The sequence below is a fragment of the Streptomyces blastmyceticus genome (assembly GCF_039521185.1).
Classification (GTDB): Bacteria; Actinomycetota; Actinomycetes; order Streptomycetales; family Streptomycetaceae; genus Streptomyces; species Streptomyces blastmyceticus.
Map to the genome: position 1 here is coordinate 403,435 of NZ_BAAABW010000013.1, position 57,110 is coordinate 460,544.

Sequence of the window (57,110 nt, forward strand, 5' to 3'; positions counted from 1 at the left end):
GCGACCGTGTACTACGCGGCCGTCGAAGTCCTTGCGGGGCTGCCGGTGACGGACGCCCTGAACGCGTACGCGGTCACGGCCACGATCAAGCGGGCCGTCCTCGAGGCTGTCATCGACCAACAGGCCCCCGGCACCCACTTCACCGGTGCGGCCGGCGACGCGGTGCTGTCCGCTTCCTCCCTCTACCTGGCCGACCTGATCCGGGGCCGGAACCGGCGGCGGACGTGGAGCCATGCCCAGGCTCACGCCCGGCTGCGGAACACCACCATGCGGGACGTTCTCGCCCGCAACTGGCCAGCTGCCTGTACGACTCTCTAGCGGTGTCGGTGAAGAACATACAGCCGAAGCTCGCGTGCATCGGCAGCCTCTTCACGTACTGCTCCGGCGGAGTCCATGGATTCGCCAACGTGATCCCTCCCCGATGAGACGCTTGTCAGGCGCCTTGGTAGACGACGTGGAAGTGCAGGTGTTCTTCACGGTTCGCATGTCTCATGAGACATGGGCTCCTGATCCTGGTGTATGGGGGTGGTTCACTCGTTTCGGGGGTGGAGCAGGGTGACGTGGCTGTGTTGTCCCTCCGGGAGCCATTGCCGACGCTTTCGGAAGGCGCTGGGCACAACCAGGCTGATCGACATCGGCGAGATTTGAATTCGCCAGGATATTTGATATGGCGCCTTGTCGATGTCGGGGCCGTATGGCGCCGCCCTTACGGCCCCCTTCCAAACGGCACTTCGGCGTGGTAGAGCCCCGACGGCTGTGCGGCAATGGGCTTGGCTGAGGGATGAAACCGGTCAGATCTCGTCAGGCCGGATCCTGTGGACACTGACGCGGTGATCCACGCATACCCTCATGGAGCTCACGAGCACGGCGAGTCGGAACGTCGTAAAGCCTCCATCCCGTGGCAAGTCCGGCCAAGGAAGAGTGATTCATGACGACGCACGCGTTCGCAGCCTCCCAGCAAGTGCAGTTCCCGATCATCGAATCGTTTACCCAGAACACCGTCACCAACCCGCACTGGAAGCTGCTGGGCAGCGCGCAGCTGAACGGCGGCAGCCTGGAACTCACCCCCAATACCGCCGCGCAGGCCGGGACGGCCTTCCTCGACCAGCCGTTCTCCTCATCGCTCGGCGTCACGATCGACTTCGACTACTCCTGCGAGGGCGGCAGCAGTGTCGGATTCGGAGACGGCTTCAGCGTCTATCTGATCGACGGGGAGCAGACGACAGGCCCCGGCGGCAGGGGCGGGGCGCTCGGCTACTCCTTCACGAAGTCCGGGCCGGACACGATCGTCACCCCTGGGGTCACGGCCGGGTACGTGGGCGTCGGCTTCGACAACTTCGGGAACTTCGCCACGGCACTCGCCGGTACGGGGGGCCCGGGCCGGCTTCCCAACACCGCCGGGGTACGCGGCTCCGGCAGTCTGAGGGAAGGGTTCCGCTGGCTCACCGGCGTTCAGGTGCCCGGCGGGTTCCGCGGGCCGTGGGAGGCCGGTGCCCACATCCAGGTGTCCGTCATCGACGGCCGGCTGACCGTACGGCATGCCGACAAGGCCAACCCGAACGGCAGCCTGCTGATCGACGACTTCGACCTCGCCAGTGCTCCCGGGCAGACGCAGATGCCCGAGACGTTCAAACTCGGCTTCGCGGCGGGTACGGGCGGTGCCACCGCGGCCCACCGGATCAAGAACCTCAAGGTCGCCCTGCCCGTGAACATGCCGCTGGAGATGAGCGGCCCGCAGACGGCGAAGTCGGGCGACCGGGTTACCTACGGCATCAGCGTCGAGAACCTGGGCCCCAACGATGCCCCGGACGCCGTGGTGGAGGCCACTGTCCCGGCGGAGCTCACCGACCTGGAACTGACATGCCAGGGCGAGAACGGCGCCGTCTGCGGAACCGGTTCGGTCCTGGAGGGCCTGCGCCTGCCGATCGATCTTCCCAAGGGCAGCAAGGCGATGGTCAGCCTGAGCGGTACCATCGACCACCGGTACGAGGGCCGCCTGACGTGTATGAGTCTGATCAAGTCGCCGACGCGCGCCAACACCGCCGAACGGCACTCCGGTTCGGTCACCACCGACGTCGAACTGCCCCGCGTGAGCGTCGAATACGTGCAACACCCCGGGTGGCCCCAGGACTACCCGGAGGACGCGAAGGGGTGGGTCATCAGCTACGACTTCACCCTGTCCGCCAACGAGGAGCGGGTGGTGAAGTGGGAGGTCTCCTACACCGTGCCGCTGGGAACCCGCGTCAACCCGACAGAGACATACTGGTTCACAGTGACCAAGGACGGCAGCGACGGCAACGTCATCCTCACCTCCCCTGACAAGGGACACAGCATCGAACCCGGCACACCCCTCTCCTTCCGTGTGCAGATGCTCTACCGGAGCCAGCACGATGCCGGCGACGGCAAGCTGGGCAACGTCCGCGCCATCGAGGTGACCTCGCCGTAAGGCCCGACCGCACAGTGATTTCGCCCAGAGCGGCACGAGCGCAGGGCAGACCGCTGCTTCGCAGGGAAGCAGCGGTCGTGTCGTAACTGGTTACCAGGCTCTGTAACCACTCAAGTGTGTCGCCTCAACGTTCGGCTTCGGCCGAGCGCACGGTCCAAGCACGCTTGCTCACCCATCGCCACGCCTGTCACGGTGCGGGGCGCCTCCCTCACTCACCTCCGCACTCGGCGGTAAACGGCTTCCAGCATGTGACGACCGCCGTCAGATATCGACAAAGAGGCCGCGCGCCTCTCCATCTTCCTTCAAGGGGCGTGCAGTTGCCTCAAGGTGGTCTTATCGGAGTTTTTCCTCCACCGGGGCCCTTGGCAGGTGTGGCCAGAATACGCCGGGCGCACCATCCACGCCGTTGAGGCGCGCAAGCCGATGGGTAAGCACCGGTGCACCACCGGCTGCCCGAGCCGCACACAGGGCCACAGCAGCGGATGCCGTACAAGCAATGAGGCTTGTGAGGTTGTGGACAGCGCGCGAGGACGGTCCGGCTGGTTGCCGGAAAGCCGGGAGGGAAGCTGTGCCTCAATCCCCCAGCACCTGTTTGAAACTCCTCTGTTGGAGGAGGCCCGATGAGGCGGGGAACAGTCCGCCTCCGCCCCACGGGGCATCGCGACCGAACACGATTGGCTACTGGCGTGCAGTCAGTCCATGGCCTCGCGCCGACTGTCCGGCACCGGGTCCCCTCCTGGAGGTTTTTCCAGGCGGCTGGGCAGGCCCGTCACCGCGGTGTACGCGGGCCTGATCGCGGCCCGTCCGTGCCGCCCGCTCCGTCCTGGGGGGCTGACGTTGCGCCCGCTTTCCCCGCCCGCCAGCGTCGAGCTCGCCCCCGTCCGCCGCCACTTCGCCACGCTCGGCGTTCCCCTGTCCGTCATGGATCGCGCCGGGCGACCACCGGGCCGGGCAGACGAAGGCCACCACCTGAGACACCGCCGTAAGAACGCCGTCATGAACGCCCCGACTGGAGGAACGATTCGTATGCCGCACGCCTACTACTGCGCCAAATGCAAGAACGAGCAGACCGACCCCTGTGACGCCGAACGCCTCGCCGACATCCTCGGGTTACCCCTGTGGTTACCCAAGGACAAGGCCGGTTCGTTCGGATTCCCCGACGGCGCCCTGGCGTGCCAACGGGCCATTGACGAAGCCGATTGCGTCATCCGCCAGCCGCCGATCGGCCGTGACTGCGCCTGGGAACTCGGCTACGCCGCGGGCACCGGGAAGAAGATCTACGTCATCGGTCCTCTGCCGGAGGACGACTGGATGACCAAAATCGACATCCACTACGTCGACCCGGCCGCCTTGGCACCCCGCTCCCGGCAGCCCCATGCCAACGGCGGGCCGATCAGTGTGCCGGCCTTTGCGGCACAGGATCGAATGCAGGATCGAATAGGCGGCGGCGCATCGCGCCGGCGACCCGGGCTGCCCGACCACGCGTACACCAGGGTGGCGGCGATCGACTGCGGTACCAACTCGCTCCGGCTCATCGTGGCCGACCTGCCCTCGGCGGAGCGTGGTCCGGCCGCGCGGATGGTCGAGGTGGCGGAACGATTCGACATCGTCCGCCTGGGGCAGGAAGTCGGCCGCACCGGGAGACTCGCGAGGGAGGCCGTCGACCGAGCGCGTGCGGTCCTCGCCGACTACGCGGCGCTGATCACCGCGTTCGATGTCGAGCGCGTTCGGATGTGCGCCACCTGGGTCTCGCGAGGCTCCGCCGACAGCGAGGAGTTTCTCGCCCTGGTGCGCGACACACTTGGCCTGACGAGCGAGGTGCTGTCCGGCTGGCAAGAAGCTCATCTGGCCTTCGCGGGAGTCACCCGCGCCCTGGCCGGTGGGATCGAGGCCCCGTACCTGATGGCCGACATCGGCGGCGGCTCGACCCAGTTCGCCCTCGGATCCTCGGACGCCGAGCATGCCGCCTCCGCCGACCTCGGGTGCGTACGGATCGCGGAACACCATCTGCGCACCGATCCGCCGACACCGCAGGAGATCGCCGTGGCCGAGGAGGCCATCGGGGCCGAGCTCGACGAGGCGCTGGAAGCGTTGCCGGGGTGGCAGGACGCCACCCTGATCGGGGCCTCCGAAGCGGTCACCACCGTGGCGGCGATCGCCTGGGCAGGGGCGTTCTCCTCGGCCGGACACCACCCCGGATACCTGACCTACCACGAGGTGGACCGAGTAGTGATCGATCTGCTGGGGACCACAGCGGCGCAGCGGTCCCGGATCCCCGGCATGCACCCGGACATGGTGGACGTGATCGTCGCGAGCGCGCTGGTGGTGCGCGCCACGATGAAGCACACCGGCAAGGAAACGATGGTCGTCAGCCGGCACGGACTCCTGCACGGTATCGCCTGGTCGCTCGGTGACCGGCCGCCGCACACCGCTTCCCCCTCGGCTGCTGCCATCGGCAACGGAAAAGTACGGTCGTGAACCTCATCGTCGGTATGACCGGTGCATCGGGTGCCGTCATCGGCGTGCGCACCCTGCAGGCATTGCGGGCCCTGGACGTGGAGACCCACCTCGTGCTCACCCGGTGGGGGCGCACGCTAGTGGAATACGAGACCGATTACACCGTGCAGGATCTACGCGCGATGGCCGACCATGTCCACGGCCCCGGAGACCAGGCAGCCGCGATATCCAGCGGGTCCTATCCGACCGACGGGATGATCATCGCCCCGTGCAGCATGAAAACGCTGGCCGCGATCCGGGCGGGGTACGCCGAAGACCTCGTCGTACGGGCGGCCGATGTCACGCTCAAGGAGCGGAGGAAACTCGTCCTCGTCCCCCGTGAGGCGCCACTGAACGAGATCCACCTGGAGAACATGCTGGCCCTGGCCCGCATAGGCGCCCTGATTCTTCCGCCGATGCCGGCCTTCTACAACCACCCCAAGACCATCGACGACATCATCATGCACCTCGTGGCCCGCATCCTCGACCACTTCGGTCTCGAACTCCCCGCCGCCTTCCGCTGGAAGGGCGGGCTCAGCAGACCCCAAGTCGAGCTCGCGACGGACCCGGCCGCAGAAGCACCCACAGATGCGCACGCGTAGCAAGACACCTATGCCCGAGTGCTGCGCCGCCGCCCTAACGTGATGCGACTGGATCTCCTTCGGCTCCGGCATCGGGCTGCGGGACTGGTACCGCCCCCAGGACTTCCTTCCCAGCAGAGTTGAGAGCGTAGTCCCTGCCTCGAGCTCCCTGGCCGAGAGCACGAACCGGGTGATGCTCGAGTCCGGGCTGGCCGCGGACAGCACTCGTCGGGAGGCTGGTGCGCTCCTCGACGAGTACGACTCCGACGCCTGGAAACCCGCCGACGTCGAGCGGGCCTTCGCCGAGGACCTGGCGCGCGGTCGCCTCTCGGGATCGCAGCTGCGGGCCGCCCTGCGTGAGGCGCCACCCGGCCGTCTTACCGACCTGATCACCCGGGCTACCCCTGCATTCGAACAGACCCGGACGGACGGCGCGGCCGAGAAGCTGCGGCTGGCCTTGCGGCCGCTCCTCGACAAGCTCGCCCCATTGCCGTGACCGCCCGGTCGGCTGCCTTCCAGGTGCCGGGCGGCCGACGGCGGCGGAGCCTGGAGCGGTGGCTGCTCCAATCTCCGTGCACCGGATCGACGCGCGAGGCGGGCGCCGCGTGACCGCTCGCCGAGGTGGCGTCGAACAGCCGATCGGCCGCGCCTACCGGGATGCCGACCTGGTGGAGTTCATGCGCAGGATCGGCGTGCAAGATCCCGAGCTGTTGCTGGACGATCCGGAGACGGTGGAATGGCTGACCGACCCGCCGCACCAGTGGGCGACGCAGTGACCCTTGCCCCGGCTTCGGTTGACGACGAACTGGCCGCCTACATCACAGATCGGCTTCCGAGGCCGGAGGAGTCTCGCGCTCGAAGGTGTGCCACTGCGTGGTGAAGCGCAGGGCGTGATCGCTTTACCGGTGAGCTCGCGAAACCGGTCGGCGATCTCGCCTCGTCGGAGCCTGGCACCATCCTCGGCGAACACAGGACCGGTCCGGCAGCCCCCGATCAATGTCTTCAGTCGCTCGGCAGTGGCTGCGCTGATTTCCTCTTCACGGTTCCCCTCCTTGGTGTTCTTGAGGTGGAGGATCCCGTTTTCCAGGTTCACGTCGGGAACATCCAGCACGATGGCCTCCTCGATCCGCACGTCGTGGTTCGAGACCAGCGTCCATAGGGCCCGCCGCATACGAATCGCCGACGGTGAGCCGCTTGATGCGGTCCGAGTCCACGCTGTAGTCGACGACGTGGTGGCCCACCTCGGCGGCGTGCACGGTGAGCGGCAGTCCCACGTAGCCTTGCCGGCGACGACAACATCCATGACGACTCCAATCTGGGTAGGGAGCGGCTGTGCCCCTGGTTTCTGTGGTGATGCCGGTACACAACTCGGCTGCCACGCTCGGGTCCTCTGTTCGGTCGGTGCTGGCGCAGGCCCACACCGATCTCGAACTGCTGATCACCGACGACGCGTCCTCGGACGACTCGATGGATCTGCTGAGAGAGCTGGCCCGGCAGGACGAGCGGGTCCTGCCGGAGGCGGCGGCCCGGCAGGGGGGGCGCGGCCCGGGCCCGGAACCTGGCCATCGCGCGGGCCCGGGGTGACTACATCGCTTTTCTCGACAGTGACGACATGTGGCTCCCGACGAAGCTGGAGAAGCAGCTCGCCTTCGCCGCGACGGCCGGGACGCCGCTGACGTTCAGCTCCTACTTCAAGATGGACGCCGACCACGACGGAGAGGCCGTCGACTTCGTCGCGAACGGGCGGGTGGTGTGGGCGCCGGCCCGAGTGGACTACCGCGCGATGCTGGTCCACGACCACATCGGGGCCCTGACCGCTATGTACGACCGCAACGTCCTGGGGACGAGGCTGATGCCGGACATGCCCAAGCGACAGGACTACGCGCTGTGGTTGTCGATCATGCGTGACGGTGTTGACGCCCGGGCGGTGCGGGAACCGCTGGCGGTCTACCGGGCCCAGCGGGCGGGATCGCTGTCCTCGAACAAGCTGGGCTTGGTCCCGTTCAACTGGGCCCTGTACCGGGAGCACGAACATCTCTCGGTACCGCGGTCCGCGCGTGCGCTGGCAGGTGCGGTCTGGCACTCGTTGCGGAAATCGCGCATCTAGCGCCCGTGCACGAGGGCGGGGCGAGCGGCGGCCCGACCGGGCCCCGCCCCGTGGCCGTGCCGCGTGCTCGGCGGCTCGACCCGGGGCAGGACTCGGTGGGTCACCGGTGCCGTCGGTCGGCTACGCCGCCGAGTCGGCGCCTGCCCTCGCACGCAGGAACAACTGGAGGAGCAGGCGCCTGTCGGCGGCGGGGACGGTCTCCTGACCGCTGCGGAGCGCCTCCCGGCCGTGCAGGAAACGGCGCCTCGGCGCCGTGGGCGACTGGCATGCCTCCGGACAAGAGATGTGGCTCGACGGCACTACCGACCCGAAGAGGGGGCTACCACCTTGCGTGCGCACTCCGGACGACAGAGCGATTCGGCTTGCAGCCTGCCCGCCAGTAAACAACCGGTCGGCCGTCGGCCGCGCTACGGCGTTGTGCATCTACCACACTGATCGACCGCGGGAATGTCAGCGGCCTCATCGCCACCGAGTCCGGCATCGTCCTGTACGAGGAGCTGTGCTTCAAGATGATCTCCTGCCACCCGAGGATGGTGTGCGGCCAGTGCGGTGACGCCTCTCACTCCGGTCCCGAGCGGGGCAGGTCGAGACCGGAACCGATGTCTCCTCGCGGACGTCGCCCTTCTCGTCGAACACCGTGTCCAGCAGCATCCGCATGGAAGGCTCAGCAACAGGTGTCATGGCAGAGGTGGGTTCCTGTTCATGCTGTCGCCCGCGCGAGGCTATGGAGTGATGCGCGTACCGCGGCTGCGCCGCGTAGTGCTGCTGCCACCGCGCCGCTGGCCTGCTCGGGCTCGCCCTCAGCTTCGGCCGTCTCGCGGCGGCATTGTCGGCACAGGATTTCATCGGCCACGGGTCGGAACAGCTGTGTTTGTACGTGCGTGCCCTGGCACTCCCGCGTCCCGGCCAGCCGAGAGGATGAAGCAGCCATCTGATCCCCGTCCGCGCGCGGTTGAGGACGCGCTGGTGGGTCCGGCATCTTGCGGGTGAGGCGGTTGTAGGTCAGGCCTGCGGGGGAGTGGACGGCTGGGGGCAGTCCGGAGGTGAGGGCGTCGCGGAGGTCGGTGATGTCGGCGCCGCGGTGGAACCACTGGCCGGCTATCGGTGCGAGTGCGGTGATGTCTTGGCCGGAGAGCCGGAGCTGACGCTCACTGTGGGAGATCGCTGCGAGGGCGAACGCCCCCTGCTCGACCAACGGTGCCGGAAGGAGCGGAGCGGGTGTCTGCGGTGCGGCCGTCGCCTTGAGAGGCGGTTTTTCCTCCGGCCTTGCCGCAGCGTCGAGGTCTGCTTGCCTGTCCGGAGGGGAGGGCGGGGCGGGAGGGTTGGGGGTGTTCTCTTCGGTGTTCTTCTGGGAACGGCCGACGGACCGAGTTCTCGGCCCACCGGCGGTCGGGATCCCGCCCGCCGGGCATCCGTTCCGCACCAGGGCCGCATCTTCCTCGGACAACGGGACACTGGAGATTAACTGCGTGGTCGACCACCGACCGGCCGCGTTCTGCAGCCGCCATTCGTGAAGGAAGCCCTCGGCGGTGAGCTCGCGCTTGGCGCACATGAAGCCGGCCCGCTTGATTCCTGCCCGTTCCGCGGTCTTCGACAGCGGCTGATCGGCGCCCGGCGGAAGCGACAGCTGCCAAGTCAGCAGACGCACCGCGTCCGACGACAGACGCGGATGACGAATGATCTCGTTGGACACCTGCGTGAAGAACGACGCAGGCGCGATAACATGCCTGTACATCTCGGGGGACTCTCTTCCCTCGTGGTGTAGACCCCCGTGTCGGTGCTCCAACACCGACCGGGGGTCGCTTCGTCTCCCGCACGAAGCAACCTGATGCGGGCACCGTACCCCATCCGTCAACTCCCGTGCAGGGAAAGGTTATAGAGGAGCCGTCTCTCGTGCAGGGTGCGGCGAGCCTGTCCCTGTGGGGGCGGGGTGCCCCCGTCAGGCCGCGGTTCGCGGTCTGACGGGGGCCTGGTTCTACTTCGCGGGTCGTCCGAGCTGGTGGACGGTCCAGCCCGTCGCGCGCCAGGGCTCGGGGTCGAGGACGGTACGGCAGTCGACGAGCAGGGGGTTTGCCGGGCGGTCCACGAGGGCTTGGGGGCTGGCCTGCTGGTACTCGGGCCAATCGGTGGCCAGGACGACGAGATCGGCGCCGTTGAGGGAGGCGAGCAGATCGTCGGTGTAGTCGAACTCGGGGTTGCGCGTCATGGCGGTGGCCACGGCCTGCGGGTCGTGGATGGTGACGGTGCCGCCGGCCTGTTGGAGGGCCTGGGCGAGCGCGAGAGCGGGGGACGCCCTGACGTCATTGGTGCCCGGCTTGAAGGCGGCACCCCATACGGTGATGGCAGCGCCTTGGACCGGCCGGCCGAGTGCTGCGGCCACGAGGCTCATCGCCGCGGCGGTGCGGCCCTCGTTGATTTTCTCAGCGGCCCGCAGGAGGGTGGCGGCGTCGTCCGCGCCGAGCTGCCGGGCGGAGGCGGTGAAGGCGCGAATGTCCTTGGGGAGACAGCCGCCGCCGTAGCCGATGCCGGGCCTCATGCCGCCGCTGCCGATGCGGGGGTCGATACCGAGGATCTCCACGATCTGGGAGATGTCGCCACCGGCGGCCTCGCACATGTCGGCGACGGCGTTGATGTAACTGATCTTCAGGCCGAGGAAGGTGTTCGCCGCGCCCTTGGCGAGTTCAGCGGTCTGCGGGTCGGTGACGAACAGGGGGACGCCGGTATCCAGGATGGGGGCGTAGACAGTACGGATCGCTTTCTCGGCTTCGGCGGTGGTGAGGCCGGCGATGATGCGGTCCGGGCGGAGGGTGTCCTGCACTGCGTGTCCTTCGCGGAGGAACTCGGGATTCCATACGACGTCGACGCGTTCGCCGGCTGGGGCCAGGCGTTGTGCGAGGGCGGTGACCTGGCTGGTCGTGCCGACGGTGACGGTGGACTTCCCGATGATCGTGCACGGCCGGTCGAGGTGGGGGGCGAGTTGACGGATGGCGCCGTAGACCTGCCCGGTGTCGTAGGAGCGGCCGTCGGCGTCGATGGGGGTGCCGACGCCGATGAAGTGAATCTCGGCGAGGTCGGCGGCCTCACGGATGTCGGTGGTGAAGCGGAGGCGCCCGCTCGTGGTGTGGCGGTCGAGGAGTTTGGGCAAGCCGGTCTCGTAGATGGGGCATTCGCCGGCGTTGAGCCGGTTGACCTTGGTCTGGTCGACGTCCACGCCGATGACCTCGTGGCCGAGGTCGGCCATCGCCGCCGCGTGCGGGATGCCGAGGTGACCACAGCCGATCACGGAAACGCGCATTGCAGATCCTGTCTTCTCTTGTCTGGGTCTGGTCGGGGGCACACCGTGCCCGGTGTGCCCCCAGACGTTATCGGTGCGGGAGCAGGCCCGAGTTGGGCCGAATTCGCTCAGACGTTCACGCCCAGGAGTTCGGCCAGGCGGAGCAGGGCGGGGGTGGCCTCGGAGCGGACCACGACGTCGCCCTCCCGGGCGCCCTCGATGAGGTAGGGCTTGTCGACGCCGTTCTCGGTGACGCCCTCCGTGTCGAGGTAGAAGACCTTCAGGCCGAGCTCGCGGGCGCGGGCCTGGCCCCCGCGCCGGTCGACGTGCAGACCGATCACGAGCACCAACTTGGCGCCGTCGGGGAACGGCATGTGCGGAATGCGCTGGTCGTAGCGGCGCATGAACGCCTCCGGCAGCCCAACGCGGGCGACGAGGCGGTCGAAGTTGTGCGTGGCCACCGGACCGGTCATGTGTCCGGCGTCGTACAGAGCCTTCGGGGCCCGGTGCGCGCTGGTCGGCTCGGCGAGGAACAGGGAGCGGAATATCGCCACCATGTCGTCGACCTTCCGCAATGTGTCCGTCAGCATCTCCTTGATCAGGATGTTGGAGGCCGGGGCGAGAGTGAACGTAGCCCTGGGTGAGATCGTTGCCCGCGTGGCCTGGAGCTCGTGACGTGTGGTGACTGCGGTGAACCGATCACCGATCGTCATCCGAATTGGCCGGGTGTCTGGACCACTCTCGTCGACATTGGGCCCCAGTGCGACAAGCGCTCTCGGCCCTACCCCGAGGAGGACGAGGACAACGCGTGCGGCTTCCCCCACCGTCCCTCGAACGCGGTGGCCTGACCGACGACCGCGGCAGGTGACCGGCTTCACCTTGCCGGCGGCCGCGTCGCCGGTCACCTCATCGGTCGCTCAGCGGCGGGCTGTGAGGAAGTCGCGTCCGCGTTCGTCGAGCTCGGCTGCACAGCGCAGGCCTCGGGCCCGGAATCGGGTGAGGTCTCGCCGCATGCTCTTGACGGCCTTGCGTGTGCGGACGGATGCGACGCCGTCCATGTGGTCCATGGCCCGGCCCCAGGTGACACACGCTTGCTCGATGCCCCCTTGGGCGACTTCGAGCTCGGCCTGGGCGACGAGGTCGAGGGCGATGATCCGTGCGTAGGTGCCCGGTGGGCGGCTGGCGGCGGCTCGGGCGTAGTGGTGGGCTGCATTACGCGGGTCGCCGAGGGTGGCGAAGACCTTGGCGGTGCGGGAGCGGACGGTGGCCTCGACCGGCCCCCAGGCCAGGGCCCAGAACGGCGTTGGGTCGCCCTTGGCTGCGTCCAGTCGGGCGCGGGCCCGCTCGACGGCGCGGACCGCCTGCTGGCGCTGGCCGGTCTTGGCGAGCGCGTGGGCGTAGGTGATGTGGAAGAGCGCTTCGGTCGCGGGATCGACGTGTCTCTTGACGCGGTCGAGTCCGGTCTCGGCGAGGGCCAGGCAGTGTTCGGCGCGGTGGATCTTCATGCCTTGCTGGGACATGGTCCGCATGACGAAGCCGTCGTGGCCGGGGACGCCCGACTCGGCGGCGAGTGCGTAGGACTGGAGGTAGTAGCGCTGGGTGAGGCCCTGTTCTCCGGCGTCGTAGCTCTTCCACCCGGCCAGGTGCACGCCAGAGGCTGCGGCAGAGAGCATCTGGCGGCGGGCGTCTTCGGTGCGGAAGCGGCCTCGGCACAGGGTGGCGACGTCGGACATGAGGTACTGGACGAGGGCTGAGCGGCCGTGCTGGCCGCCGTGGAGTTCGTCCATGTCTGTGAAGACGCGGACCATGTCGCGGACGGCGGCGACTTCAGCGTCTCCGGCGATGGCGCCGCTGCGGGCGGCGGCGGCTCGGTCGGCGATGTCGCGGACGTAGTCGAGGGGCAGGGCGGCGGCTGCTACGGAGTAGGCGGAGGCGGCGAGGAAGCGTCGTCGGTTCACGTCTGCCTTCCCGATCAGGGTCAGGGTCTCGACCGGGTCGGGACCAAGGGACAGTCCGATGCTGTCATCCTCCCCAGCGGCCAGGGAAAGGCCCAGGTGGTCCGCAGTCACCAGGCGTCCGAGCAGCCGTGAAAGGGCTTCGGCCAGGTACCGGGGCGTGTTCCCGGCGGGCTGCGCTCCGCAGATCCAGTGCTCGACGGTGGAACGGTTGGTTCGTAAGACTTCGCCGGATTCGGCCGCGACGACTCGGACGGCGTTGGCGACAGTTTCGTACGGCAGCCGCTTTTCTTTGATCAGGCCGTGTCCGGGAAGATGAGCGGTGTCCGGTTCGGGCACTTCGAGTCCCGAACCGGCATCAGGTCAGGGAGCTTCTCGACGGGGACCTGGAGATACTGACCCGCCCTGGCTGCTGCAAGTGCTCGCCCGCGCTCCGACAGCACCTCAAGTGCCCCATCAGGTGATTGATTGGGTCATGACGTGGTACTCGCAGGGGGAGCCGCCCCTGCAAGGGCGGCTCATGACGGGTTCAGTCGGGGTTCTGCTGGCTGGCGCCGCTGGGCTGAGTGGTGCTTCTGTGGCTTTCGTTGCTTCGATGACCGGTTCTGGTGCGGTGGGCGTGAGGGCTGGCGGAGGCCAGGCCGCTGCCACGCGCGGTCCGGGATCGGGCCATCGCTGTGCATGCGGCAGGGTCCGGTCGACTGTCATCGGCCGGACCCTGCCTGGGGATTCACCGGACGGGTGTGCCTATGCGGTCGGCACCCGTGCGGGAGGCTTCCCCTTTCCTGTACCGCCCGCCCCCTCGTGACCGGGCGGTGCAGGATGGATGCGACGCCACGAACGGACGGACCGCCGGGCGTGTTTGGCTCTGTACGTGATCCTGACTTGCGTTGGATCGATCACGAGGACGCGCACTGGCCGGTCGAAGCAGCAACAGTCGAACGTCCTGCCCGGAGCGTCCACGGGCGGCGAGGTGAACGCCCTGCCCGCCGGTGGCATCGACCACCACATGATGAGGGCGAAGAGGAACCCCGCCGTGAGCATCAGCACGCCGGCGGCAACGATCACCGGCCACGGGTCACCCCCGTACACGAGCCCCACCTCGCAGCACGATCCGAACGCGGCGAACAATCCGGGCACGACGGGCGACGCGGCCCTCGCCCTCGACGGCCGGGTGCACCACCAGACCGACATGTTCGGCGAGTTCGTACGCCAGCTCGCGGGCCACCCGCTCGGGGATCTCCACGAGGGTCTTGTGATTGAAGTGCAGCCAGTAGTCGGCATTCCGGCTCTTCCGACCGATGCGGCAGATCGTGAACTGCTGCGCCCTGATCACGCGCTCACCGCATGGTCGGTGCGTAGCTCGAACCACACGCGCTTGCCGATGAGTCGGACCCCGTCTTGGTCCCATGCCCATTGGGCGCCCCAGTGGGCGGCGATGCGGGAGACCAGCAGCAGCCCCCGCCCGCTCTCGTCGTCCGTGCTGACGGCCCGGGCAAGGGGCAGGCGGCCGGAGGTGCTGGAGTCCCGGACCGCGATCACTGCGCGGTCGGATTGCACCGTCACCTCGACGTCGAGGTGCGGCACCCTCGCGTGACTCACGACGTTGGTCACGGTTTCCGAGACGCACAGGCGGGCGTCCTCAGCTAAGGATCCGGCCCCATTGGCGATCAGGGCGGCGGCGACCGCGTCGCGCACCACTCGTACCGTGATCGGTACGGCTGGCGCCGTGATGCGGTAGGTCTGGGCGGGTCGTTCCTCGGGCTGCTGCTCGGTAGTGGTGCGGGGACTGCTGGGCGTCGCTGTACTCATCACGTTTCTCCCAACGAGGTCATGGGACCTGCGCGGAACCGCCGTCCGTGGCTTGGCCGCCTCCCGGGATGCCTCAACAGGCATGCAGGCAGCTGCACTTCGGGTCTTCCCGGCGTGCCGCTCGGTGCTGACAGGACCATAGGGCAAGTCGTAGAACCTTTGCTACCCACTGAGGCGAACCCGTTCACTGTCTCTGTCGCTCAACCTGCCGACGTGGCAGCATGGGGCCGACTATGGGAGGGATAGGAAATGCCACCGAGGGCCGCACCAACCGCAAGGCAGCAGCGCCTGGGCGCCGAGCTGCGGAAGATGCGGGAGCATGCCGGAATGAGCGCTCCGCTTGCTGCCGAGCAACTCAGGACCAATCGGACCGGAATCAGTAATATCGAAGCTGGCAGGTTCGGCGTTAGCGCTGAACGTGTGCGAGCGTTTGCCCGTATTTATGAAATCGCCGATGAGGCGTACATCGATGCGCTGGCGCGCATGGCAGAAGAGCGCGGAAAAGGGTGGTGGGAGGAATACCGGGGTGCGGTATCAGTGGGCGCCCTTGATGTAGCCGAACTTGAGTATCATGCCCTTAGGCTGCGCACTGTGCAGATTCTTCACATGCCGGGACTGCTCCAGACTGAAGATTACGCAAAGGCGGTTCTCTCGACAGCAACTCCGGCTCCCATCCCTGCCGACCTGCGGCGCAGGCTTTCGTACCGAATGCGACGCCGCGATATCCTCGACAAGGCGGATCCACCGGTCTGTACCTTCCTCATCCACGAGGCCGCGATGCGCGTGGAGTTCGGCGGAGCCAAGGTTGCCTGTCGGCAGCTGGAACACGTCATGGAAGCGTCAGAGCGCGAAAACATCACGGTCCGCGCCATTCCATTCTCTGCGGGCGGTTTCCCGAGTGCGGGACTGTCTACGGTGTACGCATCCGGCCCGGTCTCCCGGCTCGACACGGTTCATCTTGACGTAGCGCACGGCAGTGCTTTGCTGGATGCAGAAACACACTTGGCGAACTATAGATCCATCTTGGATCGCACGGAAGAACTCTCTCTCAGTCCCGGGAAAACGCGCGACCTTATGCGCGGTATCGCTCAAAAACTGTGAAGGCGAGCATGTCGGAAACTCAGTGGCAAAAGTCCTCATACTCCACCGACGGGAACGAGTGCATAGAACTTGCTCGATCGGCTGGGGTTGTCCTCATGCGTGAGAGTGACACGCCTGACCTCATCGTTACCACGACCCCCGTGAAGCTCAGGGCGTTTCTCCTTGGTGCAAAGAACGGTGAATTCGATCACCTGACCTAGCGTGTTCTACTCTTTCCAGTAGCCCTCCGTCGCCTCGGTGGAGGGCTACTGGCATATGCGGTCGCACCCAATTCGACGAAGGGTTCGTTTACTGTTGGTGGTCTGGCTGGGCGGTCGGCGTCGATCTCGGCCAGGCCGTCGGAGTGCCGGGCGATATCCACCAGCGTCTCGGCGGGCCGCAGCAGACAGTCGGGGGACCGCCGCGGCTTTCTCATCGCCTCCACCAGCACGCTGGCCGCAGCTCTCGCGCAGTGGATCACCGCCGAGCCCGCCCTCGCCATCGATAACCGGGGGCGCAGGGTCGGTGCCAGGGCCGTCGCCCTCTTCGATCTCCGTCTCGACGCCCTGCGCCACCTCGACGACACCGTCGGCGCCAGGCAGCTATACGACGCGGCCGTCCTGGAACTCCGGCTGATCACCGACCTGCTGAGGAACGCCTCCTACAGCGATGCCACCGGACGTCGGCTCTTCGCTGCTGCGGCCGAGGCATCACGACTGGCTGGCTGGTGCTCCTACGACGACGGCCGCTACGCCGCAGCCGAGCGGCACTTCGTCACCTCCCTGCGCGCATCCGGCTCCGCCCACGATCCGACACTGGGCGCGGTCACCCTCGCTTTCTGGGCCAACCTCCGCTACAACGCCGACGACCCGCGCGGCGCCCTACATCTCCTGGACGGCGCCCTCACCGACCGCCGCAAGATCTCCTCACCCCGGGTGGCCGCCAAGCTCCACGCCCGCACTGCACATGCCCACTCCAAAGCGGGAGAACCCACCGAGGCCTGGCGCCAGATCGATGCCGCCTTTGACGCCTACGACAAGGCTGATGTCCCTGAGGCAGACCTGCAATCGATGTACTGGATCAACCACGGTGTTATGCGGTCTGCCAACCTGTTCCAACCCGGAGGTGTCTCAACACGCCACTACTGCCTGGCCGCATGACAGAGCCCTCGGCCAGGCAGCAGCACGTGGGTTGTCAGGGGCGTGTGGCGATGATGGCTTCGGTGCGTACGACTTCGTCGAAGATGCCGGCGGGGCTGAAGTCAGTGAGAGCCTGTCGGAGGTCGCGTTCGAAGGCGTCCTTCTGGCCGCCGAGTTGAGCGGGGCTGGAGTAGCTGTAGGAGAACTGCAGGCCGATGACCTCATCCAGGGTGTGGGTGACAGTGCGATCCCAGCGAACGGTCTCGACGTTGGAGAACGGGGAGCGGGCCAGCACGTCCTGGTGGCGTTCCTTGGGGTGGGAGTAGGTGCCGGAGCCGGCCCGGCGCTCGGGCCCGAGGTAGTGGGTGCGGACGTTGGCGATGACCTGGAGCCAGGTGGCGGGCTCGATGTCGCCGGGGGCGCCGCCGGAGGCGAGGACAATGGCCCCGTTCGCTTCGATGAGCTGGTCGAGGTCGCGCAGGGTCTGGTCGCGATCCATCCAGTGGAAAGCGGCTCCCATCACGGTCAGCAACACCGGTTCCAGGCCCATGGTAGGCAGGGTGGCGGAGTCGCCCTGGCGCCAGTCGATGTTGGTGATCCCGCGGTCTGCCGCCAGCTTGCGGCCCTCTTCGAGCATGCCGGGCTCGGGGTCGATGGCGGTGACCTGGCCGACGAGTCTGGCGAGCGGGAGGGCGAGCACGCCGGTGCCGGTGCCCAGGTCCAGGACGCGCTGAGTGCCGTCCAGGGCGAAGCGCGCGGCCAGCATGTCGTAGAGGGCCGGGTTGTAGCCGGGCCGGAAGCGGGCGTAGTAGGGGGCGGTGGAGGTGAACAGTTCGTCAGGCGTGTAGGCGGTCATCTCGTCAGTCTTTCGCGTCCAGTTGGGCGGGTGCGGGGTCATCCCGAAGAACGAGCCGGGTCCGGTTTGAGGTGCTGCCACCAGGTGCGTAGGGGTGCGGCTCCGGCGCCTTCGTGCGCGATGGAGCCGTCTGGGTGGCGGTCCGGTCGGCCGAGCAGCTGCCGCTCGATGTCGGTCAGGTCTTCGCGGTCCAGCAGTTGGGGGGCGGGGTCGTCGACGGCGGCGAGCCAGCGGTAGCCGTACTGCATCATCACCGCGAGCCGGGGGTGGCCGGAGGTGTTCAGCCCGCCCGCGTGCCAGGTGCGGTTCTCGAACAGCAGCACGTCGCAGGGCCCCAGGTCGGGAGTGATCGCGCCGGGCGGGTCGATGGCCCCGGCCGGGACGGTGACGGGTCCGGCCTTGATGTGGCTGCCGGGGACCGCCATGGTGACGCCGGCGTCAAGGGTGAGGTCGCTGAGGAAGTAGGCGGCCTTGATTGCCATGCGCGGGACAACGTCGGTGCCGAGGTCGTGGGCGGCGGTACTCATGTCGCGGTGCCAGCCGTGCCGCTCGGGGACGCGGATGGTGCGCGTTCCTCCGGGCGGGATGGACGGCATGTAGATCAGGTTGCTGGACATCAGGTGCAGGTTCGCGCTCAGCAGCGCAACGAGGGTGGGCAGCACCTTCGGGTTGGTGACCAGCGGCAGGAAGGAGTCGTCCATGGCGATGATGCCGCGGAAGCCGTCCTTGCCGTCGACGCTGTGGTCTCTCCCGACAGTACGGTCACCGGCCAGCAGCCGCGTCGCCGCGGCGGCGGCCTGCTCGCGCCACCCGGGCGTGATCACATTGCGCAGGACGACGAAGCCTTCGCGTTCGAAGGCGTCCAGGACCTTCGGGTCGGGCGGTGATGCCGTATCGAGGGTCGTCATCCGCTGCGCTCCTTGATCATGAGGGCGGCCTGGGCTGAGAGGGCGGCGGCTGAGAGGCCGCAGTGCTCCAGCAGGCCCTCGGGGGTGGTGGGGCGGCTGGGCTCCCGGTAGCCGACGACGTGGAACCGGCTGGTCTCGCCGCGGGCGGCCAGCAGCGCGCGGACGGTGCCGGGGTGGGTGGGGGCGGCCATCAGGACGGGGGTATCGGTGCCGAACAGGCGGGTGAAAGTCCTCTCAGGAAGAGCGTAGGGCCAGTGCGGGGTCGGACCGAGGACCGCGAGGTCGTTGACGTGCAGATAGCGGATCTTGATCTCGGGATGCGACCGGCGCAGCAGCGTGACTGCGGCCGAAAGCTCGCGGGCCGGGATGTCCCCGGCCGAGGCGAGGATGAGGTGCGGTTGGCCGCGGTGGCTCAGGTGGGGCCAGACGGCGGCGCCGTCGGTGAGCTCGTCGCGGAACGGGTCCGGCGGGAACGAGGGACCGGGGTGCTTGTCGGTGATCAGGAAGTTGACGCGGTCGTGGCTGGCCAGCATCACGGCGAGGACGGCGGCGGCCCGCGTTGTGTCCGCTGGGGTGTAGACGTGCACGAAGCCGTCCTCGGTCTCCAGCATCGACGAGACCAGGCCGGGGTTCTGGTGGGTGTAGGTGTTGCGCCAGCCCAGCGAGGTGATCAGGTAGTTGACCGAGGGCAGCCCGCCCTGCCCGGTGAGGTGGCGCAGGCGCCGATGTTTGAGGTGCTGGACGAGCAGGCTGGTGTTGACCGGGGCGAACGCTTCGTAGGTGGCGAGCAGTGCGTCGCGGCCGGTCTCGGTGTAGCCCTGCAGCCAGCCGTGGCAGATCTCCTCGTTGAGGATCTCGACCGCCCAGGGCGGCAGCGAGCCGTCCGCCGACAGCTCCAGCCGGTTGGAGGCGATCTCGTCGGGGCTGAAGAGGCGGAAAGCCCCGTTCGCCGCCCGTTCGCGGATGACCGAGGACACATCCGGCCAGGACTGCGGTCCGCGGGTGGCCAGTGGGGCCGAGGGACGGGCCGTCTCCGGCGCGCGTGGGGGGCCGGGCAGGGCCTGGCGGACCAGGTCGGTGGGCCGGCCTTGGGTGGTGAACAGTTCGGCGGGCCGGTAGGAGGCGAGCCAGGTGGCCAGTGCCGCGAACTCCGCGTCGTTGTTCCGCGGGTCCTTCAGCGGTGTCTTGTGGACGGCGGGCGTTCCGGCGATCCACCGGTCGGCGGCCCGTTTGGGGCCGGTGTGGCCCTTGGCCATGGTCAGCACGATCACCGGCTGTCTGCCGGACTCGCCGAGTGGCCGAAGCCGGTGGAGGGCGTCGGCCAGCAGCCGACGGAAGCCCGGCAAGTCGGCGCCCTCGTGGATCAGCGGCTGGTAGCCGAGGCCGGTGAAGTAGCTGTGTACCTCTTCCTGGCTCATGCCGGCCAGCAGGGAGGGCCCGCCCATCTTCAGCCCGTTGGCCAGGACCACGGGCAGCACCGCCCCGTGGCCCCCGCTGCCGGCAAGGGCCCGGCGGGCGAGCCAGGCCGCTGATGTCGCCCCGGTTTCCAGTTCGCCGTCCCCGATCAGCGGGACCACGAGCCGGTGCGGGGCGTCGAGCACCATGCCTTGGGCGATGGCGAGGGCGGGGCCGAGTTGTCCGCCGGTGTGCCGGACGCCGGGGATCAGCGGGGTGATCTCCCCGCCGAACCGTTCGGTGTGCGGAAAGCCGGTGATCAGGGCCCGCAGCTCGGGCATCGACCAGCCCGGCCCGTTCCCGGTCAGGTGGAGGGTGCCGTTGAGGTAGGCGTGGGCGAGTGCGGACGGGCTTGCGTGCCCGGCGCCGTGCAGCACCAGCAGCTCGGACCCGGCGGGCCGCCAGGCGGTCAGCGGCCCGAGGTGGGCGAGCATGAAGTTGACCGGCGGGCAGACCCCCCAGTGCCCGCGCGGGCTCTCCTTGACGTCCGTCGTCCGGAGCGCGCGGGCGAGGCGGGGATTGTCGGTCAGGTAGAGCTGGGCGGCGGACAGGTGGTTCAAGGCCCGCCAGCAGGCGTCGACGGCTTGGTCGGGCACGGCCTTGGCGGCCTGGTGGGCCGCGTGGCTCCAGTCGGGGAAGCCGGACGGCCCGGGCATCTCCGGGGGGTTGGTGCGCGGGATGCCGGTGATGGCCATGGATCAGCTCCGGGTGCGGGTGGCGACCGCGTCGATGACGGCGGTGATGCGGGCGGTGCGGATGTCGTCGGAGGCGGATTCGGTGATCAGGTGGAGCATTTGGGCCTGCTCGTGGGCGGGTAGGACCGACCAGTCCAGTCGGGCCCGTTCCAGGGCGGCGGCGAGGTCATCGGGGACGCCGCGGGCGGACTTTTCGCGGATGGGGCGGAGGATGAGCGGGATGCCTGGCCCTTCCATCGCGGCGGTGTCGTGGGGGATGGCGGCCTGGCCGTGCAGGGAGACGGCGACGGCGGTGCGGGCCGTGCCGTCGGGGAAGGTCACCCGCAGCCGCTTGCCGCGCAGGCCGACCGGTCCGGTGCAGGGCAGCAGCAGCATGCGGGCCCTGGTGCCGGTGGGTCGGGCGAGAACGTGCAGGGTCTCGGCGCCGGTCGGCAGCGGCATCAGTGCGCGTCTGTCCCTGGCCGGGACCGCCTTTCCGGGTGGCGGGGGCTGGGTGACGGCGATGATGCCGCCATCACCGCCGGCGGTGCGGCGGGCGGCCTTGTGGGTGAACAGGCAGCGGTCGACCGCTGCCAGCAGCCGGTCGGTGAAGGCATGCTTCCAGCCGCCGGGGCCGCGCTCGGCCGGGAGGTGCTCGGCGGCAGCGAAGGTCAGGGCGAAGGAGACACGGACCGGTAGCTCGTCGGTGAGCCGGTCGCGCAGCTCGGCGACGGCCCGGTGGAAGGTGGGCGCGTCGTCGAGGGCGGCGGCGATGATCACTTCGTCGCCACCGAAGGTGGCCGCGCATCCGGCCTCCCAGGGCTGGGTGTGGAACCACGAGCGGGTGACAGCTCCGAGGCGGGCCATCACTTTGTTCCCGGCCAGGTGTCCGTAGCAGTCCGGTTCGGTGGCATTGGCCTTCTCGACGTGGGCCTTGAGCCCGTCGACGTCCCCGATTGCCAATCCCACCAGGCTCCCGTCGGTCAGCGCGGCGGCGAGAGCGCGGGGGATGTGGCTGTGGAAGTCGGGGAAGGCGATCAGGCCGGTCACCGCGTCTTCGCGGCTGCCAGCGCACCACTCGCGCAGCGGCAGCTGTGCGGGGTCGAACAGCGGAACCGAGCTGGCCAGCGGGTCGTGGGCGGGTGCCTTCGGGCAGTGCTTGCCGGGCATGTCCATCAGCAGGTCTCCGAGGTCACAGGCGGGGCCGTTGCGGGCCCGGCGGGCAGCAGCAGGGGGAGGGTGGTGAGCGTGTGGAGGCGGACCGTGCGGGCCGGATTCAGCAGCGGTCCGTCGGAAAATCGGCGGTCCAGCCAGGCGGTGTGCCAGCCCGCCGCGGCGGCACCGGCGGCATCCGCCCGCAGCGAGTCCCCGACGTGCAGCAGCTGATCCGGGCCGAGGCCGCAGGCGTGCTCGACGGCGGTGAAAGCGGCTCGTTCCGGTTTGACCGCGCCCGTCTCGGCCGAGTAGATCACCCGATCGAGTAAGGTCCGGAAGGCCGTGGGAGGCTCGGCAGGGATGGAGGAGCCAAGACTGTTCGTCAGTGCGAACAGCACGAAGCCCCGCTCCCGCAGCACGGCCAGAGCCGGTTCGACGTCCGGAAACAGCTCCGGTTCTGCTGCCCGCTGCCGGGCCCGCTCCAGTACGTGGGTGAGCGAACCGACTAGGGCGGGTCGGCCGAAAACAGCGGCCAGGTCGCGGGCGAGATCCTCGGGGGTGATCCGGCGGCGTTTCGCCCCTTGTTCCATTACGGCGCGGGCCTCGTCGAGCGAGATGGCCAGCACCTGGGCAACCTGACCGGTAGTCGGCTCGGCTTCCGGACGTACCAGGGTGCCGCCCAGGTCGAAGCAGATTCCACGCACTCCCCTCCACAGGGTGCGGCGTAACCGGGTCTGGGCGATCACGGACCCGTCACCTCCCACGCCGCCGCCGTCTCCAGCAGCGCGGGGACCTCGGCGAGTCCCGGGTTGGTGCGGACCGGCAGCTGTCCGCCCTCGATCTGGACGGGGGCGGAGAAGACCTGCTGCCGCAGCGGCTCCAGCGTCAGGTGCCACTCGATGGCCGGGATCTTGTCCCGGCAGCAGGCCCCGGCCAGAGCCAGGGCGGCGGGCAGCCTGTCACCGTGCGGGAACGTCGCCATGCCCAGGTCCGCGGCAAGCTCGGTGGTGTGCAGCGACCGGGCCAGCCCGCCCGACCAGCCCGGATCGACCTGCCAGACATCCACCCCCTCGCCGGTCAGTAGCCGGATCTGCTCGGCCTCGTCGACCGCATGCTCGCCCGCCGCCAGTGGAACCCCCGCACCGGCCGCCCGCAGACGGTGCCAGCCGAAGGAGCCGGGCGGCAGCAGTTCCTCGGCGAACACGACCCCCAAGTCGACGAGGACGGGCAGCAGCCGCATCGCCTCGTCCAGGCGGCAGCGGCCCAGACCGTCGACCATGAACCGGCCCCCACCCGCCGCCTCCCGTAACGGGTCGAACGCTTTCGCGACAGCCTTCGGGCCGGCGAGGATGAGCGGCTTGGTCAGCGGCCACTTCTGCCCCCAGAACCCCGCCTCGGTGATCCAAGCCGCGACCTCCGGGGCCGCCGCGTGGGCCGGGTCAAGGCCGAGTGCGGAGGCGTAGGCGGGAACGGCGGGGCGGATGATGCCGCCCAGGAGCGCGGTCACGCTCACGGCGCTGGCGCGGGAAGCCAGGTCCCAGCAGGCCAGTTCAACCGCGGAGGCGGCCTGCCGGGCGTGCGGGCCGCGGCGGTGCCGGCCGGTCTTCTTGCGGTAGGCCAGGCGGCGCGGGGCTGCGGCACCGTGCCCGATCAGCCCGGCGGCCAGGTCGTCGGCGATGATCTGCGCGACCGTCTGGCCGACCGGGGCCTGCCAGCCGGAGACGCCGTCGCCGACCAGCTCGATGGCGAACCGGGTGCGGTGCTCGGCCCAGGCCGGGCCCGCCGGCCCACTCGCCGCGGCGGCGACCGGCTCGGGCAGGCCGGGCGGGAGACCGGCAGGCTGCGGGAGCAACTGCCAGGCGCGGACCGCGCGGATCACGGAGGGCGCCGCGACGGCCGTCTGCGCGGAGGCGGGAACGGCGAGGGTCATCAGATCTTCGCCCCCGTCAGTTCCTCGCTGGCGAAGGTGAAGCACCACGGGCTGCGGTAGTTCTGCCACCACTGCGGACGCAAGCCCGTGGGGGCAAAGAGTTCTTCCATGCGGCGCCGCATGGCCAGGTGCCACTCGATCGTCTCCGACCTGGGGGTGCGGTAGATGTCCATGAACGGGTTGTGGGCCTGGTAGGTCTGAAACCGCGGGAAGGTAGTAGTGACCGGCACGAAGTCCTTGAGGTGCTCGACGGCGTCCTCGATCGGGTCCAGGCCGACGATGTAGGTGAAGTCGGTGGTGATGCCCCGCCGTTTGGCCCGGCCGAGGGCAGTGACCATCTCGGCGGGGGTGAGCTTGGCCTTGGACTCCTTGAGGATCTGGCGGCGTTCGGTGAAGCACTCTGCGGTCAGCGTGAGGTGGAACGGGCCCAGGCCGTCGGCGGCGTCCATGCCCTCTTCGCTGGTCAGCACCGACGACAGGAAGTGCAGGGTTCCGGTGCAGCCGTTCGCGCCCATCGCCGCGCGGACTTCGGCGAGGTGGTCCAGTGCGAGGTGCTCGTAGAGGAAGCAGCCGGTGCAGACCGTCACCGTCTCCACCGAGGCGAGGTCGCTCATGCCGGAGTTCGACGCGAGAGCCCCGAGGTAGCCGGACAGGTCGAGGGCCTTGATCTTCGGGTCGGAGGCGTCTTCGAGGGTGTTGGGGCAGAACACGCAGCCGGCGCATTGGCTGCGGGCGTTGGAGTTGAGGGTGAGCATCCGGGTGCCGCCTCGCCAGTAGCCCAGCACGGCGTCGTCGTCCTCGATGCCGTCGATCTCGCCGACCTTCTCCCCGTTCAGCCGCAGCTCGTGTTCGTCCAGCTCGAAGGGCGAGTCCTGGCGGCCGAGCGAGAGGATCAGGAACAGCGGGGTGTCGGGGCGGGAGTCCAGCCGCAGCTGGAACCGCATGCGGGGCTTGGCCAGCGGGGAGCGGGCGCCGGAGGCGTTCAGCGCGATCAGCAGCACATCCTCGGCGTTGATGTTCCACTCGCGGGCCACCTGGTCGAGGTGGCGGACCGATTCGAGCATCAGCTGTGCCCTTTCTCGTAGAGGGAGTTGCGGGCCGCCGCGTCGGCCGGTGCCGGGAGCGGGCGGCGTGTAGTGGATCAGGCGGGGATGGGGGCCAGCGGCAGGCGGATGACGATCTGCTTGCCGCCGGTGGCGGTGTCCGGGACGACCTCGACGTGGCCGTGGACCTCCCCGACCAACGCGTCGACCAGGAACAGGCCGCGCCCGCCGAGGTCGTGGGCGGCTGGCAGCGGCTTGGGCTTGAGCGGGTGGGCATCCGCGACGGCCAGCACCAACCCGGTCTGTTCTTCGACGGCGAGGGTGACCGTGGCGGTGGGTGAGAGTACGGCCGCGTGCCGCACCACATTTGTCACCAGCTCGCTGATGATCAAGCAGGCGGTGTCCACGACCTGCTCGGACATGCCCCAGTCGGCAAGGACCTTGGCGGTCTCGCGGCGGGCCACTGGGACGTGTTCGGCTGTGGAGATCACCTGGAAGTCGTGGTGCATCGCAGTGCTGGACATAGTGCGGCTCACCCTCTCTCCGGGGGGAAGCCGCCCGGACCGTGACCGAAGGTAAGGGCCGCAGCACACAGGGGTGTTCACGACGGTGAACCCACTATTCCCGCGGGTCGGGGCCGTCCGCGCAGCCGGGACTCCCCCGGGCGGGCGTTCGTGTACGGGGTCACATGTCCAGCCGTGTACGGAGTCTGCGCAGAGGTGCGTACGGGGCGAACGTACCCAGTCGCGTACGAGCGGTGCGCGTAAGACGCGTACGGACTTATGTGCTCAGCCGGGACGAGGAATCGCCGGTCAGAGCGGCAGGCCGATGCGGTGGGCCAGGCCCCGCAGATCCCGGGCGGCGTGGGCGGGCAGTTGCCGGTCGGTGAGGAACTCGACGGTGTTCCTCACCGGTGCGTTGGCGTGGATGCGCTGGGGTGCGATCTGCTCGGCGGTCAGCAAGGCCGCAACCGCCTCGGCCTCCCGGCCCCGCAGGCAGGCCAAGGACCGGCCCAGGTCGGCATGGAAGGCGGCCTGCCGCCCCGGAGCCTCCAGGGCCTCTGGATGCACCCCGTCCCCAGCGGTGACGGCCTCGCCGTGCAGACCGAGGTCGGTGTTGAGGCTGACCTGGTGGATGCCGACGTTGGTGGGGCCGAAGTTCAGGTGCCAGGCCCGCGTCTCGCCGGTGCGGCCGGCCAGGTTGGCGGCCTCGGCCAGATGGCCGCGGACTTCCTCGGCACGGGTGATCCCGGCCCGCTGCCTGTCCTGGGTCAGTGAGGTCGCGGAGATCAGATGGAGTTCCCCCAGCAGCGCGGGGGCGCCAGGGCTCGCAAGGTGCGCTTGAAGGGTGTTGGCGGCAGCGGTGGCCTGGGCCAGGGCCTGGGCGGGACTGCCGGCCGACATCAGCACGTGGGTGTGGAAGAAGCCGGACAGCGCGGAGTAGACCGGGTCGTCCAGTTCCGCGATGGCCTCGGACGCGCGGGTGACGGCGATGAACGCCAGGTCGGTGTAACCGAGGTTCTTCAACAGCAGCGTGCAGGCCGGGTGGTAGGCGTCGGCCAGCAGCTTCAGCAGCTCATGCCGGGCGAGACCGTCGGCGGCCTCGGCGGCGGCATGCAGGTCGGCCAGCAGCGCGGGCAGACCAGCAGCCAGGGTGCCGTATTCGGCCGCGTGATAGAGCCGGTTGGCCTTCTCTACCCGCTCGGCCAGTACCGACGCCGGAACCTCGGGAGGACGGCCGTCCGGTGACGCAGCCATGGCGAAGCCCATCAGCGCCAACCGCAAGGCAGGGATCGCCTCGTGGGCTGCCGTGGCGTGCGGGTCGACCGGGGCGAAAGGCTGCCCGGTCAGTTCGGACGGGGCGATGTGCAGAGCCTCGGCGAGCGCAGTGATGTGGCTGGAGCGGTCCAGCAGCCGCTGGCCGTTCTCCACCATCGACAAGTGACCGACCGACACCCCGGCCAGGCCCGCAAGGTTGCGCAGGCTCATCCCGCGCTGACGGCGGACCGACCGCAGACGCTCGCCGATCCTCCGGGCCTGCTCTTCGTCCATGCACCCCGCCTCAACTCCCGTGCCTCAGCTGTAGCGTAGGGCGATCCTCCCGCCTCCAGGGGTCTTTCCCACCAAGGCGGGCGCCGTCACCGCAACCCGGCCCGCTCGGCCAGATCCCGGACCGCCGCGGCCTGGACGGTGTCGACGGTGCGGCTGGCGAGCGCGGCGATCAGGTCCCGCGCGATGGGGTCCAGCCGCAGCCGCAGCGGCGCCACCTGATCGGCCTCGACAAGACACGCGGCGGCCTGATCGGCGTGGTCCTGGCGGGCCTCGGCCGCTGCGGCGACCGTCAGCAGGTGAGACCGCTGGGCGCCGTCGAGTGCGGCCTGATCCGCCGCGCGTGCATGGTCGGCGGCTTCCTCGGCGTCGCCGTGCTCGGCGGCGACAGCGGCGCGGCCCGCGCCCACCATGGCCAACTCCCACGCGCTGGTGGCCAGCTCGGCGGCCGTGGCAAGGAGCTGTTCGGCGTGCCGACGGCGTCCGGTCATGGACTGGGCGACGGCGGACAGCACCGGCAGCTCCCACCCGGCTCCCGCGTGCTCGGCTCGTTCAGCGCGGGCCAGCGCGTATTCCGGCAAGCCGAGGTCGATCAGCAGTCGCACCTCCTCGACCAGCACCGCCAGCGGTTCGCTGGTGCCGGGGCGGGCCCGATGCAGCAGCATCCAGGCCAGGTCCTTGTAGCCCAGGCGCCGCAGTAGCCCGGCGCCCAGCACATGCACCTGGACCCGCAGCCGCACCGACTCCTCCCGCCCAGAAGCCGGAGCGGTGGCAACCGCGTGGTCCGCCCTCTCGATAAGCTCCGGCAGCGCGAGCGCAAGACCGTGCTCGTCGCCCGCCGCATCGGCCTGTGCGGCGGCCCGGGTCCGCTCGGCCAGCTCCTCCAGCAGCAGGCCTCCAGCCGTGTCCGGGTGCGGACGAGCGATGCGGCGCCGCAGGTGGAAGGCGACCGCCCGCACCGCCGCGTGCTCCTCCCCACGGGGCGGGTAGGGCTGCCCGGTCAGGTCCGCAACATCCAGCCGCAAGGCGGCAGTAAGGGCCGCCAGCGGCCCGCGCCGGTCGACCCACTCCCGGCCCGCCTCCAGCCCGGCGACGTATTCGGCCTCCAAACCGGTGCGCAGGGCAAGGTCGTCCAGGGCCAGCCCGCGGCGACGGCGCCAGGCGGCCAGGCGGACCCCAATCGGGCCGCCTGCGGCCGTCTCGTCCAGCTCGTGCATCACCAGATTGCTCGCATACTCACTCGCCCGGACCGTGTGCTCCGCCAGGGCAATGGCTCGCTGAGCTCGCTCAGGAAGATCCCCGTGGTGAGCGCATTGCCCCTCGCGCGACACATTAGTCACACCGGTGAAGACCGTGCGAACCAGCAGGTGAGACGTCCGGTCAGGGTGAGGGCCGGCTGACCCGGGTCGGGCCTTCCACCCCACGCTCGTGCTGGGCCTGCTCCGGACCGAACGCTACGCCGAAGCGGTCTTCGAGATGAACAAGCAGCTGGACGAGCAGACCAGTGAGTTCGTGGAGCAGGGCGTCGCCCTGCGGATGAGGCGAAAGGAGCTGATCACCCGAGACGAGGGCCCCGCCACGCTCTGGGTCGCCCTGGAGGAGGCGGCCCTTCGCTACCTCATGGGCGAACTCGACGTGATGCTGGAGCAGTACGACGAGATCATCAAACTGTCAGAAAGCGATCACGTCACGGTCCAGATCAGGCGAACGAAACCGTTCGGCTATCGGTTTCCGAGCGACTTCACCATCCTCGATCTGCCGGACGGTCTGCCCACGGCCGTCCAGCTGGACAACCCGTGGGGCTCTGTCTCCATGTCGGACAAGCCGCGTGAGGTCGGCCGGTTCTCCCGGAAGTTCTCGGTACTCCAGGCGTCGGCTCTGATGCCCGAGGACACCCTGGGGTTTCTGCAACAATTATCGCGAGAGATCAGGAATGAATAGCGTTCATGCCACTCCGTCCACTTTGGTCGTACCTGAAGGTGCCTGGTTCAAGTCCTCCTACAGCGGCCCGGGCAACGCCTGTGTCGAGCTCGCCGACGTGATAGGTCGGGTCGGCGTCCGCGATTCCAAGTGGAAGACGGGCCCCGCCCTCGTGCTGGCATCCGCAGCCTGGGCTGCGTTCCTCGCCGACGTGCAGCGTGGCGGTCGGCTCGGCAACGGCTTCACCGATTGATCACCTGAACCGTCGCGGTGTCCTCCCCAATCGAAGTGGGGAGGACACTGCTTTGTCCGGACCGGGCAAGTTTAGGGCGGCGTACCGAAAAGTTCACGGTGCCTTCGTCAGCGCTGGGACACGTCCGAGCAATCAAGGATCAGGCGCTGAACATCACGGCCTGGATGGTTTCAGGCAGACATTCGTGGTGGCCGTGGCGGCGGGCGAGGTACCATCAGTTCTTGAGGTGGGCGATCTCGTGCTCGCCGCAAAGTGCGCATGATTGGTCTGGCTGTGCATCTCTTCCTGCAAGTGTTCACGAGTGCCCTTGGGCGACTCAGCTCAGAGACAGGCTCTTGGTAGATCGCTTCCCAGCGGCACGTTGATCGTTTCTCGGATCACCTCATCTGCTGGGTGAAGGGAGGCTGTCAGATCCGGGTGTTGGTCGGCCGGCTGGGCTCCGCGGCCGGAGCTCATCATGTGCTGACCTGCTTAACGGACACGCGTGCCAGATCTGCTTCAAGACACCCTCGTCTGCGACATGGAGGCCGCCGCCTACTTCGGCGTTGCACGACGTATTGGCTAGATCGTCCCATCGGGGCATTTGGTTCCAGCTCCGATTGTCCGCGCATCAGGCGCACCAGGTTCCTCGGATTGCTGCACTGGTGAAGCCGGGGCCAAACGTGAGCAGGAGTCCCTCATCGCCATCTTTGGGCGGATCGGTGTGTGTGCGGGCGAGAACGTCGAATACTGCGACTCCGCCCAAGTTGCCGTTTTCTGCCAGGCTTGCCCACGAGTGGTGCGCGGCTTTGTCATCGAGCCCGATCCCTTTAGTGACGCCGGCGATGATGCCGGGCCCTCCGGGATGGATGATGGGGAAGTCGGGCCTCCATGTGCCCATCCAGTTGAGCAGATGGGGTAGTACGTCGTCGGCCCCGGTGAGCGCAGCCCGAGTGCTGTCGAAGTGCAGGCCTGCAGCATCGAGGCGCCCGGAGTAGTGGGCGGTGCTGCCCGGGAGCAAGTATTCCCAGGTGTCGTCGATTCGCATGCCTGCACCGAGGGGTGTATCGCTGACGACACATGCTCCCGCGCTGTCGCCGAACAGCCCTTTGTAGATCATCGACTCGATGCTGTCGTCGGTGTGGTTGTAGACACTGCTGATGACCTCCGCTGCGACGACCAGCACTTTGGAACGAGGCCGGGCGGCAACGAAGTCGCTCGCGCGAATGAGGGACTGGACGCCGCCGGCACAGGCCATTGTCGTCATCGACAGGCGGCGAACGTCCGGGCGCAGCCCGATCCTCTCCAGGAGCTGGACGTCGAGGTTCGGTACCCCCCAAGAAGTGGTGTGGGAGGTGATGACGGCGTCGATGTCGGCAGGCGCCAGGCCATTGGCGTTCAGAACCTGTTGTGCTGCCTGTTCCGCCATGGACAACGCGTCTGAGAAGGCAGCTGTTGTGCGCTCATCCAGTGGGGCAGTGCCTGAGATAAGAGGTGAAGCAAGGGGGCGAGTGAACCAGCGGTTCTGTACCCCGGTGTTGCGTACGACGCGAAGTGCCGCTCCTAAGCGCGTGTGTGCGGGGTGGTTGGCCTGTATGTCGTCACATATCTCATCAGTGGATACCCGGTAGTTGGGGAGATAGACGATCGGGGAGGTGACATAGGGAGAAGGCATCGTGCTCCTTTGTTCAGTGTAAGGAGATACCTGTTCAACTCGCGTTACGTGTGCACCTGATCGCTTGCGGGTGAGAGAGGGCTGGGGCGCGTGAGCGGTGGACGGAGGCGGGGCCGGGTCTGTTCAGTCCTGAAGAGGAGGATGATCAGGCGAGCCCTGGGAGACGAAAGCGGTTCGGAGGCGGCCACGCTTACCCATCCACGCCCCAATTCGGGGTGATGCAGCGGACGCTCGTCGCCGTCCGGATGGAGGAACTGGTCCGGCGTGGCTTCGAAGAGTGGACCTACGACGGGGTCTGCCAGGATATCGCGCTCGATCTTAAGCAGCACTTCGTCATTGGGTAGCGCTGCAAGCGCCGATCGCAGTTGAGGTATGACGAGTGGGACCCAACTCGTTTCCCAGTCAATGAGGATGTGGCGGGCCTCAGGGGCCAGCAGCATCCACCGCATGGTGTTGGGCGGCGCCTCACGGCGAGGGAACATCCGGACCCAGGACTCGTTGTGGGCTAGCACGTCCCAGCTTTGGTTGTTCACATAGGCCATGTGGCCAATGCCGTCGATCGCCTCTTGCCATACGGCCGCTATCTCCTTTCCGGAGTGCGGATGAAGCGGGTACGGGGGGTCGGTAGTTACTGCGTAGCGCCACAAGATCTTCCACTCCTCCTCGGTGAAGTGGAAGAGGCGGGCGACTCCTTCGAGTAGGTCGTCAGGAGGGCTTGGGTAGCGCCCCGACTCCAGTCGCCCGTACGTCCCGAATGCGCGATGAAGGAGTTGGTCGACCTGCGCCTGAGAGAGCCCTTGTGGTAGGCGTCCTTGCCCTGTGGCGCCTGGCAGCAGCCCGTGCGCGGCCGGATCGATGTGCATCCGTCGGTCGCGTAGTAGCGCCCTCAACGCTTCCTTTTTCAGAGCCTTCTCCTTTGACGGGCGGCCTATACCAGAGGGGTGTTCATCAGGGAAGCCTCGCAACGCGAACAGTTCTTCAGCGGAAGAACTTTCAGCGGCAAGGTCACCCTTTCGTGGTGCATGATCACCCCTGGTGATCGTACCGGGGCGGGGCGTCGAGACCCAGGCACGAGTGCGCGTGTCGAACTTGTGGTCGTCGAATGGAGGTTGTGTTCGAGGTGTGAGGGCGACTCGTGAGCTTTGAGTCCCCTCTGCTGCACAGCCCGAGGAGGTGCGGCCGGCGTCCGGCGACTCCAGGAGAGGTCCCGGCGTACTTGAGAACTGATGGATCGAAGGGGGGACGCGGGTGGGAATCTCAGAGCGAGGCGTTCATGACGACCGGGGGCTACCGGGGCGAGGCCGGACTGGACTTGGCGTCCTTGGGCTTTCGCAGTGTTTCGAGATGGCTGAACAGAGTCCTGCGTTCCGTGCTGGCGCTTGGGAGGTCGCTGCCTGATGCCGTCTATCGGGAGAATAACCAGACTGATTCTCAACCTCCCTGCACCCCGTGAGGAGCGAACTGCCCGCACTTCGGATGCCGAATCGTCCGGGACTTCGCCCGTGCCGAAAGGTGCTCAAGCGTGGGTGACCGCTGGTAAGCGTCTCCAACAGGAGCCGGATCCAAAGGGATTGCGGTTAACCCGGACCGGCCGTGCGCGGTTGCCGGATGTGCGCCGGGTCCCGTGGGCGGTTGAGGACGAGAGCGGCGGCGCGAGGTTCGCGGCCCGTTTCGGCAGGGCTGCTTTATGGCTGGTGGTGGGGCTGGCCGTGGTCACTGGCGTTCGGACGTGGTTCTGGCCCCAGGAGAGCCCACCGCCCCCGCCTGCGAAGGAGAAGACTGCCCCGGCCTACCCCGTGCAGGAGGCCCAGGCCGTTGCCGCCCGGTACGCGCGCACGTTCCTCACGTGGGACGAGGGCGCGCCGGAGGCGAGAGCGAAGGAGCTGGCGCGGGACCTTCCCTCGGGAACGGATGCGGCCGTGGGCTGGAACGCGAAAGGTCATCAGGACGTTCTGGTCGCTCAGCCTGGGGCCGTGACACCCCAGCAGGACCGGAAGCGGGCCCGTGTGCACGTGGATGTCCTGGTGAGCACGCCGGTCGCGGAGCCGAAGGACAAGAAGGACAAGCCTTCGGTGCCCGAGCAGCGGTGGGTCGGGCTGGAGGTGCCGGTGGTCTCCACTGAGGGGCGCATCGTCGTGACTGGGCAGCCCGGCATCGTTGGAGTCCCCAGGAGCGCGCCGCCGGTGCCGGAGCAGGCCGCCCCGGGTATCGATCTGCCGTTCAGTGAGTCGACCAGGGGTGTCGTGGAGGGGTTCGTCGCCGCGTATGCGAACGGCACTGCCGACTCGGTCACCGCGCCCGGCGCGTCCATCGCGCCTCTGTCCTCCGGTCTGTCGCTCGGGAGCCTGCAGAACTGGTCTGCCGACAACGGCAGCGGTGACACCCGCACAGGGACAGCCGTCGTCGCGTGGAAGCTCTCCGGTGCGGAGATCACGCAGACCTACCGCATTGAGCTGACCCGCGTGTCCTCGGCTTCCGCCGCGCGCTGGCAGGTCGCGCAGATCCAGGGCGGCGCGGCATGAGCCGTGGCCGCCTGTATTTACCTGAGGGGGAGCACTGATGGGCAACCAGACCCTGGCCGCGCTGACCAGCGGGGTGCAACTGAAGGACTGGGTCATCACAGTCGCCGGGAACGTCTTCCTGATCATCTTGATCGTCCGGGGGATCGGGCATTACGCGAAGCGCGAGTGGGGCGGGCTGATCACCCACGTGATGGCCGGTGTTGTGGTCGCCGGATTCGTGTACGCGTCGGATGTCACCAAGTCCGTGCTGGTGGATGTCTGGACCAAGGTGGTCGGCACATGAGGGTCGGGCACACCTACACCCGGCATTTCGACCTGGAGACCCGGCAGCATGAACTGCTCGGCTTCGACCTGGGGGGAGGGGCCTCCGCGCCGTCTGCTGATCACCGGGTTCGTGATCTATGTGGTGTGGGTCGGTGTCCTGTTCCTGGTGTTCGGGTGGCCGTCGAGGGTTTTCTTCGTCCTCTACTTCGTGCCGCCCGCGCTGATCACCTACTACGGCGCGCAGCGCAGCAAGCGGATCGACCGCCGATGGAATCTCACCCACTGGGCCCTGACGGTCCGCTACTTGATGGTCGGTCACCGGCCGGTGATCAACGGCGGGCGCCGTGCGGCGGGGCGTGCCGAATGGCTGCCGCTGCGGGCCCGGCTGGGGGAGAGGGCCGGGCGCCTGGCGGAGCTGCCCGGGATGGGTGGTGTGGAGGGCCTGCTGGGAGGCGACGAGCCGAAAACGGCGGCCGGGCGGGCGGTGACGCTCGATATCCGCCCGCGCCTGTACGGGCCGGACGTCGTCTATCGCGCCCGTCGACGCGGCCGCACCAAGCAGTAAAAGGGGAGGACGCGCATGAAGCTGTTGAAAGGAATGGCGAGGCTGGCCGGGGTTGCGGGGGACCGCTCGGCGCCGCCGCCACGGTATGTCGCCATCGCCGACGGGCTGATCGTGACGGAGACGCACGCGCAGGCATGGTACGTCCTGGGCAGCTCCAACACCGACCTGATGAGCGAGGGCGCACGCGATGCCGAGCACGACCAGGTGGCCGGGGCGCTGGCGCGGCTGCTGGCCGGGTACGACTGCCACTTGAAGGTGGTGTGGTCGCCGCTGGACGCGGAGGACTACCGCACCGAGGCCGGTCGGCTGTTCACGGTGGGCGACTTCCCGGCGTGGGCCGATGCCCGGGTACGCCGGCTGGAGGACCTGGGGCTGTCGACCCGTCATCTGCTGCTGGGGGTGCGGATCGCCGAACGCTCCGGCCAGGCCACGGCCCGCGGCCGCGCAGGGGCGCAGAGCGCGTTCGGTATTGGTTCGTCCGCCGTGCCCGCGCGGGAGCTCGCGCGCCTGGACGCGCTGGCCCGGCGGCTGGGGCGCCAGCTGGAGACCACGCCGTGGAAGGCGCAGTCGGCCACGGTGGAGATGCTGGCCTGGTCGATCGCCCGTGAACAGCACCGCGGTACGGTGCTGCCCGCTCCCGACGGGGACGGTGTGATCGGCGGGGCGAAGATCGCGCAGCTGGTGCGCGGCCGCGTCCTGCCCTACCCCGACCATGTGCGCCTGCTCGACGGCCGGGGTGACGTCGCCGCCTGGAGCGCGGTGTTGGCGATGACGGGCTTCCCTGAGCAGATGGAGTCACCGGGGGCGGGGGAGTGGCTGCGGGCCGTCTCCGAGATCACCTACGTACCCGAGTGGGAAGGCGAGGACGTCGACCCGGAGGTGACGTTCCTGCCCGTCAACCCCGAGCCGTCCGTGCGGTTCAAGGTGATGCACCGCCGGGACGCACTGAAGAAGATCGACGAGGCGCGCCGCCTGGCCAAGGAGCAGCGGCAGAGCGCGTCGGAGCACTCCGCGGGGGAGACGGGCCAGGAGATCCAGGAGACCGAGGAGACGATGGAGGCCCTCTCGCGCGACATGAAGCGGGAGGACGTCACACTCCTGGAGGACCACCCCCGGATCGTCGTCAGCAGCGACGCGTCGCTGGAGGATCTGCGGGCCCGGGTCGACGCGGTGATCACGCACTACGGCGGCATGGGCATCGAGGTCAGCGTCCTGGAGGAGGAACAGCGCGAAGCGTGGCTGGAGTCGCAGCCCGGCGACCGGGTCCGCATCCCCGATCTGATGCACACCCGCACCGTCGGCGCACTCGCGGGCAGCTGGTTCTGGGGCGGCGCGTCCGTGGGCGATGACGAGGGCCCGATCATCGGCTTCCTCACCGGCACGACCCCCGGTGTCGTCCGCAACGACCTCACCGGTGGCTCCGACCGCGGGGACGCGACCACGACCGCGTTCATCGGCCGGTCCGGCAGAGGCAAGACGACCGCAATGATGCTGTCCTTGCTGGACGCAGCCTTCCGCGGATCGTTCGTGCTCGCCCTGGATTTCAAGGGCGACATGGGCGGCCTGGTCTCCGCGGGCCGGTACTACGGCCTGAACGCCCAACTGATCGAGACCGGAGCGCAGTTCGCCGGGATCGCCGACCTGTTCGCGCTGCTGACCGGCGAGGGAGCCGAGCGCGCCCAGACGGAAGTACCCGCCCAGCTGGGCATCGCCCTGCCGCAGCACCTGCGGATGCGCGGCGCGGAAACACCGATCCAGCTGGCGGTCAACGAAGTGATCGCCGCTGGCGCCCCGCGCACCTGGAAGGTGATCGAGCACCTGCGGCAGTCCGAGGACGAGCTCGCCCGCGAGGCCGGTGATGCCCTCCTGGAGCTGTCCCGGACCGCACTGGGCGCCCCCTTCATGGGCAAGCCGGTAGGCGGTGCACTGCTGTCCCCGGAACCCGGACTGTGGGTCGTCCAAGTCCCCGGCATCACACTGCCGTCCCCCGACGACGAGCGCGAGGACTGGTCCGTACACCAACGCCTGAGCGTGGCACTGGTCCACTCGCTCCTCGCGTACGGCATCAGCATGGCGGGCCGCAAGGACCTGCGCGGCCTGCGGAAGGTCCTGGCCGTACCCGAGGTACACGTCCTGACCGCCACCCGCGAGGGCGCCTCCTTCCTGCAGTACGTGGCCCGGGTGGGCCGCGCCCTGCGGACGGCACTGGTCGTGGACACCCAGGACCCCGAGTCACTGGCCGGACTGACCGGCCTGCTCGAACAGCTCACCACCGTTTTCGGATTCCAGCTGACCTCCGCGGAACAACAGGACGCGCTCGCGGCCCTCCTCGACCTCCCCCAGGGCCCTCACACACGTGCCCTGATCCAGGCCATCGGTGTCGACAGCACCCAGGAGATCCGCCACGGCCACTGCATCATGCGCGACCGCCGGTTCAGCAGCGCGACCGTGCAGTGGGACATCCCGTCCATGGAGCTGATGCAGCTGCTGAGCACGACGCCCGTCTCCGACGACGGCGTGGAACTGACCAAACAACCCGAGGAAGAGGCAGCATGAAGCGCACCGTGACCGCCGCTGTGATGACTGTCCTGTTGGCCGTCGCCGGATGCTCGTCCGAGAAGAGCACGCACGACAACAACGCCAGGCTCCCGGCCGACGAGTCAAAAGCCATGATGGCGGTCGCCGTCGAGTATCAGCAGGCGATGATGGACCACGACTGGACGCGCTCTTGCCAGATGGAGACCTCCCAGCATCGTTTCGGCCGAACGGTCCAGGAGTGCGTGGCTGCTTACAGCCCTCACCACTCCGCCGCACCGTCGACCGGATCGCCCGAACCGGAGAACACGGACACGGCACCGTCCGATAGCGCACCCTCAGCCGGCCCGGTGACCGCGGAGCCATCGCTTGTGGACGTGCCCGGCAACAGCGAACACCAGGCCGGCACCGGCGTCATGGTGATGTTCACCGCCGTAGGACCGCACACTTCAACGACCTACCGGTATGCCGTACGACTCGTCAAGAACGGCAACTCCTGGCAGGTCGACCAACGCGAGACCGTGTTCGACTCGGACATCGCGTACGGTGACCCGATCAGGACCGCTCTGGGGAAGACCAAGTGAGGCCGTTTAAATGGCGGCTGCCACGATTGCGGAACCTGGCCGTTCCACTGATGGGAGTGCTTGCCACGCTCATGCTGTGCGGATCGGTGGCCAATGCGGCCGACAGCCCGCGCAAGGAGCACAAGACCTTCGAGGTGACGGGTGTCGGCGGCCTCCTGCCGTCCCCGGACATCCCCAAACCTGGTGGAAAGGAGGCAGGCACCTTCTTCGAGACCTACAACAATGACGACCTCTACGAACTCGACACTGAATACGGCATGTTGGACACCGATGACTTTGTGGAGATTTTCGCCGACATCTTCATGAGCCTGACCGTGACGGTCGGCCGCGCAGCCGTGGTCTGTGTCCAGTGGGCGTTCAAGATGACTTCCCTGCCCGGCATAGAGAAGGCCATGACCAAGGCGATATCCGCCTCGGCCGGCACGGTCACCGAAACGCTCCTGCCTTCGGCCTTGGTCGTCGGGGCGCTCGTCGCCTGGGCCGGTCACCGCAAGTCCGGGTCCTCGCTGGGACAGCTCGGCTGGGTCTTCGCCTCCGGCGTCCTGGCCGTTTCCTTGCTGACCACCCCCAATATCTGGGTGAGCGCCCTCGACTCCACCCGCACTATCGGAACTGCGGTCGCGTTCAAGGCCACTGACGCCGGACTAGGCAACGGCACACAGGAGCCGATCGAGCTCGGTCACGAAGTCCAGTACACCAAGGACGAACGCGACACGATGCTGCGCAAGAGCGCTGACGCGGTCTGGCGCACCTACGTCGCCACGCCCTGGTGCATCGCGGAGTTCGGCAGCAAGGAGGCATGCAAGGAGTACGGGAAGGAACTGCTTGATCAGGGCCCGAGCGCGAAAAAGCGTAAGGAATGGCTGAGTGTGAATGTCAATGGCAACCCCGACGGCGGTCAGGACACGCTGAAGTGGCGGGAAGGTCACCGGCCCCTGGGCCGGATGATGGTGTCGTTCGCGGCGCTGCTCGGTGTGGCCCTGTTCGCGGCGCTGGCGATCATGCTGGCCTTCGCGTCTCTGGCCAGTCTGCTCGGGGCGTTGATGCTGCTGGTCTGCGGGGTGTTCTTCGCCTGTATGTGGGTGATCCCCGGACGTCCCCGGCAGTGGGGCACCAAGTGGTTCGACCTCCTGCTGGGCTTCGCCCTGCAGTCTTTCATCAGCACCATGGTGCTGGGCTCCGCGATGATTATGACGAGTGTCACGACCGGCACGATCGGCGAGTACGGGTACTTCGCCGGGGCAGGGCTGAGCATCTGCTCCGTCATCGCCGCGTTCAGGATGCGCAAGCTCATGGAGTCGATCGTCGGTGTCTCCAGAGCCATGGGTCCCGGAGCCGCCATCGGCGGCCTGCTCACCGCGCGCGGCGCGATGAGGGGTGCCGGGAAGATCTGGCGCGGAGCCCGCCGACTCGGCCGCCGCATCCCGTCCAAGCCGCCGATGCGATGGTCGGCTGCCGACGACGCCGACTCGGGTTCCGGTCCTGGCCGTGTCTCGTACTCGCCCTTCCCCGGCGGCGGGGGAGGGCGAGGCGGTCGTGGGATTGCCGGATCGGGGATGCCTCGGAGGCCGCTGCCGCCTCCGCCCTCCGCGCAAGGAGCACGCGCTCCGCTGCCTCCCGGCAGCGGCACACGCGAGGTGGGCCCGGCGACGAGCAGGCCGGAACTGCCCCCGGCGAGCGCACCCGTACGCGGCCGCAGCGTCGCGGACGGCCCCGGGACAGGCTCCCCGGCACCGCGACGCCGTGCCATCGAACCCGCCCCGGCCCGGCCGCGCCCGGCTCTGCCCGCAGGCCCGAACTCACTCCCACCGGCCCAGCCCGCTCCGGCCGAGATACCCGCAGGACGCCCCTCGCCGACGCTGCGGCCCGAGGCCGACGCCCCGCCTGCCTTCGGGTTCCAGCGCCTGCCGCGTACCGGGGCCACCGCGCCGCGAGTGATCCGGGGTGAAGTCATCCGCAGCGCGCCGGTCCGTCCAGGCGGGCCCACCGGCCCGAACCCCTCGCGCCCCGAGTCCGCACGCCGCCGCCGTCGCACGTCCGTGCCCGGTGCCCGGAACGGGGGCGGAGGCAGGTGAGCAAGGACGACGACAGGAAGACGAAGACCCCGCTGGAGTGGCGGGAGATGCTCAAGACCGGCTACGACTACCCCGAGGAGGCGCAGAGGGGCAGACGGAGTGAGCGCCGCCGCGCCCGCAAGCAGTACCGGCAGCGCGAGCGGACCGAGCTCAGACAGGTGCTGGAGGAGGAACGCCGTCGCGAGCCGATGACCGCGGGCGGCGCCGTGCTCGTCCTCGTCGTGATCCTGGCCATCGGCTGGGCCTCCGCGCGGTGGTTCCTCCACCAGGACGAGCAGGCCCCGGAATCCACCACGGTCGCAGACGCGCCCGCCGAACCCGAGCCGGCAGGACCTCACAGCATCCCGGGCACGACAACGGCGCCGCCGCCGTCCGAGCCGCCAGCGGCTGTCGACCTCAGTAGCCCGGAGAAGGCCGCCGAAGGGTTCGCCCGCGCCTATCTCACGATGAACCCGCCCGTGGACAAGACCCACGAGACGGTGATCCGCCGGGCGGCCCCGTGGATGACGGACGTCCTGGTGAGGAACCTGGTGATGAACTCCGACCGGGCCTGGAACGAACTGATCTCCAACGGAGGCATTTCCAGAGTCACTTCCCTCACGGTCAAGAACGCCGAGCAGGGCATGCCGGTCGACACCCCGCTCAGGGCATGGCGGACCGTGACCGTCGAGGCCGCCGTCGACGGCTACAAGCAGTACAAGCAGACGTACGTCCTGCAGACCGAGGCGACGCGCAGCAGCGACAACACCTGGCGCGTCGCCCGGGTCCTGGGGGTGTGAGGCTGTGGACGGACGCGAGGTCATAGGCATGGCCGCAGGAGCGGCAGGGCGGGGGCTGCTGATCAAGATCGCCGTCCCCGCCGCGGTCCTCGGCTTGTTCGGCCTGATCGCCATCGGCCTGGTTGCCGGGATGTCGGGAGCGAAGGCCCACGCCGCCTCCGGATGCGGGAAGCCCGGCAGGCCCGATACCGAGTACGACACTACTGGCGGCAGTGCGACCGGCAGCGACCACGCCCAGCAGCTGGCCAACGCCAAGACCATCGACCGCGTCGCTTCGCAGGGCGGCCTCTCCGGACGCGCCACGCTCATCGGCTTGATGACCGGCCTCGCCGAATCGTCACTGCTCAACCTCGATCACGGCGACCGGGACAGCCTGGGCGTCTTCCAACAGCGGCCCTCGTCCGGCTGGGGCACCAAGGAACAGATCATGGACGTCACCCACGCGGCCACCATGTTCTTCTTCGGCGGCGACTCCGGAGACCCGCCCGGCCTGACCGACATCAAGGGGTGGGAAAGCAAGACGCTCAACGACGCGGCCCAGGCCGTCCAGCGCAGCGGATTCCCCGACGCCTACACAGGCCAGGAGAACGAAGCCCGCAGCATCGCCGAAGAAGCAGGCATCGACATCGACCGCCCCGCCAGAGGCGGCACCGGCCGGACCCATAACGGGGCATCATCCGCTCCGTCACCCGGGCAGGGCCAGGGCGCGCACGAGGCAACCCCCGCCGACTGCACGGACAGCAGCCAGAACAGCCCCGGAGAACCAGGCCAGGCGTTCCACGACGGCCAGGCCTCCTGGCCCGACAACGTCAAGAACCGCCGGTCCACCGAGGACGCCATCCGCTGGGCACGGCAGGAGGCCTCCGGCGGCAGTGACCAGTGGTACCGCATGTGCCTGGCCTTCGTCGCCACCACCTACGGCTGGACCTTCTCCGGAACCACCTACGCCCAGGACCACTACCTGGACGTGATGCCGAAAGACATGCGGCATGACAAAGACCGCAATGAACCGCGCCGGGTTCGTTGGAGAGTGTGATGTGTGGTTTTCAGGTGCTCTGTACCGCTTGTTGTGAACGGTAGTGCATCGCCTCGTACTCGGTGGGCGGGAGGTTGCCGATGCTGCTGTGGAGGCGTTCTCGGTTGTACCAGTCGACCCAGGTCAAGGTGGCGATCTCGACGTCGTCGAGGGTCCGCCAGGGGCCGCCGGGTTTAATGGTCTCGGTCTTGAAGAGGCCGATCGTGGACTCCATGAGCGCGTTGTCGTAGGCGTCGCCGACCGTGCCGACGCTCGGGGCGGCGCCGGCTTCGCGGAGCCGGTCGGTGTAGCGGATGGACACATACTGACTGCCCGCGTCGCTGTGATGTATGAGTCCGTGCAGGTCAGTGGCCCCGTCGCGGTCGCGGGACCAGATGGCCATCTCGAGCGCGTCCAGGACGAGATCGGTGCGTTTGTGGCCGGCGGCCCGCCAGCCGACGATCTTCCGGGAGAAGACGTCCAGGACGAAGGCGACGTAGACGAACCCGGCCCAGGTGGCGACGTAGGTGAAGTCGGTCACCCACAGCTGGTTCGGGCGGCTGGCGGTGAAGTCCCGGTCCACCAGGTCGTCGGGACGCTCGGCGGCCGGGTCCGCGACGGTGGTCCTGACCGTCCTGCCGCGGACGGCGCCGGCCAGGCCGAGCGCGCGCATGAGGCGTTCGACGGTGCAGCGGGCCACCTCGATGCCCTCGCGGCGCAACTGCCGCCAGACCTTTCGAGCTCCGTAGACACGGTGGTTCTCGTCGAAGACGCGCTGGATCTCCGCCGTGAGCTCCTCGTCCCGCAGCCGGCGCGGCGAGGGACTGGCCTCGCGCTTCTTGGCGGCGTAGTACGTGGACGGAGCGAACTGCAGCACCTCGCAGACCGGCTCGACCCCGAGCTCCTCCCGCACCTCGTCGACGAACTCGGTCATCTCGGCAGTCGCGGGTCGAGCTCCCGCGCGAAGAAAGCCGACGCGGCCTTGAGGATCTCGTTCGCCCGCCGCAGCTCACGGTTCTCCCGTTCGAGTTCGGCGATCCGCTGGGCGTCCGCGGCGCTGGTCCCGGGCCGCTTGCCGTCGTCGACCTCGGCCTGGCGCACCCAGTTCCTCACCGCCTCGCGGTTGATGCCGAGCTGGTCGGCAACCCGCGATATCGACCCCGTTCTGATGCCGGTCTGCTCGCGTATCTCGAACACCATCCGCACGGCCCGCTCACGGAGCTCGTCCGGGTACTTCCTCTTCGCTGGCATAGGTCCCAATCCTCCAGGATTCGAACCCTCCAACGAACACGGGGCGGTTCACAACCCCCCGGCCGGAGCCCTCATGTTCTGGACAACAGGCAGCCGCGCCGGGCACGTCGCACTCTACGTCGGCAACGGAAAAATAGCCTCAAACGACATCGAAACCCCTGGTCGCATCAGCATCGTGCCCGCGACGGACATCGAAACCAAATGGGGTGCCACCTATCTGGGCTGGAGCCCGCCGTACTTCCCGCAGGGCGGATAACAAAGGAAAGGAGAGCACCATGCCTGCCACCGACCCCGACCAGGTACCGGCCACGCCCCTCTACACCATCACCGTCACACCGTCCGGCGACACCACCCTCGACGGAGAACCGGTACACGCCGAACCGCACCAGGAACCACGCGTCGCCGCCCTCGCAGAAATCCGCGTCAGAGCAGCCCTCTGCGACCGCACCGTCCGTGTCAACGCCAAAGAACCCGACGGCACCATCTGGCCCCTCCTCGTCGACACCGACGGCAACGTCACCGTCCTCGAAACCCCACACCCCACCCCACCCGTCCACGCTCCCGCCCTGGCGACCGCTCGGGACTGGCAGGCCCCGCTCCCCTCGCACCACCAGCCGCTCTACGCACACCTGCTCACCGCCGAGAGAGCCCACGACCTCGCCGCCGCCATCACTATCGCCACCACACTCGAAACCGCACTGACACAGCGATACGGCCTCCGCCACCCGCACACCCTCAACATCCTCACGCTGCGCACCTGGCTGACCCTGCGCCACCAGCCCAACAGCCACGACACCATCGAGCTCCTGCTCCACACCGCCCAACAACGCCACGAAGCCGACGCCCAGCCGCCGCAGGACACCGCGCGCTGCGCCCGCAACGCCCATGCCCTCTGGCGCCGCCTGGCCCATACCGACCCGCTCGCGGGCTGGGAGCTCTCCGCGGACGTCATCCGCGTACTGGATCTCATCGGTGAGACAAGCCGGGCGCGCGACGTACGAGGCCGGACGGCTGCTGCCCGCCCGGAGCGAAGAGGTGCCTGTGGCTTCTGACTTCACCCCTGGCCGGTGCACAGAACAGCGGAAAGACACATCATGACGAGAAGTCAGCTCGACGACCGAATAGAGGAGTTGGCCGAAGCCTTGGGCATGGGGCTGGGCCGGTTCCTGTCCGGGCGCGACATGGACGGGATAGCCCGCACGGACGCCACGTTCCTCAAGCCCGGCAGCCGCGTCCTGCCCAAGACGGAAGGCAAGGTCTCCCGGGCGGCATACCGGCCGGGCTGGCAACGCCTCGGCGCCCGACTGATCATCCTCGGCCTGATCGGCGGCGGGAGCTACAGCTACTCGCAGGACCCGCAGCACACCCTCCACGCCCTGGAGTACGGCGGTACGGGCGCGGCCGGCCTGACCGCGGCCGGTGCCATCGCGTACGCCCTGTGGAGCAAGGAGCGACGGGAACTGATGCGCGAATGGGTCAGGCCCCTGCACCTCGCACTCGCAGGACCACTGGACATACCCGAACAGAGCGACCCCCGCCGATACCTGCACATCCCGCTGAACTTCTCCGACGACGACGCCAAAATCCGCATCGACCTCCCGGTGGACCTCAAATTCAACGAGTCCGCCGTGGCCGAGCTGATCGTCAAGAAACTCGCCCTGGAAGGTGTCTCCTTCTCCTGGAAATATGCGGGCAAGGCCCCCTACGTCCTGATTAAAAAAGCGCTCCGCCCGCCGAACAAGCTCCTCTTCAAAGACCCCGCAGTACGCGAACTCGTCAGCCGGGCCCCCGAACCGGCACCACTGATCGGCCTCGGCAGCGGCAACAGAACCGTCTCCGTCAACCTCGACGACGACTCCCCGCACGTCCTGGTGGCCGCCGGCACCGGCGGCGGCAAGTCCGTCATCCTGCGCACCATCGCATCCCAGCTGATCCGCAACGGAGCCCTCACCTACATCCTCGACTTCAAACGCATATCGCACCCCTGGGCCCGCGGCGTGCCCGGCGTAACCTACTGCCGCGACATCTTCGAGATCCACGACGCCCTGATCCACCTCGGCGCCGAAGGCCGCCGACGCATCGGCCTGGCCGACCAGCTCGGCATCGACGCCGACCTCTCCCAAGTCGGGCCCCGGATAGCGATCCTCCTCGAAGAAGTCAACGCCACCATGAAACAGCTCGCCCGCTACTGGGAGAAGGTCAGGGAGAGGGACGACCCCAAAACCTCCCCGGCCATCGACGCCCTCGCCGAAATTCTCTTCATGGGCCGCCAAGTACGCCTGCACGTCCTGCTCGTCGCCCAGTCCGCCACCGCCCGCGCCCTCGGCGGCCCCGAAATGCGCGAGAACTTCGCCACCCGCATCCTCGCCCGCTACACCCAGAACGCCTGGCGCATGCTCGCCCCCGAAGTCCACCCCGCCCCGAAAAGCACCCGCCACACCGGCCGCGCCCAAGTCGTCCTCGGCGGCATCGCCCACGAAACACAAGTCCTCTTCATGACACACGCCGAGGCCCATGCCTGGGCAACGGGCAGCAGCGCCGCCGGCCCGACCGTGACACTGACGAAGACCGTTCCACCACCCGTCAACACCCCCGCCCCAACAGCCGCCACACCGCCCGGAGCAGCCGCCTTGACGGCGCCACCAGCCAGCACCGGAGTACCTGCCCAGACGAAACCTTCATCCCCGGTGAATGCTCCGAGCGGAACGGTCCCGCCACCCGCCGCAGCCCCTCCAGCTACGACACCCGCTGCTGCCATCCCAGCGGCAACGACGGCTGCGCCGCCCGGCACAAGAAACCCGAAGACCGCACCGGCGAGCCCAACAGCACCCACCGGCACAGAGCCTCCAGCCCCCGCGGAAGCACCGGCTGACGAAATGGTCGGGCTGCGCCAGGCTCAGCAGAAATACCTGCCGGACATCACCCTCACCACGCTGCGATGGGCACGGGCGAACGACCCCGACTTCCCCGACGCGACCGGCAAGCGGGGCGCGGAACTCCTCTACCAGGCATCGGACCTGCGCCGATGGGCTCGCAATCGGCCTCGGGCCGGGGCCGATAAATCCGATGCCTCTCCGTGAAGCGATCGCGCTGTTCCGATGACGGAAGGGCGTGCCTTGGCTGCACCGCCGGTGCTGGCGGTGATGTCTACTGTCGTGCTCATGTTCGTCAGGCGGTCGCGATGCGGAAGTCGCACGCATGCTTCGGATGAGACCGCCGAGCGGTCATCGCAATGAAGCCCGCTCGCCCCAGGTGCCTCCTCAATGGGACGCTGCGGACATGGAGTTCCTCTGCTACCACCGCGACCGGACCGGCTCCCTACCGCTGCGCGAGGAGTTGCTCGAAGAGCATTGGGCCTATATGGACCGGTACGCGGAGGAGATGATCGCCCGGGGGCCGACCTTCGCCGACGACGGTGACACACTCACCGGAAGCGTGCACATCGTCGATCTGCCCGATCCCGCCGCTGCCCGCGCATTCGCCTTTGATGAGCCGAACTACCAGGCCGGCGCCTACCGGGACGTGCTGTTGCGGCGGTGGCGCAACACGTTGGGACGCACCATGTGGGACTTCCCCGGCTGCCGGACCGACGGCAACCGGTACCTGGTGCTCGGCCTCGCCACGGGGCAGGCCGCCGACCTCGCACTGCCGCCCGACCAGGACGAACTGATCGCCTATGGGCCGCTGCTGTCCGACGACGGCGCCATCTGGCTGGGCACGGCAGCGTTGGTCCGGGCCCAGGCCCCGGACACGGCACGCGCCATCCTGACCCCGGACCTGTACGCCGACATCGAGGTGCACAACTGGCAGTTCGGTGGGCGGCCGTCATGAACAAGGGCGGCCAGGCCGACGCCACCGCCGTGACGTTACGCTCCGTAGACGCAGTGGCCGCCAGCAGGGAATATTTGAAGTGGCCACGCCGGGGAGCTGAAAAAGTGGCCACGGGCGGGGAAATCTGGCCGCTGTCACACATGCGAACAGATCTTTCTGATCTTGACGTCGATGGTCTGGTTGTGACCGGGCAAATGGGCGGGTGAACACTCCTGCCAGGGCGCGGCGGCCGTGCCATCGAAGCTGAGCTGGTTCTGCCATGCTGAAAGGGCAGTTCTGATGATCGCTTGACCGGAGGGCATCTGCATGCTGACGACCCGCTTCGTCCCGGGCGCACCGAATTGGCTCGATCTCGGCGTTCCCGATGTTGACGCCGCCACGGCGTTCTACTTCGCACTGTTCGGCTGGACCTTCCAGTCGGCTGGCCCGGAAGCCGGCGGCTACGGCTTCTTCCAGCTCGACGGCAAGACGGTGGGCGCGGTCGGTCCGTGCCAGGAGGAGGGCGCGGGCCCGGCCTGGACGCCGTACTTCCTCACTGCGGACGCGGATGCCACCAGCAAGGCGGTGGAGCAGGCCGGCGGCCGGATTCGGACCGCGCCGATGGACGTCTTCACCGCCGGTCGGCTCGCGACATTCACCGACCCGACGGGCGCCGACTTCGCCGTCTGGCAGCCGGGCGACGTCAAAGGCCTGGAAGCGGTCATGGAGCCGAACACACTGTGCTGGACAGAGCTCTACACCACCGATGCCGCCGCCGCCCAGGACTTCTACCGCAGCGTGTTCGGCTGGACCTACCAGGACATGACGATGGGCGGGGAACTGCTCTACAGCGTCGCCTCCGCGCCCGGCGCCGGCAGTGGGGACGACACCGCGCACGGCGGCATCCTCCAGCTCCAGCAGATGCACCTGGATGCCGGCTCGACGTCGGAGTGGCACCCGTACTTCGGCGTCACCGACTGCGACGCGATGTACCACACCGCCACCCAGCTCGGCGCCACGCCGCTGATCGCGCCGATGGACGCGGCGGGCATCGGCCGCCTGGCGATGGTGATGGATCCGGCCGGCGCGCCCTTCGCACTGCTCAAAGGGGAACCGAAGACGGCCTGAGGCCCCCTCCTGGCAGGCGTCCACGATGCGCTCGGTTTGCCCTACTGAGCGTTCCAGCATCTCTCGGATCGGAGATCTCGGCCGGGACCGAGTTATTGGTACCGTCCATGCCGGGTGATCCCGTCACGGCCACCGCGCGATCAAGATAAATGAACCTCCGATGCTGCGGTGGCGGTCTGGGCCCGCACGAGATCTGGTGAACCAGCAGGGTGTACGGGATGCGGACAACTCAGTGCGTGGTGCCGTAGCCGCTATGTACGGAGCCTCGCCGACGTCACGCTCGCAGGCTGGCCTCTGCGCATCGACTTGTCCGTACGCCGCCTGTACTGCGAAAACACGACCTGCCCGAAGGCGACCTTCGCCGATCAGGTGCCGGAGCTTACCGTGCGCTACCAGCGGCGGACACCGCCGTTGCAGCGCATGGTGGAGGACGTCGGCGTGGTGCTGGTGGGAACATCGCCCGGACTGACCACCACGCTGACCAGCACCGCCAGCGCGCGACCGCTCTGGAGACCCGGGCCCGGCGCCTGCCGGGCTCACTCGGCGAGCGCATGCGCGGCAGCGGCCCGGCTGCGTGAGGTCGCCGACGAGCACGAGCAGCCCCGCCTCAGGGCGGACGCCGAGGGCCTGGTCAGGGTGGTCCACCAGAGGATGTCGACGGAGCGGTTGCCCAGCTCCAGGCCGTGGTCGAGGTCGCGGGCCTGGAGATGTGCGGTCCCCACGATCGCCGGCCGCATGCCGACGGAGCGGGTGAAGACCCCGGGCTGCATGGCGACGGCCTGCTGGTTCCAGGCCAGGGCGGCCTGGGGGTTCTTCAGGTCCCTGAAGACCTCGGCGGCATCGGCGGACAGCCGCGCGTGGTGATAGAAGTCGATCCATCCCGGCTCGTCGCCGCTGTCCTCACGCGTTCGCTCAAGGAGGTTTTCGGAGGCTGCCAGGGCCCGGGAGGCGGCCCGCTCGTCTCCGGTCCGCGCGTGAGCGTGGGCTTCGATGAGCCTGGTGAAGGCCAGTACCCGGGGCACGGCGTCGTGCTTGGCGCGTTCGAAGGCGCCCTGGGCCATATCGATGGCTTCCTCGGCGAACCCGCGCATGAGGGACTGCATGGCCATGGTCGTCAGGACATAGCAGCCGAGCTGGACGTCCCCGCCCGCGCGGGCGAGGCGGAGGGCCTGGATGAAGTGCTGCTGGGCCACTTCATGCTGGCCGACGTCGAAGGCCGTCCACCCGGCGAGGCGGGAGAGTTCGGCGGTGACGGAGAACAGTTCGCGGCCGACCTCGTCGGAGAACGAGCCCTGCAACAGCGGGACGGCCTGCTGTTCCAGGCAGGTGGTGACGGAGTTGGCCCGCCAGTTCCCGCCTCCGTATTTGGAGTCCCAGCGGCGGGCCCCGTCGGCAGCGTCCCGCAGCTCCTCCAGGTCCAGGCGACCGACCTGCGTCCCGCCCCGGTGATGAGCGGTGCCGTCGGCGGGGGTGACGAGCCAGCGGGTGACGGGTGTGGTGAACGCGGAGAGCGCGAAGCTCGATCCGGTCAGGAAGTCGCGGCGGTTCACACTGCTCCAGAACGAAGTGGCGACGCGGACGGCGTCGGCGGGTTCCCGGGGGAAATCCAACCCCCAGGTCCGCCTCCGGTGTCTCGGCCTTGCCCATGCCGATCTCCGCTAACGAGACGGGGCGGCCAAGCCGTTCGCCGATGGCCTGGGCGAGGAGGCGGGGGACCGGCCGTTTCGGGGTCATACCCCGGCGACACCAGTTCGCGATGGAGGTATGAGAGCGCGAGCGCGGCATCGGTGGATGCTTGTGACGGGTGGTCACACCCTTGCCGGATGCGCTTGTAGTCCCGTATGGGCTGTCGAGAGGTTCCGCCATCGAGGGCTGGCTCCGAGTGCTGCGGTGACCAGGGCGTGGATGGTGACCAGGCACAGCGCCATGCGGTAGAAGGTCTGCTGGAGCGGGACGAGCCACAGGTGGCGCAAGCTCTCGTTGTCCCTGCGCAGGGCATAGGCGGCGAGGACGAGTTGGGCGAGGCTGAAAATAGCCCAGGTGTACGCCGGGACGGGCGTGATCCCGGAGGTGAGCCCGTACAGGGCGGCGGCGTCCATGAGGGGCGCTGCGAGCGGCAGGGCGAGCTGGAACAGGAGCAGGTAGGGGAGGGTGCGGCGGCCGAGGCGGCCGGCGATGCCGGCTTCCATGACGGCGTGCCGGTGCTTCCAGATGGACTGCAGGGTCCCGTAGGCCCATCGGTGGCGTTGGTGCCAGAGGTCCTGGATGGTCGTGGGGACGTGAGTGCGGGCGTGTGCGTCGCTTCGGTAGACGACGCGCCAGCCGGCCCGGCACAGGGCCATGGCGATGTCGGTGTCTTCGGCGAGAGTGTCGGCGCTGATGCCGCCGCAGGAGGCCAGTGCTGACCGCCGGAAGGCTCCGATGGCTCCGGGAACGGTGGGACTGGCGCCGGCCAGGTCGAACAGCCGACGTTCCAGGCCGAAGCTCATGACGTATTCGAGGTGTTGCCACAGGGGCAGCAGGCCCTTGCGGTTGGCGACCTTCGTGTTGCCGGCCACCGCGCCGACCGACGGATCGTCCATGGCGGCGGCCAGGCGTGCCACCGCCCCCGGGGCGATCACCGTGTCCGCGTCGACCATGAGGACCACGTCGTGCACGGCGTGGGCGACGCCTGCGTTCAGGGCTGCCGGCTTGCCCTGATTGGGCTGGGTCACGACGCGCACCCTGGGGTCCGTCACGGTGCGGGCTGCTGCCGCAGTGTCGTCGGTGGAGCCGTCGTCGACCACGACGATGTCGATGTCGGGACAGCCGCCGTCCAGCAGAGCACGTACGCAGAAGGCAATGGTCTCCTGCTCGTTGTGGGCGGGGATGACGGCGGAGACGCGGGCCTGAGGCTGGGGCAGTGCCCGGGTTCTGGTGCGCCTTCGGTGTGCTGCTGCGGCCGCAGTGAGCAGGAGCAGGCGCGCCATGGTGAGCACAGCCACCGCGTACAGCAGCCAGGCGACAGCGGGGGGAACGGCAACGGCTACTTGGATCAGGTCGATCAGGGCGGTGCCGTACCAGCGGTCGAGCCGTGTGGCCGGGACGGTCTGGGGCGGCAGGCCGACCGCCTCGGTCAGGGTAGTGAAGCGGTATCCGCGTGCCTTGAAGGTGTCGATGAGCTGCCCCAGGGCCGCGACGGTCCGGGACCGGTCGCCGCCGCCGTCGTGCAGGAGGACGACGGCTCCCCGGCCGTCCTGCGGCGCGGCGCCGCGCACGATGTCCTGGGAGTTTCGTGCCTTCCAGTCGAGGCCGTCCTGGGTGGACAGGACGGTCAGGTAGCCGAGTGCGCCGGTGCGCAAGGCGGCGTGCCAGTCGCGGTTGTTGACCGCGTCGGGCATGGAGGAGTACGGCGGCCGCAGCAGCGTCGTGTTCTTGCCGGTGGCTCCGGCCAGGACGGCACGGCTGGCGGCGAGCTCCAGGCGCATCTGCCAGACCGGCGCGGAGGCCAGGTCTGCGTGGGTGAAGGTGTGCAGGCCGACTTCGTGTCCAGCGGCAGTCTGTGCCCGGACCAGCTCAGGGTGTTCCGCCATGTGCCGGCCGATGACGAAGAACGTCGCCGGTACCCGCTTGGCGGCGAGCAACCGGAGGATCCGCGGGGTCCAGACGGGATCCGGGCCGTCGTCGAAGGTGAGCGCCACCGTGCCCGGGCGCACGCCCAGGCTGACCGGAGGGCCGTACCGGGTGTCGACGACAGGCCCGCCGCCCGACACGGAATGCGGCACCAGACCGTCCGGCTCCCGCTCCTGGGTGGTACCCGGTTCACCGACGCCGCGCAGGATCGAGGTCGCCAGGAACAGGGCCGCCAGAAACACCGTGAGGACACCAGCCAGAACCCACCAGTGCCCGCGGGGCGAGATCGCCCTCACCGCAGGGGAAGCGTGCGGACAGCCTGGACCGGGCCCGTTGCCGGTGCCTTGGGGTCGGCGTACAGCACGCCCCCACCCAAGGCGAGGACACACAGGCACAAGACGCACACCACCACGCCCACGGCGGTCACGATCCTGCGACGGTGGCCGCGCGGGTCATCGAACACGGACGGGGTGAGCTTTGAACACGGCGGGCTGAGAAAATCGTTGATCACGTCACCGGATGCTAGGGATCGTCTGCAAGCGCTTCCCACGACGCGTGGACATTCCCCCGCACGAACGAGTCGCATAGGCGCGACTTGACGGCGGACGCGCTCGAACGGGGCGACTTCGGCGAATCGGCTCGCTTCGGCGCCCGATGGTTCGAATACTCATGCCAGGGTAACGGCGGGCAGTCCACGACCGCTTGGAGGTGAAGGACCCATGACCGCCCGGACAAGCCTGGCCACCGTGGAACTGACAGGACCAGTGCCGGCCTCACCTGCCGGTACGACACACGCCCCAGGCCCCGACGCCCGCGGGGGTCCTTCCCTCCGATTACCTCAACCCGCTGAACCGCGACCACACCTGCACCAGCACCCTGAAAGACGTCTCGATCGCCCGCACGGCGACCTCGGAAGGCAACGGCGCCGGGGAGACCGGTTCAACTTCCGTAGCCTGCACACCATCAGGACCATGCCCGTCCGCAGCACCGGCAAGAGCGACCTGCACTGAACCCGGCGACCGGCTGCGGCGCACGCACCGGCCCGTCGACGCAGATGACGCCACGTCACGCCCTTGCCCCTGCCCAAGCAACCCGCAGGAGTAGATCCCATCCATGGCCGCACCCCCGGACACCGCCTCACCCACCACGCCCGCACCACCCGGACGCCGCTCGCACACCACGCGAAACAGGACTCTCACAGGCCTGGTGTGCGGCCTGCTGGTCCTCGCCGTTCTCGGCTACGCCGGCCTGCGGCTGCATCACAGACTGAACACCATCGACCTGCCGCAGACGAACACGGCACCCCAGGGCGGATACACCCTCACTGTCTACTTCACTCCCAGCGAGGCGTACTACCACAGCCCACAGCGCAGCATCCGCGACCAGATCTGCGCCGGCCAAAATCTGCCGACCAGTTTTCCCACCGACTACCTGGAGCGCGTCGCCCTGGAGGGCTTCGGCAAGACGGCCCGTGGGGACTATCTCGGCTGGGACTTCGACCGGCACTGCTACTTTGCGACCAGGACTCCTCCGGTGGGCTCCCATGAAAACGCCCTGGTGCCCTGGAAGTCCGTCGCCGCCAACCATCTGTCACCGGGCACCCGGATCCGCGTCACCGACTGCGGGCCGGGAGTACCCGCCGAGATCTGCACGCGGGTGAAATCCGCGCAGTGGCGCGTCGACGACCTGTGCAGCATCGGCTGCGACGACGCCAAGCACCTCGACCTGTACATCGGTGAACAGACCCGGGCCGCCATCGAGGACGAAGACTTCTACTTCGTCACGAAAGGCGCCACCATCCAGGCCAGCACACCCGAAGAGCTGCGCTGATGGCCTGGTCGAGCGGGACCGTGGTCAGCCGGCTCGTTTCACGGATCGACGCCTGCATCGGCCGCAAGAACGATGGCGTCGTGCCGGGACCGGCACCGACGGCCCTTCCAACAGGCGCACGAACTACCGCTGTTTCCTCGACGGCGCGCCCGGACACGCCGGGGCCGGAAACCGTACTGGCCCGCCGACGTCTCGATGCGTTGGATGCCTTTCGCGGCTCCCTCGTTGTTCTGCGCATCTTCATCGGCAGCCAGGTGGCGGAGATCGCGGCTCCCGCCCTGCTGCACACGAACGGCTTTGGGCTGACGGTCGCCGACTTGGTCCTGCCCGGATTCCTGTTCATCATGGGCATGACGGTGCCGGTGTCCATGTCGACCTTTCTCCGGCCGTCGGCCGCACACGATCCCGGCGGACCGGACAGACGGCCTCATCTGCTGCGCATCGCGCGCCGCACCGCTTTGCTGTACGCGATCGGCATGTTGCTCAATGCGTACCCGTTCCTGCCTGAGGTACTGGAGCACTTGCGGTTCGCCGGCGTGCTGCAGCGACTGGCCGTCGTGTACCTGGCGGTGTCGCTGCTGTACATCACGTGCGCCTGGTCAATGCTGCCCGCCGGCAGCCCGACAGCCTCCGAGGGCAAGGCTGCGACACCCGCCGGCGCGCCCCACCACCGTGCGGTCCGCTTCCTGGCCCGGGCGTCCCTGCTGGGCGGGTTCCCCATCCTGGGTGTCGCCTTCTGGATCGTGGCGACATACACCTTCCACAACCCGTGGCCCGAATGCGCCCACGTCCATGCACTGACGCGGGACTGCTCGCTCGAGTCCTACATCGACACAAACATGTGGGGCGTTGAACGCAACTTCGATGGCGGCAAGTTCGACCCGGAAGGCCTCATGTCGACCTTGGTGGCAGTGGCCAACTGCTGGGCAGGTCTCGTCATCGGCATGGACATCATCCGGAACAAGCCGCGTTACAACGCCATCCCCAGCGTTCGCAGGCGCGCGTCCCTGCTGATCGCCGTCGGCGTGATGTGCGCCGGGGGCGGCCTCGCGCTGAGCCTGGTCATCCCGATCAGCAAGCAGCTGTGGACTCCGTCGTATGCCCTCGTGACCATCGGAATCATGACCGCCGGCTTCGGCCTGGTTCTACTGACGTTCGACGGCGGGCTGTGGCCTTCTCCCAGCCCGGCCGGCGCTGGCAGGCCGGGCGCGACGAGTCGCCTCAGACACCGGCCCTCCTCGACCTGGACGGGCATGACCGCCACCGCCCGTCGGCGGATCGCCCCCGTGGGCGACATCCTGGTGGCCCTTGGCCGCAACCCACTGTTCTTCTACGTCCTGTCCGAGCTCGTCATCACCACCCTGGATTACATTCCGGTCCGCTACCACGGCAAGGAAGAGACCGTGTGGAGCGTATGCGCCGAGGCCGGCCTTACCCCATGGATGCCTGCACCGCTGGCAAGCATCGTGTGGGCATTGCTGTGGCTGTTGCTCTTCTACGTCCCGCTCGCGCGGCTGCTCACGTCACGTGGGTGGTACATCCGGGTGTGACGGCAGCTGCGGGCACAGCATCCCGCACTTTCCAGCTGGAACGCGCGGAATGCCTCGCTCAGCGATGTCCCCGTACAGATCTGCCCCGCGGATCTCCGCGAGCAGCTCCTCGTCGAAGAGCCAGCCACGACGGTATCCCGCCAGGAACCGAACGTCCTCCAACTCCGCCGCCGCCGGCTCGCACCGCACACCTCATAGTGACGGCGCAGCCGTGGATGCGAATGTTATGCCGATCTCTGCCAGTGGTGAGGAGGGAAGCGGGGGAGCAGGCAGCCACGAGCTTGTGGACCACCGCAGCCTGAAGCCGAACGGCGACATCGCCCGGCCCGCCCCCGGCACCGACGAACGCGATGGCAACATCAAGGCCGAGACCGAATGGCTGCTGCTCGTCACCCAGGCATACGCCAACAGCGACGTCGTCCGCACGACCACCCACGAGACCGCACACGCAAAGGAAACCGTCCCACAGCATGAGCGATCCGCTGTCCTGCCCCGAGTTCCTCCAAAACCCCTACCCCTTCTACGACGAACTCCGGGCGGCGGCCCCCGTGACCCCGGTGACCACCGGCTCCGCAGGCAGGCCCAGCTACCTGGTCACCGGCTATGCCGAGGCGAAGGCGGCGTTCACGGACCCGCGACTGTCCAAGGACACCGCACGGTTCTTCGCCGACCGCCCCTCCAACCGCAACCTGCACCCCGCAGTCGCGCACAACATGCTCGCCACCGACCCACCCCAGCACACCCGGCTGCGCCGCCTGGTGACCAAGGCATTCACCACCGCAGCCGTCGACCGCCTGCGCCCGTTCATCGAGCACACTGCCGACCAGCTCCTCGACGACCTCCCGAAGGCCGGCGAGGCCGACCTCGTCACCGCTCTCGCCATCCCGCTACCGGTCACAGTGATCTGCCAGATGCTCGGAGTACCCGAGAACGACCGCGCACAGGTCCGCACCTGGTCGAACGACCTCTTCGCCGCCGGACAGCCCCAACGTATCGACGCCGCCTCCCACGCCGCGGCCGACTACATGGCCGGCCTCATCGCGGCCAAGCGCCACGCCCCGGACGACAGCCTCCTGCACGACCTCATCACCGTCCACGACGAAGGAGAGCAGCTCAGCGAAGACGAACTCATCTCCCTCGCCGTCCTCCTGCTCATCGCCGGCCACGAAACCACCACCAACTTCATCGGCAACGCCATCCTCGGGCTCCTCCAGCACCCCGAACTCCTCGACCGCCTACGCGCCAACCCCGGCCGGATCAGCAGCATGCTGGGCGAACTGCTGCGCTACGACTCGCCCGTCGGCATCGCCACCTTCCGGTACAGCACCCAGGCACTCACCCTCGGCGAGACCGAGATTCCCGCCGGCGTCCCGGTGCTCATCTCGCCCGGAGCAGCCAACCGAGACCCCGCCCAGTACCCGGGTCCCGACCATCTCGACGCAGACCGTGATGCCAGGGGACACCTGGCATTCGGTCACGGCATCCACCGCTGCCTGGGTGCGCCACTGGCCCTCGCCGAGGCAGAGATCGCCCTCCGCGCGCTCCTGACCCGGTTCCCTGAGCTTCGCCTCGCGGTGTCGTCCGAAGAGCTTCGGTGGCGGCACACGCGACTCATGCGGGGCCTGGAGTCCTTGCCGGTGCTCACGCTTTGACGTTGAGGGCGGAGCTGGTTCCAGCAGGACCCAGGTCGCCCTCGTGCCACTGGCCTGCCGGGATCATGAGGTGCTTGTTCTCTCCGAGGCGTAGGTGTGACAGAACGAACGGTCCGGACAGGTCGCGGCGTCCGGGCGTAGCTACGGGGAGAGGTCCACCGTCAGGACGATCCGGCTGTCCGCAGCTCTGGACAGCGGACAGTCGGCCAGGGCGTGACACGGCCGGTCGGTCTTGATCCGCCCGTGGCTGAAGGCTCCGTACAAAGCTCCGTGCCCGCAGCGCTGTTCGGGTGCGAGCGCGAGACCGACCAGAGTCCGCACCGGTCCGTCCGCGCACAGCAAGGCGTCGCACAGCTCGGTGGTTCCGGGCTCGGAGAGGGTGACCGTCCCCCGGCCCGGCGGCCGGGGGACGGTTATCTGTACCGGTCCGCGGGCGGCGCCGTTACGGTTTACGGGCGACGACGGCGACGGAGTCGAGCAGGTCGACCTCTTGCCGGATCCGCTCCTGTTCGCTCCACTCCTTGACGAATTCCTGGGCGGCCTCCGGGTGCAGTTCCTTCAGGGCTTCCGGGTCGCCGACCAGGCCCGTCCAGTAGCGGTACCAGCCCTCCCACGTCCGGTCGCGGATCGAGGTCACGTCCGGGTCGGTGAAACCGGCTTCGAGGAGCTGCCGGGCGTAGGCCCGCCGGTCGTACCAGTTGGCGTCGGGCACGCTGAACCTGTACAGGCTGAGGCGCTTGGTCCTGAAGGTGTCGCGGGGGGTGTCGCCGCTCAGCGGAATGGTGTCGATGGCGGCCAGGACGCCGCCGGGTTTCAGGACGCGCAGCGCCTCCTTGAGGAAGGTGCTGCGGGGGTGGAAGTGCAGGGCGGAGTCGAGGGCGACGACGCGGTCGAAGATGCCGTCCTCGAACGGGAGTTCAGTGGCGCTGCCGACGAGGAACTCCGCCCGTTCCCGAAAGCCTTCCGACTCGGCCTGTGCACGAGCACCGTCGACATGACGAGGCGTCACCTCCAGCCCGTGGACCTTGTGGATCCTGTTTCCCCGTAACCAGGCGAAGTCCTGTTCCCCGTAGCCGAATCCCACGTCGAGGACGGTGTGGCCCGGCTTGAAGCCGGCGATGTCGGCGAGCTTGAGGGCGAGGTCCTCGCCGG

General features: G+C 68.5%; 51 protein-coding genes, 3 pseudogenes and 1 other annotated feature (2 of these 55 only partly in view). Of the genes and pseudogenes, 29 read left to right on the forward strand and 25 right to left on the reverse strand.

Annotation, left to right across the window (positions count from 1 at the left end):
• The 8 genes and pseudogenes from ABD269_RS11975 to ABD269_RS12010 all read left to right on the forward strand — a co-directional run.
• Positions 1-49: the 3' end of a recombinase family protein gene (locus ABD269_RS11975; protein WP_344117893.1), read on the forward strand. The gene continues 512 nt to the left of window position 1, outside the view; 49 of the gene's 561 nt are visible here — the last part of the coding sequence; its start codon lies off the left edge, out of view; it ends in the stop codon at positions 47-49.
• Positions 46-318: a hypothetical protein gene (locus ABD269_RS11980; protein WP_344117781.1), complete on the forward strand. Its 273-nt coding sequence runs from the start codon at positions 46-48 to the stop codon at positions 316-318. The genes ABD269_RS11975 and ABD269_RS11980 overlap by 4 nt, the downstream gene beginning before the upstream one ends.
• Before the next feature lie 610 nt (positions 319-928).
• Entirely contained in the window at positions 929-2,446 is a 1,518-nt protein-coding gene (locus ABD269_RS11985) for a hypothetical protein (protein ID WP_344117782.1), read from the forward strand.
• A 1,026-nt stretch (positions 2,447-3,472) separates the two neighbouring features.
• Positions 3,473-4,924, forward strand: coding sequence for a Ppx/GppA phosphatase family protein (locus ABD269_RS11990; RefSeq protein ID WP_344117783.1), 1,452 nt, complete (start codon positions 3,473-3,475; stop codon positions 4,922-4,924).
• A complete protein-coding gene (locus ABD269_RS11995; protein WP_344117784.1) occupies positions 4,921-5,544 on the forward strand; it encodes a UbiX family flavin prenyltransferase in 624 nt (207 codons plus the stop codon). Before ABD269_RS11990 ends, ABD269_RS11995 begins: the two co-directional genes overlap by 4 nt.
• Positions 5,545-5,716: 172 nt before the next feature.
• Entirely contained in the window at positions 5,717-6,019 is a 303-nt protein-coding gene (locus ABD269_RS12000; RefSeq protein ID WP_344117785.1) for a hypothetical protein, read from the forward strand.
• A gap of 109 nt (positions 6,020-6,128) precedes the next feature.
• A complete protein-coding gene (locus ABD269_RS12005) occupies positions 6,129-6,299 on the forward strand; it encodes a hypothetical protein (protein ID WP_344117786.1) in 171 nt (56 codons plus the stop codon).
• Between the two features lie 556 nt (positions 6,300-6,855).
• Positions 6,856-7,630, forward strand: a pseudogene (locus tag ABD269_RS12010) (glycosyltransferase family 2 protein).
• A 364-nt stretch (positions 7,631-7,994) separates the two neighbouring features.
• Here ABD269_RS12010 and ABD269_RS35360 read toward each other — a convergent pair.
• The 7 genes and pseudogenes from ABD269_RS35360 to ABD269_RS12040 all read right to left on the reverse strand — a co-directional run.
• A pseudogene (locus ABD269_RS35360) lies at positions 7,995-8,087 on the reverse strand (glutaredoxin domain-containing protein); the annotation flags it as partial.
• 243 nt (positions 8,088-8,330) lie between these two features.
• On the reverse strand, positions 8,331-9,365 hold the full coding sequence (locus ABD269_RS12015; protein ID WP_344117787.1) for a hypothetical protein: 1,035 nt from the start codon (positions 9,363-9,365) through the stop codon (positions 8,331-8,333).
• 240 nt (positions 9,366-9,605) lie between these two features.
• Positions 9,606-10,925 (reverse strand): UDP-glucose dehydrogenase family protein, encoded by a 1,320-nt coding sequence (locus tag ABD269_RS12020; RefSeq protein ID WP_344117788.1) that lies wholly within the window; start codon positions 10,923-10,925, stop codon positions 9,606-9,608.
• Positions 10,926-11,032: 107 nt separating this feature from the next.
• Positions 11,033-11,617: a hypothetical protein gene (locus ABD269_RS12025; protein WP_344117789.1), complete on the reverse strand. Its 585-nt coding sequence runs from the start codon at positions 11,615-11,617 to the stop codon at positions 11,033-11,035.
• A gap of 204 nt (positions 11,618-11,821) precedes the next feature.
• Entirely contained in the window at positions 11,822-13,198 is a 1,377-nt protein-coding gene (locus ABD269_RS12030) for an NsdA family TPR-like regulatory protein (RefSeq protein ID WP_486387802.1), read from the reverse strand.
• 739 nt (positions 13,199-13,937) lie between these two features.
• Positions 13,938-14,195 (reverse strand): hypothetical protein, encoded by a 258-nt coding sequence (locus ABD269_RS12035; RefSeq protein WP_344117791.1) that lies wholly within the window; start codon positions 14,193-14,195, stop codon positions 13,938-13,940.
• The gene (locus tag ABD269_RS12040) at positions 14,192-14,671 is read right to left on the reverse strand and encodes an ATP-binding protein (RefSeq protein ID WP_344117792.1); all 480 of its coding nucleotides are present in this window, start codon (positions 14,669-14,671) and stop codon (positions 14,192-14,194) included. Before ABD269_RS12040 ends, ABD269_RS12035 begins: the two co-directional genes overlap by 4 nt.
• A 249-nt stretch (positions 14,672-14,920) precedes the next feature.
• On the opposite strand from ABD269_RS12040, the gene ABD269_RS12045 reads away from it, so the two are divergent.
• From ABD269_RS12045 to ABD269_RS35510, 3 genes are all read left to right on the forward strand, one after another.
• Positions 14,921-15,772, forward strand: a complete 852-nt coding sequence (locus tag ABD269_RS12045) for a Scr1 family TA system antitoxin-like transcriptional regulator (RefSeq protein WP_344117793.1) — start codon at positions 14,921-14,923, stop codon at positions 15,770-15,772.
• An 8-nt stretch (positions 15,773-15,780) separates the two neighbouring features.
• Positions 15,781-15,972 carry a DUF397 domain-containing protein gene (locus tag ABD269_RS12050; RefSeq protein WP_344117794.1) on the forward strand — a complete coding sequence of 64 codons (192 nt, stop codon included), beginning with the start codon at positions 15,781-15,783 and terminating at the stop codon, positions 15,970-15,972.
• Between the two features lie 153 nt (positions 15,973-16,125).
• Positions 16,126-16,911 carry an NsdA family TPR-like regulatory protein gene (locus ABD269_RS35510; RefSeq protein WP_486387804.1) on the forward strand — a complete coding sequence of 262 codons (786 nt, stop codon included), beginning with the start codon at positions 16,126-16,128 and terminating at the stop codon, positions 16,909-16,911.
• A 34-nt stretch (positions 16,912-16,945) separates the two neighbouring features.
• Here ABD269_RS35510 and ABD269_RS12060 read toward each other — a convergent pair whose 3' ends face one another.
• The 10 genes from ABD269_RS12060 to ABD269_RS12105 all read right to left on the reverse strand — a co-directional run bounded on the left by ABD269_RS12060 (position 16,946) and on the right by ABD269_RS12105 (position 28,176).
• A complete protein-coding gene (locus tag ABD269_RS12060; protein WP_344117796.1) occupies positions 16,946-17,746 on the reverse strand; it encodes a class I SAM-dependent methyltransferase in 801 nt (266 codons plus the stop codon).
• Between the two features lie 38 nt (positions 17,747-17,784).
• Complete coding sequence (locus ABD269_RS12065) at positions 17,785-18,654, reverse strand: phytanoyl-CoA dioxygenase family protein (RefSeq protein WP_344117797.1); 870 nt, start codon at positions 18,652-18,654, stop codon at positions 17,785-17,787.
• The gene (locus ABD269_RS12070) at positions 18,651-20,804 is read right to left on the reverse strand and encodes a phosphoketolase family protein (protein ID WP_344117798.1); all 2,154 of its coding nucleotides are present in this window, start codon (positions 20,802-20,804) and stop codon (positions 18,651-18,653) included. Before ABD269_RS12070 ends, ABD269_RS12065 begins: the two co-directional genes overlap by 4 nt.
• Before the next feature lie 3 nt (positions 20,805-20,807).
• Entirely contained in the window at positions 20,808-21,959 is a 1,152-nt protein-coding gene (locus ABD269_RS12075) for a nucleotidyl cyclase domain-containing protein (protein WP_344117799.1), read from the reverse strand.
• The gene (locus ABD269_RS12080) at positions 21,959-22,684 is read right to left on the reverse strand and encodes an HAD family hydrolase (RefSeq protein ID WP_344117800.1); all 726 of its coding nucleotides are present in this window, start codon (positions 22,682-22,684) and stop codon (positions 21,959-21,961) included. Before ABD269_RS12080 ends, ABD269_RS12075 begins: the two co-directional genes overlap by 1 nt.
• The gene (locus ABD269_RS12085) at positions 22,681-23,868 is read right to left on the reverse strand and encodes an enolase C-terminal domain-like protein (RefSeq protein WP_344117801.1); all 1,188 of its coding nucleotides are present in this window, start codon (positions 23,866-23,868) and stop codon (positions 22,681-22,683) included. The genes ABD269_RS12080 and ABD269_RS12085 overlap by 4 nt, the downstream gene beginning before the upstream one ends.
• The gene (locus ABD269_RS12090) at positions 23,868-24,932 is read right to left on the reverse strand and encodes a radical SAM protein (RefSeq protein ID WP_344117802.1); all 1,065 of its coding nucleotides are present in this window, start codon (positions 24,930-24,932) and stop codon (positions 23,868-23,870) included. Before ABD269_RS12090 ends, ABD269_RS12085 begins: the two co-directional genes overlap by 1 nt.
• 77 nt (positions 24,933-25,009) lie before the next feature.
• The gene (locus ABD269_RS12095) at positions 25,010-25,435 is read right to left on the reverse strand and encodes an ATP-binding protein (RefSeq protein ID WP_344117803.1); all 426 of its coding nucleotides are present in this window, start codon (positions 25,433-25,435) and stop codon (positions 25,010-25,012) included.
• A 288-nt stretch (positions 25,436-25,723) separates the two neighbouring features.
• On the reverse strand, positions 25,724-26,962 hold the full coding sequence (locus ABD269_RS12100) for a helix-turn-helix domain-containing protein (protein WP_344117804.1): 1,239 nt from the start codon (positions 26,960-26,962) through the stop codon (positions 25,724-25,726).
• Positions 26,963-27,048: 86 nt separating this feature from the next.
• Positions 27,049-28,176 carry a DNA-binding protein gene (locus tag ABD269_RS12105; protein WP_344117805.1) on the reverse strand — a complete coding sequence of 376 codons (1,128 nt, stop codon included), beginning with the start codon at positions 28,174-28,176 and terminating at the stop codon, positions 27,049-27,051.
• Between the two features lie 202 nt (positions 28,177-28,378).
• Between ABD269_RS12105 and ABD269_RS12110 the strand changes: the two are divergent.
• A pseudogene (locus ABD269_RS12110) lies at positions 28,379-28,900 on the forward strand (DUF5753 domain-containing protein); the annotation flags it as partial.
• A 22-nt stretch (positions 28,901-28,922) separates the two neighbouring features.
• Positions 28,923-29,132 carry a DUF397 domain-containing protein gene (locus ABD269_RS12115; RefSeq protein WP_344117806.1) on the forward strand — a complete coding sequence of 70 codons (210 nt, stop codon included), beginning with the start codon at positions 28,923-28,925 and terminating at the stop codon, positions 29,130-29,132.
• 610 nt (positions 29,133-29,742) lie between these two features.
• On the opposite strand, the gene ABD269_RS12120 is transcribed toward ABD269_RS12115, so the two are convergent.
• Both ABD269_RS12120 and ABD269_RS12125 read right to left on the reverse strand, forming a co-directional pair.
• Positions 29,743-30,786: a PhlD gene (locus ABD269_RS12120; protein WP_344117807.1), complete on the reverse strand. Its 1,044-nt coding sequence runs from the start codon at positions 30,784-30,786 to the stop codon at positions 29,743-29,745.
• 44 nt (positions 30,787-30,830) lie between these two features.
• Positions 30,831-31,649 carry an MmyB family transcriptional regulator gene (locus tag ABD269_RS12125; protein ID WP_486387803.1) on the reverse strand — a complete coding sequence of 273 codons (819 nt, stop codon included), beginning with the start codon at positions 31,647-31,649 and terminating at the stop codon, positions 30,831-30,833.
• Positions 31,650-32,312: 663 nt separating this feature from the next.
• Between ABD269_RS12125 and ABD269_RS12130 the strand changes: the two genes are divergently transcribed.
• From ABD269_RS12130 to ABD269_RS12165, 8 genes are read left to right on the forward strand one after another with little or no spacing between them, the layout of a single operon-like run.
• Positions 32,313-33,308 carry a conjugal transfer protein gene (locus ABD269_RS12130; protein ID WP_344117809.1) on the forward strand — a complete coding sequence of 332 codons (996 nt, stop codon included), beginning with the start codon at positions 32,313-32,315 and terminating at the stop codon, positions 33,306-33,308.
• Between the two features lie 37 nt (positions 33,309-33,345).
• Positions 33,346-33,591 carry a hypothetical protein gene (locus ABD269_RS12135; RefSeq protein ID WP_344117810.1) on the forward strand — a complete coding sequence of 82 codons (246 nt, stop codon included), beginning with the start codon at positions 33,346-33,348 and terminating at the stop codon, positions 33,589-33,591.
• Positions 33,592-33,639: 48 nt separating this feature from the next.
• Entirely contained in the window at positions 33,640-34,137 is a 498-nt protein-coding gene (locus tag ABD269_RS12140; RefSeq protein ID WP_344117811.1) for a hypothetical protein, read from the forward strand.
• A gap of 15 nt (positions 34,138-34,152) precedes the next feature.
• Positions 34,153-36,693, forward strand: coding sequence for an ATP-binding protein (locus tag ABD269_RS12145; RefSeq protein ID WP_344117812.1), 2,541 nt, complete (start codon positions 34,153-34,155; stop codon positions 36,691-36,693).
• Complete coding sequence (locus ABD269_RS12150) at positions 36,690-37,256, forward strand: hypothetical protein (RefSeq protein ID WP_344117813.1); 567 nt, start codon at positions 36,690-36,692, stop codon at positions 37,254-37,256. Before ABD269_RS12145 ends, ABD269_RS12150 begins: the two co-directional genes overlap by 4 nt.
• A 56-nt stretch (positions 37,257-37,312) precedes the next feature.
• A complete protein-coding gene (locus ABD269_RS12155) occupies positions 37,313-39,331 on the forward strand; it encodes a hypothetical protein (RefSeq protein WP_344117814.1) in 2,019 nt (672 codons plus the stop codon).
• A complete protein-coding gene (locus tag ABD269_RS12160) occupies positions 39,328-40,110 on the forward strand; it encodes a hypothetical protein (RefSeq protein WP_344117815.1) in 783 nt (260 codons plus the stop codon). Before ABD269_RS12155 ends, ABD269_RS12160 begins: the two co-directional genes overlap by 4 nt.
• A 4-nt stretch (positions 40,111-40,114) precedes the next feature.
• Positions 40,115-41,146 carry a peptidase M23 gene (locus ABD269_RS12165; protein ID WP_344117816.1) on the forward strand — a complete coding sequence of 344 codons (1,032 nt, stop codon included), beginning with the start codon at positions 40,115-40,117 and terminating at the stop codon, positions 41,144-41,146.
• Between the two features lie 10 nt (positions 41,147-41,156).
• Here ABD269_RS12165 and ABD269_RS12170 read toward each other — a convergent pair.
• Positions 41,157-42,376, reverse strand: a protein-coding gene (locus tag ABD269_RS12170) for an IS3 family transposase (protein ID WP_344117817.1) whose coding sequence is annotated in 2 segments (ribosomal slippage) — positions 41,157-42,097 and positions 42,097-42,376 — 1,221 coding nt in all. Because the reading frame shifts where the segments join, the coding sequence is not laid out codon by codon here.
• Positions 41,985-42,098 (reverse strand) — a sequence feature (AL1L pseudoknot). (Overlaps the previous gene by 114 nt.)
• A gap of 73 nt (positions 42,377-42,449) precedes the next feature.
• Between ABD269_RS12170 and ABD269_RS12175 the strand changes: the two genes are divergently transcribed.
• From ABD269_RS12175 to ABD269_RS12190, 4 genes are all read left to right on the forward strand, one after another.
• Positions 42,450-42,632 carry a hypothetical protein gene (locus ABD269_RS12175; RefSeq protein WP_344117818.1) on the forward strand — a complete coding sequence of 61 codons (183 nt, stop codon included), beginning with the start codon at positions 42,450-42,452 and terminating at the stop codon, positions 42,630-42,632.
• Between the two features lie 19 nt (positions 42,633-42,651).
• Positions 42,652-43,428 (forward strand): hypothetical protein, encoded by a 777-nt coding sequence (locus ABD269_RS12180; RefSeq protein ID WP_344117819.1) that lies wholly within the window; start codon positions 42,652-42,654, stop codon positions 43,426-43,428.
• Between the two features lie 42 nt (positions 43,429-43,470).
• Positions 43,471-45,456, forward strand: coding sequence for a pRL2-11 (locus tag ABD269_RS12185; RefSeq protein WP_344117820.1), 1,986 nt, complete (start codon positions 43,471-43,473; stop codon positions 45,454-45,456).
• A 199-nt stretch (positions 45,457-45,655) separates the two neighbouring features.
• Positions 45,656-46,207 carry a YciI family protein gene (locus tag ABD269_RS12190; RefSeq protein ID WP_344117821.1) on the forward strand — a complete coding sequence of 184 codons (552 nt, stop codon included), beginning with the start codon at positions 45,656-45,658 and terminating at the stop codon, positions 46,205-46,207.
• A gap of 134 nt (positions 46,208-46,341) precedes the next feature.
• Here the strand turns inward: ABD269_RS12190 and ABD269_RS12195 are convergent, their stop codons facing one another.
• The gene (locus tag ABD269_RS12195; RefSeq protein ID WP_344117822.1) at positions 46,342-46,515 is read right to left on the reverse strand and encodes a hypothetical protein; all 174 of its coding nucleotides are present in this window, start codon (positions 46,513-46,515) and stop codon (positions 46,342-46,344) included.
• Here ABD269_RS12195 and ABD269_RS12200 point away from each other — a divergent pair.
• Positions 46,514-47,314 carry a VOC family protein gene (locus ABD269_RS12200; protein ID WP_344117823.1) on the forward strand — a complete coding sequence of 267 codons (801 nt, stop codon included), beginning with the start codon at positions 46,514-46,516 and terminating at the stop codon, positions 47,312-47,314. The two genes, ABD269_RS12195 and ABD269_RS12200, sit on opposite strands and share 2 nt — an antisense overlap.
• 536 nt (positions 47,315-47,850) lie before the next feature.
• On the opposite strand, the gene ABD269_RS12205 is transcribed toward ABD269_RS12200, so the two are convergent.
• Both ABD269_RS12205 and ABD269_RS12210 read right to left on the reverse strand, forming a co-directional pair.
• The gene (locus ABD269_RS12205) at positions 47,851-48,924 is read right to left on the reverse strand and encodes an NsdA family TPR-like regulatory protein (RefSeq protein WP_344117824.1); all 1,074 of its coding nucleotides are present in this window, start codon (positions 48,922-48,924) and stop codon (positions 47,851-47,853) included.
• A 198-nt stretch (positions 48,925-49,122) separates the two neighbouring features.
• A complete protein-coding gene (locus ABD269_RS12210; RefSeq protein WP_344117826.1) occupies positions 49,123-51,168 on the reverse strand; it encodes a bifunctional polysaccharide deacetylase/glycosyltransferase family 2 protein in 2,046 nt (681 codons plus the stop codon).
• Between the two features lie 871 nt (positions 51,169-52,039).
• On the opposite strand from ABD269_RS12210, the gene ABD269_RS12215 reads away from it, so the two are divergent.
• From ABD269_RS12215 to ABD269_RS12225, 3 genes are all read left to right on the forward strand, one after another.
• Positions 52,040-52,756: a hypothetical protein gene (locus ABD269_RS12215; RefSeq protein ID WP_344117827.1), complete on the forward strand. Its 717-nt coding sequence runs from the start codon at positions 52,040-52,042 to the stop codon at positions 52,754-52,756.
• A complete protein-coding gene (locus ABD269_RS12220; protein WP_344117828.1) occupies positions 52,756-54,306 on the forward strand; it encodes a heparan-alpha-glucosaminide N-acetyltransferase domain-containing protein in 1,551 nt (516 codons plus the stop codon). Before ABD269_RS12215 ends, ABD269_RS12220 begins: the two co-directional genes overlap by 1 nt.
• A gap of 470 nt (positions 54,307-54,776) precedes the next feature.
• The gene (locus ABD269_RS12225) at positions 54,777-55,958 is read left to right on the forward strand and encodes a cytochrome P450 family protein (protein WP_344117829.1); all 1,182 of its coding nucleotides are present in this window, start codon (positions 54,777-54,779) and stop codon (positions 55,956-55,958) included.
• Between the two features lie 141 nt (positions 55,959-56,099).
• On the opposite strand, the gene ABD269_RS12230 is transcribed toward ABD269_RS12225, so the two are convergent.
• Positions 56,100-56,279, reverse strand: a complete 180-nt coding sequence (locus ABD269_RS12230; RefSeq protein ID WP_344117830.1) for a hypothetical protein — start codon at positions 56,277-56,279, stop codon at positions 56,100-56,102.
• A 121-nt stretch (positions 56,280-56,400) separates the two neighbouring features.
• Positions 56,401-57,110, reverse strand: partial view of a class I SAM-dependent methyltransferase gene (locus ABD269_RS12235; protein WP_344117831.1) — the 3' portion only. 178 nt of this gene lie beyond the right edge of the window; the window shows 710 of its 888 coding nt (coding positions 179-888); its start codon lies beyond the right edge, outside the window — the gene reads right to left on this strand; its stop codon occupies positions 56,401-56,403.

Coding starts and splice junctions, on each gene's coding strand:
- ABD269_RS12105 (WP_344117805.1), bottom strand. CDS start 28,176: ATGCACGAGCTGGACGAGACGGCCGCAGGCGGCCCGATTGGGGTCCGC.
- ABD269_RS12145 (WP_344117812.1), top strand. CDS start 34,153: ATGAAGCTGTTGAAAGGAATGGCGAGGCTGGCCGGGGTTGCGGGGGAC.
- ABD269_RS12075 (WP_344117799.1), bottom strand. CDS start 21,959: ATGGACATGCCCGGCAAGCACTGCCCGAAGGCACCCGCCCACGACCCG.
- ABD269_RS12120 (WP_344117807.1), bottom strand. CDS start 30,786: ATGCCTTCTCCCTATGTCACCTCCCCGATCGTCTATCTCCCCAACTAC.
- ABD269_RS12040 (WP_344117792.1), bottom strand. CDS start 14,671: ATGAGTACAGCGACGCCCAGCAGTCCCCGCACCACTACCGAGCAGCAG.
- ABD269_RS12135 (WP_344117810.1), top strand. CDS start 33,346: ATGGGCAACCAGACCCTGGCCGCGCTGACCAGCGGGGTGCAACTGAAG.
- ABD269_RS12020 (WP_344117788.1), bottom strand. CDS start 10,925: ATGCGCGTTTCCGTGATCGGCTGTGGTCACCTCGGCATCCCGCACGCG.
- ABD269_RS12085 (WP_344117801.1), bottom strand. CDS start 23,868: ATGACCCTCGCCGTTCCCGCCTCCGCGCAGACGGCCGTCGCGGCGCCC.
- ABD269_RS12195 (WP_344117822.1), bottom strand. CDS start 46,515: ATGCAGATGCCCTCCGGTCAAGCGATCATCAGAACTGCCCTTTCAGCA.
- ABD269_RS12060 (WP_344117796.1), bottom strand. CDS start 17,746: ATGACCGCCTACACGCCTGACGAACTGTTCACCTCCACCGCCCCCTAC.
- ABD269_RS12190 (WP_344117821.1), top strand. CDS start 45,656: ATGGAGTTCCTCTGCTACCACCGCGACCGGACCGGCTCCCTACCGCTG.
- ABD269_RS12050 (WP_344117794.1), top strand. CDS start 15,781: ATGTCGGAAACTCAGTGGCAAAAGTCCTCATACTCCACCGACGGGAAC.
- ABD269_RS12095 (WP_344117803.1), bottom strand. CDS start 25,435: ATGTCCAGCACTGCGATGCACCACGACTTCCAGGTGATCTCCACAGCC.
- ABD269_RS11990 (WP_344117783.1), top strand. CDS start 3,473: ATGCCGCACGCCTACTACTGCGCCAAATGCAAGAACGAGCAGACCGAC.
- ABD269_RS11985 (WP_344117782.1), top strand. CDS start 929: ATGACGACGCACGCGTTCGCAGCCTCCCAGCAAGTGCAGTTCCCGATC.
- ABD269_RS12215 (WP_344117827.1), top strand. CDS start 52,040: ATGGCCGCACCCCCGGACACCGCCTCACCCACCACGCCCGCACCACCC.
- ABD269_RS12185 (WP_344117820.1), top strand. CDS start 43,471: ATGACGAGAAGTCAGCTCGACGACCGAATAGAGGAGTTGGCCGAAGCC.
- ABD269_RS12015 (WP_344117787.1), bottom strand. CDS start 9,365: ATGTACAGGCATGTTATCGCGCCTGCGTCGTTCTTCACGCAGGTGTCC.
- ABD269_RS12175 (WP_344117818.1), top strand. CDS start 42,450: ATGTTCTGGACAACAGGCAGCCGCGCCGGGCACGTCGCACTCTACGTC.
- ABD269_RS12045 (WP_344117793.1), top strand. CDS start 14,921: ATGCCACCGAGGGCCGCACCAACCGCAAGGCAGCAGCGCCTGGGCGCC.
- ABD269_RS12225 (WP_344117829.1), top strand. CDS start 54,777: ATGAGCGATCCGCTGTCCTGCCCCGAGTTCCTCCAAAACCCCTACCCC.
- ABD269_RS12200 (WP_344117823.1), top strand. CDS start 46,514: ATGCTGACGACCCGCTTCGTCCCGGGCGCACCGAATTGGCTCGATCTC.
- ABD269_RS12065 (WP_344117797.1), bottom strand. CDS start 18,654: ATGACGACCCTCGATACGGCATCACCGCCCGACCCGAAGGTCCTGGAC.
- ABD269_RS12070 (WP_344117798.1), bottom strand. CDS start 20,804: ATGGCCATCACCGGCATCCCGCGCACCAACCCCCCGGAGATGCCCGGG.
- ABD269_RS12000 (WP_344117785.1), top strand. CDS start 5,717: ATGCTCGAGTCCGGGCTGGCCGCGGACAGCACTCGTCGGGAGGCTGGT.
- ABD269_RS12150 (WP_344117813.1), top strand. CDS start 36,690: ATGAAGCGCACCGTGACCGCCGCTGTGATGACTGTCCTGTTGGCCGTC.
- ABD269_RS12100 (WP_344117804.1), bottom strand. CDS start 26,962: ATGGACGAAGAGCAGGCCCGGAGGATCGGCGAGCGTCTGCGGTCGGTC.
- ABD269_RS12220 (WP_344117828.1), top strand. CDS start 52,756: ATGGCCTGGTCGAGCGGGACCGTGGTCAGCCGGCTCGTTTCACGGATC.
- ABD269_RS12025 (WP_344117789.1), bottom strand. CDS start 11,617: ATGACGATCGGTGATCGGTTCACCGCAGTCACCACACGTCACGAGCTC.
- ABD269_RS12180 (WP_344117819.1), top strand. CDS start 42,652: ATGCCTGCCACCGACCCCGACCAGGTACCGGCCACGCCCCTCTACACC.
- ABD269_RS12090 (WP_344117802.1), bottom strand. CDS start 24,932: ATGCTCGAATCGGTCCGCCACCTCGACCAGGTGGCCCGCGAGTGGAAC.
- ABD269_RS12125 (WP_486387803.1), bottom strand. CDS start 31,649: ATGCACATCGATCCGGCCGCGCACGGGCTGCTGCCAGGCGCCACAGGG.
- ABD269_RS12140 (WP_344117811.1), top strand. CDS start 33,640: ATGAACTGCTCGGCTTCGACCTGGGGGGAGGGGCCTCCGCGCCGTCTG.